Genomic DNA, 53,779 nt, shown 5'->3' with positions numbered 1-53,779 from the left:
CCCCACCCGCATCGCCATCTCCGATGCGATGCGACCTCCCCCGCAAGCGGGAGAGGTGCAGCGTGCGCGCCGCTCGACCGACCAAATGGAAGTCAGTGTCCCCTACCCTTTCGCACCCGGCACACCGCCGAACAATTTCGCCTGCTCGGCGCGGCCGGCGTCGACGATGCGGGTGGTGGCGGTTTCGATCTGGTCGCGCAGGCGGGTCATGAACTCGTCGCGCGGCAGGCCGGGCGGCAGCGGATCGAGGAATTCGACCACCAGCGTGCCGGGATAGCGCATGAAGGTGCGGCGCGGCCAGAACAGCCCGGAATTGAGCGCGATCGGTAGGCACGGCACGCCGCTCTCGGCATAGATCTGCGCGACGCCAGCCTTGTAGTTCGGCGCGGCGCCGGGCGCGGTGCGGGTGCCCTCGGGGAAGATCACGAGCTGCCGCCCGAGCTTCACCTCGGCCGCGGCGCGCTTCAGCGTCTTGATCAGCGAGCGCGGGCCGCCGCCGCGCTCGACCGAGATCATGCCGACCTTCTTCAGGTACCAGCCGAACACCGGGATCATCATCAGCTCGCGCTTGAGAATGAACAGCGGGTGATCGAAGAAGCGCACCAGCGCAAACGTCTCCCAGAACGACTGGTGCTTGGAGGCGACGACCAGCGGTCCCGGCGGGATCTTCTCGACGCCGCGGAACTCGATCCGGATGTTGCAGATCACGCGCATCAGGAACAGGCTGGTGTTGGCCCACAAGGCTTCGATCGTCATCAGCGCGCTGCGCGGCAGCAGCAGCGCCGGCAGCGCGACGATGCACAGCAGCACCAGCACCAGATAGAACAGCACGTTGAAGATCAGCGAGCGCAGGAAGATCATTTCAGTCCTTGTTAGACGCCTGCGCCGTCGCCGGGCGGCGTGGCGTGGCCGCCGGCTGCTCGGCGAGATCGGAGGTCAAGTCGAGGCCGATATCGGCCAGCCGCACCCGGACCTCCGCGGCGACATATTTGGCGTATTCCGATAGCAAGAGACGGAACGTTCCGCCACTCGTCCACCACGGCTCGTCGCGCCATTTGTCGCCGACCACCGCGAACGGGATCAGCGTGACATCGGGCATCGCATGCGACAGTTCCACGATGGCGCGCGGCATGTGGTAGTTCGAGGTCACCACGATCAGCGACTTGAAGCCGCGTTCGCGCGCCCAGCGCCGCGTCTCCGCCGCATTGCTGCGGGTGTTGACCGCCGAACGGTCGAGATCGACGCAGCAGCGCATCAGCCCCTGGCTGTCCGGCACCGAACGCGAAATGTCGCTGGCGTCGTTAGTCGGATGCACGCCCGAGATCAGCAGGCGCTTGCCGTAGCCCGCCGCCAACAGCTCCATCGCATCCGACACCCGCGACGAGCCGCCGGTCAGCACCACGATGCCGTCGGCATTGTGCGGCGGGTCGGTCTCGACGCCGCGCAATTGCGCCAGGAAGCCGATGAAACCGACCGCGGCCGCCACGAAGGCCAGCGCCAGCGGCGCGACGATGGCGGCGCGCAGCCAGCCACGCGGGCGCGCGGCATGGCCATTCGGCGACGTATCGTCGGACTGCAAACTCATGTGATGCGGCTACCCTTCCCCCCGGTGATTTTAGAGCATGATCCGGAAAAGTGGAAACCGGTTTTGCCGCGGCCAGGCCCGCGCGTATGCCCGCCAAATCACACTCGCCCCGCGAACCGCGATCACGAAATCGGCGCCATCGTTGCGATGCCGCCGGCCGTCAATCGATGTCGTCGAGCGTGGCGAACAGGGTGCGCCGCGACGCCCAAGCGGTGATCGCCGCGATCAGCACCGCCTGCAACGCCAGCACCAGATAGCCCGACGGACGCAACGAGAAGGTGCCGAGCAGGGCCGCGAACTGGTCGCCCACCGGCGTGCCGGAGAACCAGTTGGCAATCGACTCGGAGAAGCCGAACGCCAGCATCGCCGCGCCGCCGCCGATCAGCCCGCCTTCGAGGCCGAGGCGGAGGAAATGCCGCAGGAAGCGGTTGGCGATGAAGCTGTCGCCGGCGCCGACGAAGTGCAGCACCTCGACGATCGGACGGTTGGCGGCCATCGCGCCACGCGTGGCGAACGACACTGAAATGATCGTGGCGATGATCACGAGGATCAGGATGCCGACACCGGCAAACACGGTGGCGCCGGTCATCGAGCGCATGCGCTCGATCCAGGCGCGGTGGTCGTCGACGCTTGCGGTCGGCGCCACCTGCGTCACCCGCGCGCGCAGCGTAGCGAGATCGAGCGTGGTGCCGGGCTGCACCCGCGCCACGATGACGCGCGGCACCGGCAGTTCGTCGATCGAGAGCCCGCTGCCGAGCCACGGCTCCAGCAGCTTGGCGGATTCCTCCTTGCTGAACGGACGGACCTCGAGAATGCCGGACTGCGCCCGCATCGCATCCGCGGCCGCCTGCGCGTCGCGATCGAGGTCGCGGCCGGGCGAGGGGCGCACCTGGATGGTGATCTCGCTCGAGACTTCCGACTGCCACTCGGCCGCCGACGCGCTGACCAGCAGCACGGTGCCCGTCGTCAGCGAGGCGAGGAAGGTCATGATCGCGACCACCGCAACCAGCGCGCGGCCCGAGATCGAGGCGCGCGGCACGATCGGCGACATGTTGCGCGCGGTGGCCGGGACCTGCGGGCGCTCGCGCCCGAGATCGACCAACGACACTTTCTCGTCGCCGCCCCTATTCATAGATGTGCAGCCGTCCCTGATGCAGCACCAGCCGCCGCGCCTCGTATTGATCCATCAGCGTGATGTCGTGGGTCGCGATGATCACCGCGGTGCCGGATTTGTTGAGCTCGATGAACAGCCGCAGCAGGCGGCGCCCGAGCGTCGGATCGACGCTGCCGGTCGGCTCGTCGGCCAGCAGCAATTGCGGCCGCGAGATCACCGCGCGCGCGATCGCCGCGCGCTGCTTCTCGCCGCCCGACAGGATCGGTGGCAGCGCATCCATCCGCTCGCCGAGCCCGACCCATTTCAACAGGTCGATCACCTCGCGGCGATAAGTCGATTCCTCGCGGCCCATCACGCGGAACGGCAGCGCGACGTTCTCATAGGTCGTCATGTGGTCGAGCAGGCGGAAGTCCTGCAGCACGATGCCGATCCGCTTGCGCAGGTCGGCGACCTGGTCCTTGCTCAGCAGGGAGACATCCTTGCCGAACAGATTGACCAGCCCGCGGGTCGGCCGCAACGACAGGAACAACAGCCGCAGCAGCGAGGTCTTGCCCGCGCCTGACGGCCCGGTGAGGAACTGGAACGAGTGCGCCGGGATCATGAAGGAGAGGTCGCGCAAAATCTCCGGGCCGAGCCCGTAGCGCAGACCGACATTTTCGAACCGAACCAATGCGCTAGCTCCGTTCGAGAGGGCCTGTGGCCCAATACCCAACTACCCAACTCCAGAGCCCTTTCCGTTCCGATGAAATCGGAACGGCTCTGGATTCTTGCTTGGACGCGTTTTCTTCACGCGAACCGGTACCCACTTCGCTCGAAAACGCTTTGGCGGCCCGAACACCCCGCCGAGCGGCCGCGAACCGCACAGAAAGCTTGTGCGTCGGTTATGGTTTCCGATTCGTTAACGGTCGCTCAGTAGCATCCGGGCATACCACACGGTGGAGATTCGGCTCCATGCATATCGTTTGTCCGCATTGTACAACATCCTATGCCATCAATCCGGCCACCCTCGGGGAGGCCGGACGCACCGTCCGCTGTTCCCGCTGCCGCGAGGTCTGGCTGGCCCGGCCGGAGGACGCGATCGGCGCGGCGGCGCCCACTCTGGCCTACGAGGCCGCCGGGTCCAACCTTGCCGCCGAATGGGAGGCGATGGGCCGCGAGGAGGCTGACGAGACCCCAGTGGTCGACAGCCCGTCGATTTCGGCCGATTTGCCCGAGGGGGGCGACGCCGCCGCGTGGCCGGCGGTGGCCGAGGCGGATGCCGCGGCCCATGCCGACGGCCAGGAGGCAACTGGAAAGCGCCGCTTCCGCCTGCCGCGGTTTCCCCGCCTGTTCCGCCTGCCCTCCCTGCCCCGGATTCCCTTCATGCCGGTGATCGGCGCCCTGCCGACCACCTGCGCCGCAATGGCCGCGCTGATCATCGCGCTGTTCGTCTGGCGCAACGACGTGGTGCGGCTGCTGCCGCAGACGGCGCTGTTCTACAAGATGGTCGGGCTCGACGTGAATCTGCGCGGGCTTGCCTTCAAGGACGTCAAGATCACCAACGAGACCGTGGACGGCAAGCCGGTGCTTGTCATCGAGGGCATGATCGTCGGCCAGACCAGGAAGCCGCTCGAATTGCCGCGACTGCGCTTCTCGGTCCGCGACGCGCAGGGCGCCGAGATCTATGCCTGGAATGCGGTGCTGGAGCAGCCGGTGCTCAAGCCCGGCGAACGCGCGTTCTTCAAGTCGCGCCTCGCCTCGCCGCCGGCCGAAGGCCGCAATATCGACGTACGCTTCTTCAACAAGCATGACCTCACCGGCGGCCGCGCCTGAGCTGCGCGCCAACACTTGCGGGAACCGACCATCACCATGACGCGTGTTCTGATCGCCGACGACGAAGATTCGATGCGCTCGCTGGTGGCGCGCGCCATCGCCATGGACGGCCACGAGACCGTGACCGCGCAGGACGGCGCCGAGGCGCTGGAGGTCTTGACGCGCGACGAAGGCGCGTTCGACCTGCTGCTCACCGACATCCAGATGCCTGTGATGGACGGCATCGCACTGGCGCTGACCGCGGCACGCGACTTTCCGGAGTTGAAGATCCTGCTGATGACCGGCTTCGCCCATCAGCGCGAGCGCGCCTCCGGCCTCGAGGCGATCGTGCATGACGTGGTGACCAAGCCGTTCTCGGTCGCCGATATCCGCACCGCGGTGGCGGATGCGCTGGCGGCGAGGAAGGCGAGCTAGGCCGTCTTCGCAGGCGAAACCCACACGTACCTCGTCATGCCCCGCGAAGGCGTGGCATCCAGTACGCCGAGGCCTCTCGATTCAAGCACTGACGTCTCTGGAATACTGGATCGCCCGGTTGAACCGGGCGATGACAGTGGAACGTGTGGTGACTTCAATAATCCTTCAGCAGCCGCTCGATGTAGTCGAGCTCGATCTGCGGGCGTGACGGATCGGCGAGGCGGCGGCGCAGCTCTTCGAGGATGCGGCGGACGCGCTGGACGTCGATCTCGCCGGGGATCTTCACCGTGTAGTCGTCGCCGAATTCGCGGCCATGCAGCGGGCGGCCGAGCGGATCGGTCTGGTTGCCGCCGCTCTGCTGGCGGCCGGCGCGGTTGCCTGGCTGTCGCCGGGCTGGTCGCCGTCGCCCTGCTGCATCGCATCCGCAAGGCTCTGCGCGCCCTTGCGCAGCGCATCCAGCGCGCGGCCCTGCGAATCCACCGCGCCGTCGGCATTGCCCTCGCCGAGCCGCCCGGAGGCATCGCCCATCGCGGAATCGGCCTGGTCGAGCCCGTCGCCGTCGTCGCCCTGATCACCCTGATCGCCGCCTTGCTCGCCCTGCTGGGCCTGATCGCCTTTCTGACCTTTCTGGCCCTTCTGGCCGCGCTGATCCGGACCCATGCCGCGCTTGGCGAGCTCTTCCTGCAGCTTCTTGAGGCGGTCGCGCAGCGCCTGCTGATCCTGCTGCAGGTCGCCCATCGACTGATCGCCCTGCTTGCCGCGCATGCGGTCGCGGCGGGAATCCTGGCCCTGCTTGAAGGTCTTGTCGCGCAATTGCTGCTGCTTGCGGATCATGTCGCCGAGCTCGTTGAGCGACTGCTGCATGTCGTCGTCGCCCTGATTGGGCTGCGCCATCTGCAGGTTTTCCAGCATCTGCTGCATCTGCTCGAGCAACTGCCGGGCCGCATCCTTGTCGCCGGAGCGCGACAGCCGCTCCATGCGATCGAGCATGTTCTTGAGATCCTGCTGGCTCAGCACCTTGGCGTTGGGATCGAGCGGCCGCGCGAGCCGCTGCGGATTGTTGCGGAACTGCTCGACCATCTGGCGCAGGAAATTGTCCAGCGCCGCGCGCAGATTGTCGGTGAGCTTCTTGATCTCCTCGTCGCTCGCGCCGCGCTCGAGCGCCTGCTTGAGCGCGTCCTGCGCCGCGCGCAGCGCCTTGTCGACGTCGCTGATGTTGCCGTCCTCGATGGTGACGGCGAGCGCCCACAGGCTGGCGACGACCTCGCGCAGCTGATCGTCGGTGCGCGCCGCCTCGAGCTGGCGGGCCACGGTGTGGAGGCCGAGATAATAGCCGGTCTCCGGCATGAACATCTCGGGCGCGATCATCAGCGCATCGAGCGCGGCGTAGACCTGGCCGTTCTGGTTGGCATCGAGCGCCAGGATGCGGCGCTGCTCGATCAGCGCGCGCGCTAAGGGCTTGGTGAACAGCCGCTCCGGCAGCCGCATGTTGAACGGTTCGCTCTTGCCCTCATTGCCGGCCTCGTCCTTGGCGGAGAGCGTCAGCGTCACGTCGGCGCCGGCATACGGGTCTTCGCTGAGGTCCTTGACGGTCTGGCCGACGCCGTTGCGGGTGCGCGCATTCGGCAGCACCAGCGGGAATTGCGGCGGCTCGAACAGCGGCCGCGGCTGTGCGGCCTTGCCGTCGGCATCCTTGCTCGCTTCCTTGGTCGCGTCCTTCGCCGCATCACCGGGCCGCGGCGCGAACTGTGCGCGGGCTTCGGTAACGCCGTAATCGTCCTCGAGCTTGTAGGACAGCTGCAAGGCGCCGCGCGCCTGCCGCTCCGGGTCCTTGGCGAGCGCAATCGACGGCGGACGGTCCGGGGTCGCGGTGAATTTCCACTGCGGCTGGCCGGCCGGCGCGCGGACATGCGCGGTGCCGTCGCCGGTGATCTTGAAATGCCGCTCATTGGTGCCCTTCGGCGCCTGCCCCTCCGGTGCCACCTCGGTGACGCCGCCACCGACCACGACGTCGATGGTGCCGCCGCTGGAGCGCACCAAGAGCGTGCTGCCCGAGGGAACCGCGAGCGGGGTGGTGTCGGCCGCGTTGGCGTCCTTGTTGGCGTTCGACAGGATGATCGGCGGCTTGCCGGTGTAGTTCGGCGGCGTCACCCAGGCGTCGACCCGGACATTGGCCGGCGCCATGATGCCGTTCCAGTCGAACGCGGAGGCGATCCGTAGCCCGCGCTCGTCGCCGGCCGCGACATAGGACGCGACCAGCATCACGATGACCAGCGCGCGCAGCGCCCAGGGGTCGTGCAGCGAAACGCGCGGCCGCGGCAGACCGGCGCGGATGCGCTTGATCGAGGCCAGCGTGCGCTCGCGCTGTGCCTGCCACAGCGCCAGCGCGACCGGGTCCTTGTTGGTGAGCGTGTCGGAGAGCGTGGTCGCCGGGCGATGGCGGATGCCGGCGCCGCGGTCGAGCCGGCTCAGGCCCTCCTCGCGGCTCGGCCAGCGGAAGCGCACCAGCGGCAGCAGCGCCGCGAGCGCGGCAAGGCCGAACAGGGCGGCGCCGGCGAGCCGTGCGGCAAACGGCAGCACCAGCCACAGCCCGGCCCAAGACGCCACCAGGAACAGCCCTGCAACCGTCAGGAACCGCGCCAGATGCGGCCAGGCCCGTTCCCACGCAATCGCGAATTTTGCCCGCTGGAGAGCCTCGGTGAGCTTCAGACGCGCGATCGCATCGCTGTCGGGGACGGCGCGTGAGGCGTTGTCAGACGGGTCGATGTTGGCTCCGCTCAATAAAATCTCCGGGGTAGCCGGCAGGTCAGCCTAGCACGGCGGCGGCTTTGAGGCACCCGTTCCGGGGCGTAACCCACACCGGGAAATACGCATAACACGAAGGCGTGACTGCGGCAGTTCGACCCCGTAACGTCCGGGCGAACCATCGTCCTAACGCATGAGGAAAAAATATGGACCAGAAGACGCACGACAAGGGGCTCGAGATCCGCAAGGCGGTGCTCGGCGAGACCTATGTCAACAATGCGCTGAAGAACTCGGACAGCTTCAACAAGCCGTTCCAGGAACTGGTCACGGAATATTGCTGGGGCGCGGTCTGGGGCCGCGAGGAGCTGCCGCACAAGACCCGCAGCATGCTCAATCTCGCGATGATCTCGATCCTGAACCGGCCACACGAATTGAAGGCGCACATCAAGGGCGCGCTGACCAACGGCGTGTCGCGCGACGAGATCCGCGAGATCTTCATGCAGGTCTCGATCTATGCCGGCATCCCCGCCGGCGTCGACAGCTTCCGCATCGCGCGCGAGGTGTTCGCCGAGCTCGACAACAAGGCGTGAGGCCCGGCTGCCTCACCGCCGTCGTCCTGGCGAAAGCCAGGACCCATAACCACCGAATGTCATCGCTACGAAAGCTGTGGCCCTAGATCGGTAAAGCAACAAGGTCCTGGGGTAATGGGTCCTGGCCTTCGCCAGGACGACACTGAATGTGGGGCGCGGGGCTCCGCGCATAACGAAGAAAAGGAAACGACCCATGGAAATCGGATTCATCGGCCTCGGGAAGATGGGCTTCCCGATTGCGCGCCGGCTGATCGAGGCCGGCCACAAGCTCACCGTGTTCGACACCAGCAAGGACGCGCTCGGCAGGCTGGTTGCGCTCGGCGCTGCGGCAGCATCGTCGCCGAAGGACATCGCCGATCGCGTCGAGACCGTGATGGCGAGCCTGCCCTCGCTGCAGGCTTCGCTCGAGGTCGCGACCGGCGCAGGCGGCGTGATCGAAGGCACGCGCGTCAAGCGCTTCATCGATCTCTCCACCGTCGGCTCGCGGATGGCCGTCAAGATCCACGATCTGCTGGCCAAGAAGAACATCGTGCAGATCGACAGCCCGGTCTCCGGCGGCGTCTCCGGCGCCGAGAAGGGCACGCTGGCGGTGATGGTGTCGGGCCCGCGCGCCGATTTCGAGCTGGTCAAGGGCGCGCTCGACGTGATCGGCAAGGTGTTCTTCATCGGCACCAAGCCGGGCTCCGGCCAGACCATGAAGCTCGCCAACAACTTCCTCTCCGCAACCGCGATGGTCGCAACGTCCGAGGCTGTCGTGATGGGCGTGAAGTCCGGGCTCGATCCGGCGGTGATGATCGACGTCATCAATGCCGGCTCGGGGCTGAACACCGCGAGCCGCGACAAGTTTCCGCGCGCGGTCTTGCCGCGCAGCTTCGACTTCGGCTTCGCCACCGGATTGATGGTCAAGGACGTGCGCCTTGCCGTCGAGGAAATGCGCGCGCTCGGGCTCTCGATGGAAGTCGCCGAAGCGGTCGGCCGGCTCTGGGAAGTCATCATCCGCGACGAGGGCCCGGATTCGGATTTCACCGCCGCGATCAAGCCGATCGAGAAGGCCGCGGGCGTGATCGTCGGCGGGGCCAAGGGCGGTAGTCACGCCGCGAAGTAAGATGCGTAGGATGGGTGGAGCGAAGCGATACCCATCATTCGGTATGCGCGGTGAGATGATGGGTATCGCTGCGCTCCACCCATCCTACAAGAGCGACCAACACGCTGTCGTCCCGGGCAAGCGACTTGTCCGCCGTAGCTCAACGAGCGAAGGCGGAAGCGCGACCCGGGACCCATAACCACAGGATTACGTGGCTTAGCTGAGCTGGAGCGCCAGCTCAGCATCGCAATCGAGAGCGGTGGTTATGGGTCCTGGCTTTCGCCAGGACGACACCGAGGATGCGGCACGCTCAGCAGCTCACAACCACGGTGCCGGCTTATCCATCGCGATCAGCGCGTCGACGTCGATACGCGGGCGGACCACGGCGTACTGGTCGTCCTTGACCAGCACCTCCGGCACCAGCGGCCGCGTGTTGTAGGTGCCGGACTGCACTGCGCCATAGGCGCCGGCGGTCATGATCGCCAGGAGATCGCCGGCCTTCGGCTGCGGCAGCGCGCGGTCGAGCGCGAGATAGTCGCCGGTCTCGCAGACCGGGCCGACCACGTCGGCAACCATGGTCGGCGTGCCCGCGGCCGGCTCGCGCACCGGCAGGATGTCGTGATGCGCTTCATACAGCGTCGGCCGGATCAAATCGTTCATCGCAGCGTCGATGATGACGAAGTTCTTGCTTCGCCAGGCTTCACATGGATCACGCGGCTGACCAGGATGCCGGCATTGCCGACGATCAGACGGCCCGGCTCGAACATCAGCGTGCAGCCGAGATTATGCGTGACGCGCTTGACCATCGCCGCATAGGCATCGGGTGCCGGCGGCGCGGCGCGGTCCATGTAATAGGGAATGCCGAGGCCGCCGCCGAAATCGATGTGCGAGATGTCGTGGCCGTCGGCGCGCAGCGTCTGCACGAATTCAGCGAGCAGCCGGAAGGCGACTTCCAGCGGGCCGAGATCGGTGATCTGGCTGCCGATATGCACGTCGGTGCCGGTGACCTTGATGCCCGGCAGCTTCGCCGCACGGGCATAGACCTCGCGGGCGCGCGCGATCGGGATGCCGAACTTGTTCTCGGACTTGCCGGTCGAGATCTTGGCATGGGTGCCGGCATCGACGTCGGGATTGACCCGCACCGAGATCCGCGCGGTCGTCTTCATCTCGACCGCAAGGCGCGACAGCATTTCGAGCTCCGGCTCGGACTCGATGTTGATGCAGAGGATGTCGGTAGCGAGCGCGGCACGCAGCTCGCTTTCGGTCTTGCCGACGCCGGAGAATACGATCTTCGACGGCGGAATACCGGCCGCCAGCGCCCGCTTCAACTCGCCGCCGGACACCACGTCGGCGCCGGCGCCGAGCTTGGCCAGCGTGCGCAGCACCGACTGGTTGGAGTTCGCCTTCATCGCGTAGCAGACCAGCGCCTTCTCGCCGGTAAAGGCCTCGGTGAAGACGCGGTAGTGCCGCTCCAGCGTCGCCGTCGAATAGCAATAGAACGGCGTGCCGACGGCTTCCGCCAGCTCAATGAGATTGACCGCCTCGGCATGCAGCACGCCGTTGCGATAGTCGAAATGGTTCATGACGGACTTTATCTTTTTGAGCATGATTTTTTCGGAAAACCGCTTCGCACTTTTCCGGATCATGCTCGAGATATTAGTTGCCGAGCAACGGATCGAGGACGAAGGGCCGTTTATTGCCACGCGTCGCGGCCGGCGCGGCCTCCGAGCCATAGGTCGGATTGAACACGCTGGGCTGTGCCGCCCGCTCGCTCTCGGTGTCGCTCGGTGCTGCGCCCGGCGCGGCGTTCGCGGTCGGCGGCAGGTCGAGCGGTCCCTTGCGGCCGCAGCCGCCGAGCGCAAGCGCTGACACGCTCAGCACAATGATGGCCCATCCCGAGGGGGTCAGGCGGTTCTTGCTAATCACGACGAATTCCCCAATTCGGGCGGCACCATACAAACATTGGCGTGCTCTGGCGAGAGGCGGAGCGCTCAGAAATCACGGCCAAATTTTCTCGTTCAGCCCAATTTTCGCTCTTTTTCCAGCCGCTTGGCCCAGGCTTTGGCCTGCGCCATCACATTCTTCGGCGCCGTGCCGCCAAACGAGGTCCGGCTCTTCACCGAGGATTCGACGCTGAGCACCTTCAGGGCGTCCGCCGTGATCTTCGGCTCGACCTCCTGCATGGCCGCAAGCGGCAGCTCGTGCAGCGCGACGCCCTGCTTGGAGGCCAGGCCGACGATCCGCCCGGTAACATGATGGGCATCGCGGAACGGCATTTTCAGGGTGCGCACCAGCCAGTCGGCAAGGTCGGTCGCGGTGGCGTAGCCCTCGCCGGCCGCGGCCCTCATCTTCGCCTCGTCCGGAACGAGATCCTCGACCATGCCGGTCATGGCGCGGATCGCAAGCGACAGCGCCTCGAACGCCTCCATCGCGCCCTGCTTGTCCTCCTGCATGTCCTTTTGATAGGCGAGCGGCAGGCCCTTCATCACGATCAGCAGCGCCGTGAGCGCGCCGATCACGCGGCCGGTCTTGGCGCGCACCAGCTCGGCGGCGTCCGGGTTGCGTTTCTGCGGCATGATCGACGAGCCGGTGGTGAACTTGTCGCTGAGCTTGACGAGACCGACCAGCGGCGACGTCCAGATCACGATCTCCTCGGCGAAGCGCGACATGTGCACCGCGCAGATCGCGGTCGCCGACAAGGTCTCCAGCACGAAATCGCGGTCGGATACCGCGTCCAGCGAATTGGCCATCGGCCGGTCGAAGCCGAGCGCTTGGCGGTCGCAGCCCGATCGATCGGGAACGAGGTGCCGGCGAGCGCGGCGGCGCCGAGCGGCGATTCGTTCAGCCGCTTGCGCGCGTCGGTAAAGCGGCCGCGGTCGCGGCCGGCCATCTCGACAAAGGCGAGGAGATGATGACCGAAGGCACCGGCTGCGCGGTCTGCAGATGGGTGAAGCCCGGCATCACGGTTCCGGCATGCTCCAGCGCACGGGTGACCAGCGCCTGCTGGAACGCGGCCAGCGCCGCATCGGTCTCGTCGATGGTGTCGCGGACATAGAGCCGGAAATCGGTCGCGACCTGGTCGTTGCGCGACCGCGCGGTATGCAGCCGGCCCGCCGCAGGCCCGATCAGCTCGGACAGCCGCGACTCGACATTCATATGGATGTCCTCGAGCGCGCGCTTGAAGTCGAAACCGCCCTTGCCGATCTCTGACAAAATCGTGTCTAGACCTTTACCGATATTTTTCGCATCAGCTGACGTGATGATGCCTTGCGCGGCGAGCATCGCGGCGTGGGCCTTGGACGCGGCAATGTCCTGGGCATAAAGGTGCCGGTCGACGTCGATGGAGACGTTGATTTCCTCCATGATCGCGTCGGGACGCTCCGAGAACCGGCCGCCCCACATCTTGTTGCTCATGACATCTCGCTCACGAATTTGTATTGCAGGCCCTGCTGTTTCATTGGCCGTAGCGGCGAAACAGCATGGCGGTTCCGGACGTATTAGCTCGTTGTATGAGCATGATCTTTTCGGAAAACCGCTTCGCACTTTTCCGGATCATGCTCCAGCACTGCATAGCCACAACTGACCCAGGATGACAAACGATATGCCCGAGACGACCCCATCTGAATCGACTGCCAAGCCGACGGCCAAGCGGCGTATCCCGCTGGTGATCGGCGCCGTGCTGGTCGGGGCCGTGCTCGGCTATATCGGGGTCTCCAGCCTCAGGCATCCCGCCGGCGGCGACATCGCGTGCAACAGCGCGGTGGATCTGGCCAAGAAAATCGCCCCGCTCGCCCATGGCGAGGTCGCGGCGCTGACCATGGCAACCACCCCCTTGCGGCTGCCCGATCTGGCCTTCGAGGACGCCAACGGCCAGCCGAAGAAGCTGTCGGATTGGCGCGGCAAGACCGTGCTGGTCAATCTGTGGGCGACCTGGTGCGTGCCCTGCCGCAAGGAAATGCCGGCGCTCGACAGCCTGCAGACCAAGCTCGGCGGCAAGGATTTCGAGGTGGTCGCAATCAACATCGACACCCGCGACCCGGACAAGCCAAAGAACTTCCTGAAAGAGGCCAATCTGACCAGGCTGGATTATTTCAGCGACCAGAAAGCCAAGGTGTTTCAGGACCTTAAGAACATAGGCAAGGCGCTGGGCATGCCGACCTCGGTGCTGGTCGACGGCAAGGGCTGCGAAATCGCCAATATCGCCGGTCCCGCCGAATGGGCGAGCGACGATGCGATCAAGCTGGTCAAGGCGGCGCTACAGCCGGCCGCGGCGGGGTTCTAGTCGTTTTGGCGCCCGGGGTTGACCTGATCGTATGGGATGCTGCCGCCACCCCGGCGTCATTGCGAGCGCAAGCGAAGCAATCCATCCCTCCGCGCAAGCCGAAGCATGGATTGCTTCGTCGCTTCAGCGCAAAATTGCTTTGCAATTTTGTCGCGAGCTCCTCGCAATGACGGATTGGATGGAATTTGGGCCCCTTTCAGGAAAGGGGCCGCGCCTGGGCCTGTGAACTCAGGCGACGGCGTTGAGGTTGCCGCCGACGCCGGGACCGAGATTGGCGGTCGACGGCGTACCGAGCAGGGTTTGAACCGCGAACTTTTCCGCGTCGAGGTTCTGCTTGGTCACGCGGGTTGCGATCTCACCCTGCAGATTGCCCTGCTGCATCGAGAGGATGCTGGTGACCATGCTCATCGTGTCCATACGCGGTACTCCCAAGTTCGACCTTAGGTAGCGCGCGAAAGTTAATACTTGGGTAATGGATCGCCGCGTCAGGCTGACGCATCGTCTTCGAAGCGCAAGAGATCGCCAGGCTGGCACTTCAGATAGGTGCAGATCCGTTCCAGCGTCTCGAACCGGACGCCCTTCACCTTGCCCTGCTTGAGCAGGGACAAATTGGCCTCGGTGATCCCGACATATTCGGCAAGCTCCTTCGACTTCACATTGCGCTCGGCGAGCATCACGTTGAGCCGGACCCGGATCGGCATCGCAAATGCCTCAGACGAATTGCGCGTGCTCGTCGGCGATCGCATTGGCTTCGGCCATCACCCAGGCCGTGACCGCGACCAGACCCGCGAACAAGAGCGCCAGCAACGTGTCAGAGCCGAGCGCGATGACGATCGACTTGCCCTGCGCGTAGGTCTGCCAGCTCAGCAGGATCGAGAGCAGCGCGCCGATCAGCGGCTTCAGCAAGGTCGAGACCAGCATCGCAATTGCGAGGTCGCGCAGCCCCGCCACGTTGTCGGCCGTGAAGAAGCGCCCTTGCGCGAACGATTTGAAGCAGCGGCGCACGCGCGACAATCCCCAGATCAGACAGGCGAGCGGCAGCGCCGAGACGACGAGCGCCATCAGGCGGACCAGCCAGCCGATGGGATGGAACGCGATGCCGGTCAGCCCCGCATCGCGCAGGATCGCCTCATCGGGGCTCGCCAGCCAATAGGCCAGCAATCCCACGGCGAGCACGAGCGAGATGCCGGTGCACGCGTAGGCAAGCACGCGGCTGATCGCACTGATGCGCTCGAGGCGGGCCGGCCGCACGGATTGGGAAAGCTCTGACGAGAGGGACGCGGGCATGTTCGACCTCGGGATTGCTGATCTGATATTATTGTTCTACGATAATTATTATCTGCAGGTCAACATCACTGGAAACCTGACCAATGCCCGTCCGCTTCATACGCACTGCCTGCGCCGCCCTCGCCGGACTCTTCGTCACCGTCGCACCGGTTTGCGCGCAAGCTTCGACTTCGCGCGGCCAGATATCAGTCGCACAGGTGAAGGCGATGCTGGATCAAGCCGCGACAAATCCAACCGCAAGACAGACGCTGACGGCCTATCTGGCCGGCGCCGGCGAGACGGCGGGATGGCTGCTCGACGCGGGACGCGATCACGGTGCGCCACCTTGTGCACGCCGGCTGACGCTCGACGCACAGCAGGCGCGTGATGCGATCGCAAGTGCCGGGAACGGCGCCACCGAGACACCTGCAACGCCGCTGATCATCCGCGACATGCTGAAGCGCGCGGGATGCCGCCTGAGCGAATAAGTGGAGGAACGACGGCCCTTAACGCGTCGGGACCGGCTTGTCGCCGCGATAGTCGTAGAAGCCGCGCTGGGACTTGCGTCCGAGCCAGCCGGCCTCGACGTACTTCACCAGCAGCGGGCACGGCCGGTACTTGGAGTCGGCCAGCCCCTCGTGCAGCACCTGCATGATCGACAGGCAGGTGTCGAGGCCGATGAAATCGGCGAGCTCGAGCGGGCCCATCGGATGGTGCGCGCCGAGCTTCATCGCGGCGTCGATCGCCTCGACGTTGCCGACGCCTTCATACAGCGTGTAGATCGCCTCGTTGATCATCGGCAGCAGGATGCGGTTGACGATGAAGGCGGGAAAATCTTCCGAGACCGCAACCTGCTTGCCGAGCCTGGCGACGAACGCCTTGGCGGTGTCGAAGGTCGTGTCGTCGGTGGCGATGCCGCGGATCAGCTCGACCAGCTCCATCGCCGGCACCGGATTCATGAAGTGAATGCCGATGAATTTCTCCGGGCGGTCGGTCGAGGCGGCGAGCCGCGTGATCGAGATCGACGACGAGTTGGTCGCGACGATCGCGTCCGGCTTCAGCACCGCGCAGACCTCATGGAAGATCTTGCGCTTGGTCTCTTCCTTCTCGATCGCGGTCTCGATCACGAGATCGCAATCGGCGAGCGCATCGAGCGTCTCGGCGGAGGTGATGCGGTCGAGCGCCTGCTTGCGCTCGGTCTCGCTGATCCCCTTCTTGGCGACCTGGCGGGTCAGATTGCCGTTGATGGTCGCCAGCGCCGACTTCAGCCGGTCGCCGGACACGTCGTTGAGCACCACGTCGAAGCCGGCCAGCGCCGCCACATGGGCAATGCCATTGCCCATCTGGCCCGAACCGATCACGCCGACCTTTTTGATTGCCACCGTCATCTTGTCATCCACCGGAACGGCGCGCACGTCGCGCCTGCCCAATCCCAACGATACCCGAAGCGAAGCCTTCCGGGTTGCCCAACCCGCCGGAAAACGTTTCCCGGGACCATGATGTGATGACAGGTCATCACATCCCAATCCCATTTCCCCCTGTCGGGCACGATCCTTCCGGAAAAACGTTTCCGGATCATTGCCTCGAAAATTATAACACCGGCCGGAGCTTAGCCATCCGGCCGGCGTCTTGTCGCTTACTTTCCGAGCTTGCCGAGCGCTTCGGTGAGCTCCGGAACCGCCTGGTAGAGGTCGGCGACCAGGCCGTAATCGGCGACCTGGAAGATCGGCGCGTCCTCATCCTTGTTGATGGCGACGATCACCTTGCTGTCCTTCATGCCGGCCAGATGCTGGATCGCACCGGAGATGCCGACCGCGACATAAAGTTCCGGGGCCACCACCTTGCCGGTCTGGCCGACCTGCCAGTCGTTCGGCGCATAACCGGCATCGACCGCGGCGCGCGAGGCGCCGACGCCGGCACCGAGCTTGTCGGCGAGCGGCTCGATGTACTTGGCGAAGTTCTCGCGGCTCTGCATCGCGCGGCCACCCGAGACGATGATCTTGGCCGAGGTCAGTTCCGGACGGTCGCTCTTGGCGACTTCCTCACCGACGAACGTCGACAGGCCCGGATCGGCAGCCGAAGCGGCGTTCTCGATCGCGGCGCTGCCGCCTTCACCGGCGGCGGCGAAGGTCGAGGTGCGGACCGTGATCACCTTCTTGGCGTCCTTCGACTTCACGGTCTGGATCGCGTTGCCGGCATAGATCGGCCGCTCATAGGTGTCGGGCGCGACGACCTTGATGATCTCGGAGACCTGCATGACGTCGAGCAGCGCTGCGACGCGCGGCATCACATTCTTGAAGCGCGAGGTCGCGGGCGCGACGAAGGCGTCGTAGCCGGGCGCCAGCGCGACGATCAGCGCAGCCAGCGGCTCGGCAAGGTCGTGCTCATAGGCGGGGCCTTCGGCCACCAGCACCTTACTGACGCCGGCAAGCTTGGCAGCTGCTTCCGCCGCCGCCTTGGTGCCCTGGCCGCCACCGGCAACCAGCACATGGACGTCGCCGCCGAGCTGGCTCGCCGCGGTCAGCGCCTTGTTGGTCGAGTCCTTCAGGGTCTCGTGGTCGTGTTCAGCAATCAACAGCGTCGTCATCAGAGAACCCCGGCTTCGGTCTTGAGCTTGTTCACGAGTTCGGCGACGTCCTTGACCTTGACGCCCGCCTTGCGGCCTGCCGGTTCCGCGGTCTTCAGCACTTCCAGACGCGGCGTCACATCGACGCCATAGTCAGCGACGCTCTTGTCGTCGATCGGCTTCTTCTTCGCCTTCATGATGTTGGGCAGCGACGCGTAGCGCGGCTCGTTGAGGCGGAGGTCAGTGGTGACGATCGCCGGGCCCTTGAGCTTGATGGTCTGCAGGCCGCCGTCGACTTCGCGCGTGACCTTGAAGTCCGATCCTTCGACTTCGAGCTTGGAAGCGAAGGTCGCCTGCGACCAGCCGAGCAGCGCGGCCAGCATCTGGCCGGTCTGGTTCGAGTCGTCGTCGATCGCCTGCTTGCCGAGAATGACGAGGCCGGGCTGCTCCGCCTCGACCACCGCCTTCAGGATCTTGGCGACCGCGAGCGGTTCGACATTGCCTTCGGCCTTGACGAGGATGCCGCGGTCGGCGCCCATCGCAAGCCCGGTGCGAATGGTCTCGGAGGCCTGCGCGGGTCCGATCGACACCACCACCACTTCGGTCGCCTTGCCGGCTTCCTTCAGCCGCAGCGCTTCCTCGACGGCAATCTCGTCGAACGGGTTCATCGACATCTTGACGTTGGCGAGCTCTACGCCCGTCCCGTCACTCTTGACGCGGACCTTGACGTTGTAGTCGACGACCCGCTTTACCGGCACAAGAACCTTCATCGATCCTCTTTCGCTTTGATTTTATGGGTTTCGGTTGGCTGGCGCGGAACCTAAAGGTCCAGTTTCCCCCGGTCAACGCGCCAAAGCCAAAAAACCGTCACCCGGTTTTGAGCCAGTCTAGAGCACTTCCGGTTCTGATTGCATCAGAACCGGCGCTCCAGATTCATGTTTTGGCGCGTTTTCTTGACGCGAACCGGCGTCCACTTCGCTCGAAAACGCTTCAGCGGTTCTGGCCCGGCACCCACAACACGTCTCCCGCCCCCTTATTGTTCTGGAAGCGGCTGGCAACGAACAGGAAATCCGACAGCCGGTTCATATACTGAATGCCAGCCGCGTTGACCGGCTCGTCGGGCCGGGCGGCGAGTTCCACCATCATCCGTTCCGCGCGGCGACATATCGTCCGGGCGAGATGCAGATATGCGGCAGCAGGCGTGCCGCCGGGCAGCACGAACGAGGTCAGCGGCGCGAGCTGATCGTTCAGGCGGTCGATGTCGCGCTCGAGCCGCTCGACCTGGCTTGCCAGCACGCGCAGGCGTTCGGCCTTGCCTCGCGCTCGGGCACCGCAAGGTCGGCGCCGAGATCGAACAGATCGTTCTGAATCCGGCCGAGCATCGCATCGACCTCGGGACTATCGGCCAGATGCAGCCGCACCACGCCGATCGCGGCGTTGGTCTCGTCGACGGTGCCGTAGGCGGCAACGCGCAGATCGTATTTCGGCCGCCGCTCGCCGGAGCCGAGCGCGGTGGTGCCATCATCGCCGGTGCGCGTGTAGATCCGATTGAGAACGACCATGGCCGTGATCTCCTAAGGTTTGCGCATCGCTGTTATCGCCCCATCGCCCAGACCGCGAGCATCGCGATGACGATAGCGACGAACTGCAGCAGCACGCGCAGCCGCATCAGCTTCTGCGATGTGTTCGGCGAGCCGCCCTTCATCATGTTGACGAGGCCGAGCAGGAGCACCAGCGCGACGGCGCCGACGGCGATGGGAAGAATGATCGTGCTGAGAAGAGATGTCATCTGCGGTACATAACACCGCATGACGCGGACTTCCACACAGGCGGCCGATGCAACCAACTGGCTTTTCAGTGCGTAATATCAGATGCTGGGTCCGTTCTCGGGCCGAGCCGTTTTCGACAATGCCGGGTGGAATGTGAAGCAGCTTCGTTACGTCACCCACGTCGTGATGGATGCCTTTTACACGTTCCTCGCCGATGACGGCTGGGCGATCGCGAGCCACATCGCGCTGTCGACCCTGATGGCGCTGTTTCCGTTCCTGATCGTGCTGACGTCGGTGGCCGGCTTCTTCGGCTCCAAGCAGCTCGCCGACCAGGCCGTCGGACTGTTGCTGCAGGTCTGGCCGGATCAGGTCGCCGAGGCGCTGTCCGGCCAGATCCACGACGTGCTGACCAACACCCGCGGCGACATCCTGACCATCGGCGCGGTGCTCGCGGTCTACTTCGCCTCCAACGGCGTCGAGGCGCTGCGGGTGGCGCTGAACCGCGCCTATGCCGTGATCGAGCCGCGGCGCTGGTACTGGCTGCGGCTGGAATCGATCGGCTACACGCTGGTCGCGGCGTTCACCTCGCTGGCGATGGCCTTCCTGATCGTGCTCGGGCCGCTGATGATCGAGGCGGCGCGGCGCTATATCCCGTTCTTCGTCGAATCCAACGAGAGCCTGCTCAACATCGCCCGCTACGGCATCACGATACTGGCGCTGGTCGTCGCGCTGTTCATCCTGCATGCCTGGCTGCCGGCAGGCCGCCGCGGCTTCACCCAGATCCTGCCCGGCATCATCTTCACCGTGGCGGCCTCGCTGATCTCGGGCATCGGCTTCGGCATGTACCTGGCGCGCTTCGCCAACAATTACGTCACGATGTATGCGGGGCTGGCCTCGGTAATCATCGCACTGGTGTTCCTGTATTTCATCGCCGCGATCTTCGTGTTCGGCGGCGAGTTGAACGCGGCGATCATCAAGTCGCGGCTGCCGCGCGGCGTGTCGCTTCAAGCAGCGCAGTCGCTAGCGCCCGCGGAGAGACAGGTTTGACCAGGAAGGCGTCGGCGCCGGCGGCGCGCGCCGCGGCTTCGTCCTCGGCGCGGCCGGAGATCCCGACGATCACGATGCGGCCGTGCGGCGACGGCAGCGCGCGGATGCGCTTGATGGCTTCGACACCGCTGATGCCGGGCAGCACCATGTCCATCAGCACCGCGTCGAAGGCGCCCTGTCCGAGCCTGTCGGCCGCGCCCTCGCCCTGACCGATGAATTCGGCGTGGTGACCGAGTTCGGTCAGGATGGTGTTGAGCACGACGCGGCCGAACGGATTGTCCTCGACGCTGAGCAGCCGCAGCCCCTGCGACGACGGCGCCGCCGTGCCTTCGCTCGCGGGCGCGCCGGCCGGCCCTTCGGCTGCGACCAGCACCACGTTAAGGGTGAAGGTGGTGCCGCCGCCTGAGCGCTGGGCCGCGACGACGTCGCCGCCCATGGCGCGTGCAAGCTGCTTGACCGAGGACAGTCCGAGCCCGGAGCCGCCGAAGCGCGCGGCGATCGAGACATTGGCCTGCGAGAACGGCCGGAACAGGCGCTTGACCTCCGCTAGCGTCAGGCCGATGCCGCTGTCGGAGATCGCAAAGGCAACGCCGATCCTGCCGTCCGCCCGTCGCTTCGCCGCAGGCACCGGCGCGACGCGCAGCTCGATGCTGCCCTGCTCGGTGAACTTGACGGCGTTGTCGATCAAATTCTCCAGCGCGGCGCGCAGGCGGACCGGATCGCCGACCGCGAAGGCGGGGAGCTTGCCGGAGATCTCGACCGAGGCCCGCAGTCCCTTGGCTGCGGCCCGGCCGGCCAGCGAATCGCCGGCATGGCGCGCCAACGTGCGCAGGTCGAAGAAGTCCTGCCGGATCTCGAGCCCCGGCCCCTCGCTGCGGGCGGCATCGACGAACAGGGTCGCAAGGCTCGCCAGATGTTCGGCGCCGGCCCTGATGGTATCGACCCAGCGCCGCTCGCGCTCGCCGAGCTCCGATGTCGCGAGCAGGTTGCTGATCGCAAGGATACCGGTCAGCGGCGTCCGCACCTCATGGGCAAAGGCGGCGAGCGCGGTCTCGACCATGCCGGGTCCAGACCTGGCTCCGGACTTGGCTGATGTCTTTGGCGCGGCCCGCGTGTGGCGCGGCTTGGCCGCCGTCCTGGCCTTGCCGGTCTTGGCCTTGCCGGTCTTGGAGTCGCGGGTCTTGGCGGCGCGGGTCTTCGGCGGCGCGCCCTTGGCTCGCCGCTTGCTGCGCCGTCCGCGCGATGATGTCGCCATGATCTCCGTGACCCCGCCCCGCAGCCAACATGGCATGCCAGGAGTGGCGGAGTCACGGCGCTGTTTGGGAGGAGCCAAGGCAAATCAGGATGATGGTAAGCGCTCCATCCGCTTGCTGCGTCCTCCCCGCAAGAGCAGGGCATCGCAGGGGCGCCTCCAGCCAAAATGTCGAAAACAACCCCATGCAAAGGAGCCGGTGGCCGCCAGGGCCTGACGCCGCAACTTGACATGTCGGGCAAATCGGCGGTATTTTTCTATTATTCAGAAATCACGCAAGACCCATCGCCTCCGCAAGAGGACGTGGAGCGCCGCACCTCGGTGGCGGACTACACCAAACCGACCAGGCGGCGGATATCGGCCGGGCTGGCGCCCTCCGCCCGCAGCTCGCGCAACCCGGTCGCCTGGGTCGATTTCGACAGCTTTTGGCCGGCCGCGTCGCGGATCAGCGCATGGTGCCGGTAGACCGGCACGGGCAGGCCAAGCAGCTCCTGCAACAGCCGATGCACGCTGGTCGACCAGAACAGGTCAACGCCCCTGACCACGTCGGTGACGCCTTGCAGGGCGTCGTCGATCACGACCGAGAGGTGGTAGCTGGTTGGGGTCTCCTTGCGGGCCAGTATCACGTCGCCCCAGGCCTCGGGCCGGGCCGCGACGTCTCCGCGCTCGCCGGCCGGGCCTTCGCCCGCTTCCTGCCAGGATAGGCCGCCGGCGCGCGCGACGGCTGCGGCCATGTCGAGCCGCAGCGCGAACGGCGCGCCCTGACCGATCAGCCGGTCGCGCTCCCCCGCCGGCAGCGATTTCGCCGCCCCCGGATAAAGCGGCGCACCGTCCGGATCACGCGGCCAGGCGCCGCCTGCTTCTCTCTCCGCGACCAGCCGCGCGATCTCGGCGCGGCTCTCGAAGCTCGGATAGACCAGCCCCTGTGCCGACAGGCGGTCGATCGCCGCACGATAGGCGGCAAAATGCTCCGACTGCCGGCGCACCGGAGTCTCCCAGGCGATGCCGAGCCAGGCGAGATCCTCGTAGATCGCCGCCTCGAACTCCGGCCGGCAGCGCGTCGAATCGATGTCCTCGATCCGCAGCAGCAAGCGTCCGCCCGACTGCCGCGCGAGATCGTGGTTGAGCAACGCCGAATAAGCGTGGCCGAGATGCAAATAGCCGTTCGGACTCGGTGCAAAACGGAAAACGGGTGGCATGGCGTGTGATCGCGCGTCATTGCCGGGCATAGCCGTCTGAACGACGGCGTCGCTTCCGCTCGCCTATGCCCGGCGATCCATCTGGACAAGACTCTGTTACGATAGGAGATGGACATGCGGGTCCCGGCTACGCCAAGGCCCGCGCATCCAGGCCCGCCGGAGCTTTAGCAGAGGCGGCAAGCCCGCGCATGACGAGTCGAAACGATCCCGCAATGCTGATTCATCTCGAAACCCAGGCCGATCTCGACGACGCCATCCACAAACTGGTCGACCAGGATCGACGCCTGCGCCCGATCCTCGAATTGACCGGCATGCCGGCGATCCGGCAGCGTGAGCCGGGGTTTGCGGGACTTGCCGCGATCATCTGCGGCCAGCAGCTGTCGACCGCGAGTGCTGCCGCGATCTGGGGGCGCGTCAGCCAGGCATTCGACCCGTTCCATCATGATGTGATCCGCAAGGCGCGCGCCGACCGTCTCGGCCGGCTCGGATTGTCCGCCGCGAAGATCAAGACGCTCAAACACATCGCCCGCGAGCTCGCCGAGGAGCGGCTGAACCTCGACGTGCTTGCCAACGAGGAGGCCGATGCCGCGCACAACACGCTGACCGCGCTGCCCGGGATCGGCCCCTGGACCGCCGACGTCTATCTCTTGTTCTGCCTCGGCCATGGCGATGCCTGGCCGGCCGGCGACCTCGCCGTGCAGGAAGCGGTCAAGGTCGGGCTCGGGCTGAAGGAGCGGCCGACGCCGAAGCAGATGGCGCCGCTCGCCGAGCCGTGGCGTCCGCTGCGCGGCGCCGCCGCGCACCTGTGGTGGGCCTACTATCGCGTGATGAAGAATCGCGAAGGCGTGATCGCCGGTGCGAAATAGAGCGTCGACGAGAAAAACCAACAAGCAGGTCAATCGCGTGCTATATCGTCAGCGGACGAATATTTTATCGATTTGCCGACTTCGCACCTCTAGCACGTCCAGCACTTCTTTCCCGTAAGGAGGACGGACCTGGTATCGCTCCGTACCCCGCTGTCGCTCCTCCTGATATCCCTGGGCGCGATCGCCGCGACGTGGTGGTGGCTGGGCATCCCGGTCAACCTGCCGCGCGCGCCGATCGATCCGAACGACAAGGTTCAGTGCATCTCGTACGCACCGTTCCGAAACAATCAGACATCACTATCGCCGGCGACGCAGGTCTCGCCGGAACAGATCGCGGAAGACCTCGCGCAACTTGCCAAGATATCCCACTGCATCCGCACCTATGCGACCGATCTCGGCCTCGACCAGATTCCCGGACTTGCGGCGAAGGCAGGGCTGAAAGTCATCCAGGGCATTTTCCTCGATCGGGACCGCAAGAAGAATGCGACGCAGGTCGAAACGGCGATCCGTCTCGCCAGGGAATATCCGGACACGATCATTGCGCTGGTCGTCGGCAACGAGGTCCTGCTGCGCAAGGAAATGGCGGCGTCCGACCTCGCCGCCCTGATCCGCTCGATCAAGGCGCAGGTCAGCGTCCCCGTCACCTATGCCGAGGTCTGGGAGTTCTGGCTGAGCAATCGCGAACTTTCCGACGCCGTCGACTTCGTCACGATTCACATCCTGCCCTATTGGGAGAATATTCCGATCCGGGCGGATCTGGCGGCCGCGCACGCAGACGAGATTCGCAAGCAGGTCGCGGCGGCGTTCCCGGGCAAGGAAATCTTCATCGGAGAAGTCGGCTGGCCGAGCGAGGGGCGAATGCGCGAGTCCGCGCTGCCATCGCGCACCAATCAGGCGCGCGTGGTCGCGGAGGTGCTCGACCTGGCGCGGCGCGAGCATTTCCGCGTCAACCTGTTCGAGGCCTATGACGAAGGATGGAAGCGCGAGATCGAGGGCACGGTCGGCGGCTCCTGGGGCCTGTTCGATTCCGAACAGCGAACGCTGAAATATCCGGCCGGCGTGCCGATCAGCAATTTCCCGTACTGGAAACTGCAGATGGGCAGCGGAATGGCGCTGGCGATCCTGGTGTTCGGCGTCGCATGGCTGACCTTGCGCCGCAAGCCGAGGGAGTCAATGGAATCGACGCTCGTGCCATGGCTGGCGGTCGGCCTCTCGGCGACCACAGGTGGAATCCTGTTCGGGGTCGCTGCGCAACGACTGGTCTATGAAAGCTACGGAACCGGAGGCTGGCTGGTGTGGGGCTCGCTTCTCGTGGCGGCAACGGCCTCGCCGGTGTTCGGTGCCAATGCCCTGGTGTCGGGTCGCGCACCGCCGAGCTTTGCGGAACTGCTGGGTCCGAAGGGCTACCACACAGAATCGATGCTGGTGACGATGCACGGATTGGCCTTGATGGTCACCGCGGTGATCGCCACGGCGACCGCGCTCGGCCTCATCTTCGACCCGCGCTTCATCGATTTTCCGTTCGCGCCTCTCACGATGGCGGCGGTGCCCTTTGCAGCCATGACGCTGCTCAATCCCCCCGCGAAGGGAAGCCGCCCTCTGGCGGAACCGATGTTTGCCGGCATTTACCTTGCGGCGGCAATCTATACGGTGCTCAACGAGGGACTGGAGAACTGGCAGGCGCTGTGGACGTGCGCCGTCTTCGTCCTGCTCGCGGCGACGCTGTGGCGGGCGCGGGCCTGAGCATGCGTTCTCGCTTTGGGGCGCGTACTCCTAAAACCAGTTCAGGCGTGCGGAAATGGCGGGGTCCGGATTGCGCTAACAAGCAGACATCAACGATGGCAGATTGAATGTCTCCTTATGGCCCCACAAGGCGACATCGGCTTAGGGCGACGGCGCGCTATTTGGTGTACACAACCAATTCTTAGCGTTCTGCGTGTACGTTCACGTCCATCATGTTTGGCAAAAGAACCGTTGGGCTCTTATTGTGCGCGATTTCTCTGGCGTCATGCGAGCAGCCAGAAGAGAAAATCCTTCCCGTGCCGCCTGATCAAGAAATCTTCCAAAAGGCTTGGAATCTACCCGGCGGAGCGCCGATTCCGCACGACATAAGTCATTGGACCGGAAGGGTGATGACCAAGAATGCGGTGTATTCAGCAGAGACTGGTTGGCATGTTGAAGTGTTCGTGGTCCAGATCGCAAAAAACCTTGCGTTCGTCGCCTATGGCGAAGATCCCAAACTGGCAGCTGATCCCAAAACGCGATTGCGAACGGACGTCGCTCACGCGGGATATTACGTCGAATTCGATGGCGTGCGAGTTGATCAGCCTAAATTCATGCAATCTGACCTTGAGATTCCTGATAACGGGAAACTTCGTCTGATCGAAATCAAGCTAACGCGTTTGCGGGTGCCCCGATACGTTTCTCAAGGCCACGGATTTTGACAAGCAAGATGTCTGCTTCGGGGCCCAAAGGCCAACATGTTGGACGGAAGCTTACCCCCTCATCGTTAAAGTCGATAGCTGATCGGTGTCGTAGCGAGCTCGAAGATCCGCAAGCGCCTTGGGATCCGGTGCGCCCTGAGCCGCGAGTTTGGCCAGCTCTTCGAAATAGTGCTCATGGCCTGGCGGAGAGACCGTCATCAGCACGCGCGCTGGTTTGTCGCTGACATTCGTGATGTTGTGCGGCACCCCCGGCGGGATGAACAAATAAGTGCCGGGCGTTGCGCGGATCGTCTTGTCCCTTACCTGCCACTCACACTCGCCCTCGAGTACGTAGAAGGTCTCCTCCTGCACACGGTGAACGTGCCGCCCGGTGGCAAATCCCGCTGGGATGGTCCAATCGAACATACTTGTATGCTTGGTATCCTTGCCGGTGACGAGGAAAACCATAGGCTTGCCACGCAGCGTGACGCCTTTGTTCTCGTCCGGCATGCGAATGACGGCATCGGCGCTCATTTGATCCTCCATGCAGCAGGTGCTTGTTTCCGTTGGCATTTGTGAACATCGGCCGTCCCGGCCGCGAAGTCGTGAAGGACTTGCCAAAAATTTGCTAAAAGCGGCCCATGACAATGGGCGGCGACCACCATTATCAGTTCGGTCCGTTCCGGCTCGACCCGGCGGCGGGCATTCTCTATCGCGGGGCCGAGCCGACCATGCTTGGACAGCGCGCAATCGCGCTCTTGCGGCTCCTGCTCGACAGGGCGCGCACGCCGGTTTCGAAGGATGCGCTCGTAGAGGCCGGCTGGGGCGGATTGGCGGTTTCCGACAACAATCTGACGGTGCAGATCGCAGCCTTGCGTCGGGTGCTGGCGGGGTCGGATGCTGAGAGCTGGATCGAAACGCTACCGCGGCGCGGCTATCGGTATGTTGGGCCAGCCGTTGTCACCAATGTTCCCGGTGCGTCCCCCACTGCCCGCGCCGCGTCGGCACTGCCATTGCCCGAAAAGCCCTCCGTCGCGGTCCTGCCGTTCTCAAACCTGAGCGGTGATCCGCAGCAGGATTACTTCGCTGACGGTATGGTCGACGACATCATCACCGGTCTGGCACGCATAAACTGGCTCTTCGTGATCGCGCGAAATTCGACCTTCACCTACAAGGGCCGAGCCGTGGATGTGAAGCAGGTCGGCCGCGAGCTTGGGGTGCGGTATGTCCTCGAAGGCAGCGTGCGCAAGTCCGACAGTAATGTGCGCGTAACCGCGCAGTTGATCGACGCCGAGTCCGGAGCGCATGTATGGGCTGAGCGCTATGACCGTACGGCAGAGGACATTTTCGCGCTTCAGGACGAAGTTGCTTTGTCAGCGGTCGGCGCAATTGCGCCGAGCGTGCGGAAAGCAGAAATCGGACGTGTCAAGCGAAAGCGCCCCGACAGCCTCGATGCCTACGATCTCGTGCTGCGGGCTCAGCCTGAGGTCGATTCAGGTATGCCGGAGCAAGTGAGGAGTGCGTTGACGTTCCTCGAGCGGGCAATCGCGCTTGAACCTGCCTATGCGCTGGCGCATGGCAATGCTGCAATGTGTCATCACTGCTTGTTCCTTCGCGCCGGCTTGCAGGAGATCAACCGTGCCGCCTCGATCCGCCATGCTCGCTTAGCCGTTACCCATGGGCAGGATGATGCGCTCGCTCTGACCTGGGCTGGATTTTCCATCGGCATGGATGGGCACGACCGCATCGCCGCGTTCACAGCGTTGGAAGCAGCCCTGGCGATCAGCCCGTCATCGGCACTGACCTACATTCTCGGTTCCGTAATTCTCGGTTGGGGCGGCGAAGCTGAGCGCGCGATGGAATGGAGCGAGCAGGGTATGCGACTCAGTCCGTTCGATTCGTGGGGGTGGGCGGCGTATGACGCGCAGGCGATGAGCCATTTGCTGCGCGGGCGTTACGAAGAAGCTTCTCGTGCGGCCTACAAGTCCGTTCAGGCCAATCCTGCGCACAGCATCACCTACGTGCAATTAGCCGCTGCACTTGCCAAACTTGGGCGGCTCGACGAAGCGCGGGCAGCCGCTGCGCGGGTGCTCGAACTTCATCCAAGCTTTCGCTATAGCCTCCAGTTTGCGGGCGTTAATTGCGCGCCGGCGCTCGCCGAGGCTCTTGGCAGTGCATTGCGGGCGGCAGGGTTGCCAGAGTAGTGCGAGATGAGTTTACGTCCTAACCGGCTGGCGATCTGGAGACGCTTGCGTCTCTTAGCTAGCTAGGGCGCGACGGCCTTCCTCCAATAGGATTGCTTCGGGTCACAACGCGGCATCCCTTTGGTCAGATCGCGTGGCCGCTTTATTCTCCAAAGCAGACATCTCGGATTTATGAGCACGCCCTATCCGCGCAGCCTGACGCGGTCCTCGCGCGCGCAATCGGTGACGAAGCCGATCACCGCCCGCACCGACGGCAGCTCGACCAGATCGGGATGGGCGAGCAGCCAGAGGTCGGAGAGGCTCGAGAGCTTTTGCGGCGCGACCCGTACCAGATCGGGATAGTCGGCGCCGACCAGGCAGGACAGCGCGCAAATCCCGAGCCCGGCGCGCGCCGCCGCCAGCATGTCGCCCTGCGAGGAGCAACGCATCACCAACGTGCCCTGCCGGGTGATGACATCGCTCCAGCGCGCCAGACGCGCATTCGAGGCCTGGTCGGCAAACCCGATCACGCTGTGCCCCCGCCATTCGTCCGGCCGCTCCGGAAGCTTGCGTCCGACCGCGTAGAGCCGCGACGCATAGAAGCCGGCGCCGAGCCGCCCGATCCTGCGCCCGATCAGGTTCTCGTCCCCGGCATCGACCGGGCGCAGCACCACGTCGGCCTCGCGCCGCCGGACGCTTGCCGGAAACGGGTGAGTGATGATCTCGAGCTGGATATTGGCGTGATCGCGCAGGAACGGCCCGAGCCGCGGCATCAGCCAATGCGCCGCCAGCGTCGCGCCGATCGACAGCTTCACGACGCCGCGCGCCTGCTCGCCGGTGGCGGACGCGGCCGCCTCCGCGCGCAGCGCCGCGGCCGCCATCGCTTCGGCATGTTCGCGGAACTTGCGGCCGTGCGAGGTCAGCGACAAGCCGTCATTGGAACGGGCGAACAACCGGGTGCCGAGCTGCTTCTCGAGCGCCGCGACGTTGCGACCGACGGTGGGATGGCTGATGCGCAGCCGCCGCGCCGCGCCGGCGAGGCTGCGCGTTTCCGCCACCGCGACGAATGTCTTGCAAAGCTCCCAGTCCATGCGCCCGCCCGCCTGCGCCTTGTTCATTTCTGGCTGATCAGCCGTTCAATATTGAACGCCATGACGCGGCCGTCCAGCCTTATATTGCGGCGCGCCGGGAGAGCCGCCGCTCCGGCCATCACAACACATCGCGATCCGCTCCGGCTGCCGGCCGGGCGGTCCACCCATGGAGGATCCGAAGAATGCCGTTGCCTGCTTCGCTCGCCAACAAGCTTGAACTGCCGGTCGTCGGCTCCCCGCTGTTCATCGTCTCGGGGCCCGAGCTCGTGATCGCGCAGTGCAAGGCCGGCGTCGTCGGCTCGTTTCCGGCGCTGAACGCCCGCCCGGCCGAGAAGCTCGGCGAATGGCTGACCCAGATCGAGAACGAGCTTGGCGAGTACCAGGCGCTGCATCCGGAGAAGAAGGTCGCGCCCTACGCGGTCAACCAGATCTGCCACGCCTCCAACGACCGCCTGATGCGCGACATGGAAACCTGCGTGAAGCACAAGGTGCCTGTCATCATCACCTCGCTGCGCCCGCCGTCCGAGATCGTCGAGGCCGCGCATTCCTATGGCGGCGTGGTATTCCACGACGTCATCAATGTGAAGCACGCGCGCAAGGCCGCCGAGCAGGGCGTCGACGGATTGATCCTGGTCTGCGCCGGCGCCGGCGGCCATGCCGGCACGCTATCGCCCTTCGCGCTGGTGCGCGAGGTCAAGCAATGGTTCAAGGGCACGATCCTGCTGTCGGGCGCGATCTCGGACGGCTGGAGCATCGCGTCCGCCCTCGCGCTCGGCGCCGATCTCGCCTATATCGGCACCCGCTTCATCGCCACCGAGGAAGCCAACGCCGACATCAGGTACAAGCAGGCGCTGACCGAGTTTGCCGCTCACGATATCGTCTACTCCAACCTGTTCACCGGCGTGCACGGCAATTATCTCGGGCCGTCGATCGCGGCGGCAGGCCTCGATCCCGCCAATCTACCGGTCGCCGACAAGACCAAGATGAATTTCGGCTCCGGCGGCAACACCAAGGCCAAGGCCTGGCGCGATATCTGGGGCTCGGGCCAGGGCATCGGCCAGATCGTCGACGCCCCGCCGGTCGCCGAACTGGTGGCGCGGCTGAAGGCGGAGTTTAATGAGGCGCGCAACGACTTCATGAAGGCCAGCGCCTGACGCTGGACGATCGCCTGGAGAGACCCGGTATGATCATCAGCGGCGACCGACAGATCAGCTATAGCGACATTCACGCCCGCATCGCGCGGGCGGCCACCGGCCTGCGCGCGCTCGGCGTGCAGGGCGGCAAGCCGGTCGGCATGATGCTGCGCAATGACTTCGCGCTGTTCGAGGTGGTCGCGGCCTCCGCCGCGCTCGGCAGCCCGGTGGTGCCGATCAACTGGCATCTGAAGGCCGACGAGGTCGCCTACATCCTCACCGACAGCGGCGCCGACACGCTGGTCTGCCACGCCGATCTGCTGCCGCAAATCCGCGAAGGGTTGCCGCCCGCGATCAAACTGCTGGTCGTACCACGCCACCGGAGATCGCCGCCGCCTATGGCGTGACGCCGGCGCTCACGGCTGTGCCTGACGGTATGACCGACTGGGACACCTGGCGCGACACACATCAGCCGCTGACCGACGCACCGATCGGCGCCGCGCCGATGTTCTACACCTCGGGCACAACGGGACTGCCGAAGGGCGTCAAGCGCAAGCCGATGCGGCCCGAGCAGCAGGCGGCGGCCGCGCGGGTCGGCGCCCTCACCTACGGCGTCAAGCCGAACGAGGGCCAGGTGATCCTGATGAACGGCCCGATGTACCATTCGGCGCCGCACTCCTACGGCATGCTCGCGTTCCGCAGCGGCTGCGCGATCGTGCTCGAGCCGCGGTTCGATCCCGAGGATCTGCTGCAACTGATCGAGCGCCACCGTGTCACCCACATGCACATGGTGCCGACCATGTTCGTGCGGCTGCTGCGCCTGCCCGAGGAGACGCGCCGCCGCTACGATTTGTCGTCGCTGCGCTTCATCGTCCATGGCGCGGCGCCCTGCCCGGTCGACGTCAAGCGCGCGATGATCGAATGGTGGGGGCCCGTCATCAACGAATATCTCGGCTCGACCGAGACCGGCATCCCGGTCTGGCATTCCTCAGCCGAGGCGCTGGCCAAGCCCGGCACCGTCGGCCGCGCCATCGAGGGCGGCATCGTCAAGACGTTCCGGCCCGACGGCACGGAGTGCGACGTCGGCGAGCCCGGCGAGATCTTCATGCGCCAGACCGCGACGTCGGATTTCGATTACCACGCAACGCCAAGGCGCGCGCCGAGGCCGACCGCGACGGCCTGATCAGCGTCGGCGATGTCGGCTATCTCGACGCCGACGGCTACCTGTTCCTGTGCGACCGCAAGCGCGACATGGTGATCTCGGGCGGTGTCAACATCTATCCCGCCGAGATCGAGAATACGCTGATCGGCATGGACGGCGTGCGCGACTGCGCGGTGTTCGGCGTTCCCGACGACGAGTATGGCGAGCGGCTGTTCGCCTGCGTCGAGCCGGAAGCGGGCGGCACGCTGTCGGTTGCGGCGATCCAGGATTTCCTGCGCGACAAGCTCGCCAATTTCAAGGTGCCGCGCGACATCCGCTTCATGGAGGCGCTGCCGCGCGAGGCCACCGGCAAGATCTTCAAGCGCAAGCTGCGCGACCTCTACCGCGAAGGACAGTTGAGCTGAACGATATGACGGTGAAGCGAACGGCGTTTGAAACTTAGTTGCTGTTGCAAATGGCCGGCAATCGACGCAACGATGCGCCCCGCATCTGAAGCTGGGATCATCGCCATGAACTCGACCGACTTCATTGTCATCCGCAACGATCTGCAGCAGTGCAAGGTGATCGAGACGCGATTGCCCGATGCCGCGGCGCTGCCGGCCGACGCGCTGCTGGTGAAGGTGACCCGCTTCGCCTTCACCGCCAACAACATCACCTATGCCGTGATCGGCGAGCAGCTGAAATATTGGCAACTGTTCCCGGCGCCCGAGGGCTACGGCATCATCCCGGTGTGGGGCTTTGGCGAGGTGCTGGCCTCCAAGCATCCCGCTGTCGCCGCCGGCGAAACGCTGTTCGGCTATTTCCCGATGGCGACGCATTTGGTGATCGAGGCGGCCGACGTCAGCAAGCGCGGCTTGCGCGATGGCGCCGCGCACCGGCAGGAGGTCTCGCCGGTCTACAACGCCTATGCCCGCGTCTCCGGCGATCCGACCTATGCCGGCCAGCAGGGCGATTTCCGCGCGTTGCTGCTGCCCCTGTTCATGCTCTCGTTCCTGGTCGACGATTTCCTCGCCGAGAATGCGTTCTACGGCGCGCGCCGCGTCATCCTGTCGTCGGCCTCGAGCAAGACCGCGTTCGGGCTCGCCCATCTCCTGCATAAACGAGGTATCCGGGTGATCGGGCTGACCTCCAAGAGCAATGTCGATTTCGTCACTTCGCTCGGCTGTTATGACGAGGTCGTCACCTATGACCGGGTCGCGGCGATCCCACCGGCCGAGCCTGTCGCCTATGTCGACATGGCCGGCAACAGCGCGCTGCGCGAGGCCCTGCACCGGCACTTCGGCGATCGGATGGTCTATTCAGGCCGGGTCGGGCTGACGCACCGCGCGAGCGAGCCGGACGAGCCGACGCTGCCCGGCGCCAAGCCGGTGTGGTTCTTCGCACCGGACCAGATTCGCAAGCGCGCCAAGGAATGGGGTCCCGGCGGCATCGACCAGCGCTTTGGCGCCGCATGGTCCGAGCTCGTGCCGCATCTGCCCAATTGGCTCGACGTCGTCGAGCGGCGCGGCCCGGCCGCGGTGCGCGAGGCCTATCTCGATACCCTGCAGGGCCGCGTTCCGCCGGACCAGGGCCTGATCCTGTCGCTGGCCGAATAGGCGCTATCCCGTCACGCCCTTTCTGCGGCCTCGCGAATGGGTATAGGCTTTGCGGCAATGGGAACGCCGCCAAAAAACTGACCAAGGGCGGCCGATGACGAGAAACGCCCGATGCTCGACAAGACGGACGATATTTCGGTCGCCGCCGACAACTGGCTCGTGCAGTTCGAGGATGCGCTGGCGAGCCCCGACGATGTGCTGCTGAAGCCGCTGTTCCACCCCGACAGTTACTGGCGCGACGTGCTGGCGCTGAGCTGGAACATCCAGACCGTCAACCGCGCCTTTGCCATCATCGAGGAACTGCCCGCGCATGCGCGCCGCAGCACGCCGCGTGACTTCCGCATCGATGCCGATCGCGCGGCGCCCCGCCGGGTGACGCGCGCCGGCACCAGTTCGATCGAGGCGATCTTCAAGTTCGAGACCGCCACGGGCCGCGGCCACGGCATCGTGCGGCTGATCCCTGATGCCGCCGACGGCGACCGGCTGAAGGCCTGGACCTTGCTGACCGCGCTCGAGGAGCTCAGGGGTTTCGAGGAGCAGCAAGGCCATACGCGGCCGCGCGGACAGGCCTATTCGCGCGACTTCCGCGGCCCGAACTGGCTCGACCTGCGCAAGGCGTCCGCCGAGTATACCGGCCGCGATCCGGATGTGCTGGTGGTGGGCGGCGGACAGGCTGGGCTTGCGATCGCCGCCCGGCTGCAACAGCTCAAGCTCGACGCGCTGATCGTCGACCGCGAGGCCCGCGTCGGCGACAATTGGCGCAAGCGCTACCACGCTCTGACCCTGCACAACCAGGTGCAGGTCAATCATTTGCCCTACATGCCGTTCCCGCCGAACTGGCCGACCTACATCCCGAAGGACAAGCTCGCCAATTGGTTCGAATCCTATGTCGATGCCATGGAGCTGAACTTCTGGACCGGCACGGAATTCGTTGGCGGCAGCTATGACGACGCGCAGGGCCGCTGGAGTGTCGAGCTGCGCCGCACTGACGGCACGACACGGACCATGCAGCCGCGCCATGTCGTGATGGCGACCGGCGTCAGCGGCATCCCCAATCTGCCCGACATCCCCGGTTTGAAGAATTTTTCCGGCAAGGTCATGCATTCCAGCCGCTACGAGGATGGCGAGAGCTGGACCGGCAAGCGCGCGCTGGTGATCGGCACCGGCAACAGCGGCCACGACATCGCGCAGGACCTGCACTCCTCCGGCGCCGAGGTCACGTTGGTGCAGCGCTCCTCGACGCTCATTACCAACATCGAGCCGTCCGCGCAGCTGGCCTATGCCGCCTATAATGAAGGCTCGCTCGAGGACAACGATTTGATCGCGACCTCGATGCCGCTTACGCTCGCCAAGCGCAGCCATGTGCTGATGACCGAGCAGTCGAAGGAGCTCGACAAGAAGCTGCTCGACGGCCTCACCCGCAAGGGCTTCAAGCTCGATTTCGGCGACGGCGGCACCGGCTGGCAGTTCAAATACCTGACCCGCGGCGGCGGCTATTACTTCAACGTCGGCTGCTCCGACCTCGTCGCGAGTGGCGCGGTCGGATTGAAGCAATTCGCCGATATCGAGACCTTCGTCAGCGACGGCGCGCGGCTGAAGAACGGCGAGACGGTGCAAGCCGATCTCATCGTGCTCGCGACCGGCTACCGGCCGCAGGAAGAGCTGGTGAAGAAGCTGTTCGGCCCGGCGATGGCTGCGCGCGTCGGCCCGATCTGGGGCTTCGGCGACGGCCAGGAGCTGCGCAACATGTACACCCGCACGCCGCAGCCCGGCCTGTGGTTCATCGCCGGCAGCCTCGCGCAATGCCGCATCAACTCGCGCTATCTCGCGCTGCAGATCAAGGCGATCGAGGCAGGCCTGCTGCCGCGCGACGTCGGGCCACGCGCCGATCTTTCATAACTCCCCACCGTCATTCCGGGGCGATGCGCAGCATCGAACCACAGATGCGCAATCGCGCATCGGGGAATCTCGAGGTTCCGGGTTCGCTCCACGCCCCGGAACGACATCAGAGAGGAGAGACCTCATGCCAACCATCCTCGGCACCGGCGAGCATCGCTATCGCGTCGTCGAGAACTTCGCAAAGCTGCCGGACGGCTGGAGCCTGACCGATGTCGCCTCCGTCGCGGTCGACAGCAAGGACCGCGTCTACGTCTTCAACCGCGGCGACCACCCGATGGTGGTGCTCGATCGCGAGGGGAACTTCATCCGGAGTTTTGGCGAAGGCGTGTTCTCGCGTGCCCACGGCCTGCACATCGACGCCGACGACAATCTCTATTGCACCGACGACGGCGACCACACCGTGCGCAAGTGCTCCACCGACGGCAAGGTGCTGCTGACGATCGGGATTCCGAACAAGCCGGCGCCGTTCATGAGCGGCGAGCCGTTTCATCGCTGCACCCACACCGCACTGTCGCCGAACGGCGAGATCTACGTCTCCGACGGCTACGGCAATGCCTGCGTCCACAAATACACGCCGGACGGCAGGCTGCTCAAAACCTGGGGTGAGCCCGGCACCGATCCCGGCCAGTTCAACATCGTGCACAACATCGCGACCGACGCCGATGGCTTCGTCTATGTCGCCGACCGCGAGAACCACCGCGTCCAGGTGTTCGACGGCAACGGCAAATACGAGACGCAGTGGAACAATCTGCACCGGCCTTGCGCGCTGTGCTGCTGCTCTGGCGGCAAGCAGCCGAACTTCGTGATCGGCGAGCTCGGCCCCGGCATGGCTGTCAACCGCAAGGTGCCCAATCTCGGCCCGCGGCTGTCGATCGTGGATCGCACCGGCAAGCGCATCGCCCGCCTCGGCGGCGAGCACGGCCCCGGCGTCGAGACCGGCAAATTCCTGGCGCCGCACGGCCTCGCGCTGGATTCGCGCGGCGACATCTATGTCGGCGAAGTCGGCGTCACCGACTGGAAGACCAGCTTTCCGGACACCGAGATGCCGGCAGCGGTGCGCGTGACGCGCTGCTTGCAGAAGCTGGAGAAGGTGACGGCCTGAGCTCGCTTCATCACCGTCACCCTGAGGAGCGCGCATCGCGCGCGTCTCGAAGGGTCGACGGCCCCGCTGGTGGCCGTGCATCCTTCGAGGCTCGCTCCGCTCGCACCTCAGGATGACGGGACTGGCAGCGCGCGGCGGGTAGCGACGGTCACTCTCCCGCCTTCACCGCCGCCATCAAATCTCCCCGATCACCTCGCGGCGGCGCTGCTCCGATTCTTCGGCGTAGCGCCGCATCGCGTGCGCTTCGGTGAGCAGGCCGATCGGCCGCCGGTCGCCGTCGCCCTCGACCACCGCGAGCGATTCCGCTTCGGCGGCGTCGAACACCGCGATCGCCTCCTGCACGTTCATGCCGGGATGCAGCACCACGTCGGCGTAGCGCAGGATGGCGGCAAGGCCCTTGTCCTCCTCGAGGTCCGGCGCGTGCGCTTCCGCGACCAGCGCGAGCCCGGCATAACGTCCCTCGCCGTCGACCGCGACCACCTGGGTTTTCGAGCCCGGCGGGAATTCCTCGCGGAACGCCTCGATCGGCATCGCGGCATTCACCGTCGTCATGTCCTGGCGCATCATCTTGCCGACCGTGAGATCGCGGATCCAGCCGATATCGGCGGCGCTTCGGATGGTCTCGCCGCGCAGATGCAGCCGCCAGGTCGCGAACGAATAGCCGAACAGCTCGCGGGTGATCGTGGTCGAGATGATCACCGCGACCAGCACCGCGGTGGTGAGCCAGAGATTGCCGGTGGATTCCAGCGCGATGAACGACATCGTGAGCGGACCGCCGATCACCGAGGCCGACAGCGCGCTCATCCCGATCACGGCATAGGCGTTGGGATCGAGATCAAGCCCAGGCCACACGATGTCGACGCCGGCCGCGAACAGCCGGCCGCCGAGCGCGCCCATGAACAGCGTGGCGAAGAACAATCCGCCGCGGAAGCCGGAGCCGAGCGACACGATCGAGGCGAGCGCCTTCAGCGCGAACACGCCGGCGATGAAGGCGAGCGGCATCGCCACGATGCCGGCGAAGCGCAGCGCGCCATGGCCCGACGACATCACCTGCGGCGTCAGCAGCGCCATGGCGCCGACCGCAAGCCCGCCGAGCGCCGGCCGCAGCGGTTGCCAGAGCCGGGTCTTGGTGAGCAGCGCCTCGCACAGCGTCACCCCGCGCATGATCGCAATCCCGGTCAAAGCGGCGACCATGCCGAGCAGCGCGGCAATCGCAAGATCCCGCCCGAGCACGTCGCCGACGGTTCCAACACCGACGCCGAGCGGCAGCGGCTCGAAGGCATGGGCGACGAAATAGCCGGTCACGGCCGCCACCCCGACCGGGGTCAGGCTCGCCGGCGTGTAACCGCCGATCACAAGTTCGAAAGCGTAGAACGCGCCCGCAAGCGGCGCGCTGAAGGCCCCGGCGATTGCCGCCGCCGCGCCGCAGCCGACCATGATTCGCTGGTCGTTGCGGCGGAGATGGAAACCGCGGCCGAGCGAGGCGGCAAGGCCGCTGGACAATTGGGTGTAGCCGGCCTCGAGCCCGACCGAGCCGCCGACGCCGCTCGACCAGATCGTCTGCAGCGCCACGATCACGCTGCCGCGGAACGACATCCGCCCCCCATAGAGCGCGTTGGCCTCGATCGGGTCGATCTCGCGGGCCGGCCGGACCCGCAGCAGCAGCAGGAACGCGATCCCCAGCAGCAGGCCGCCAGCCATTGGAACCAGCAGCGCGCGCACCGGATCGATGCTGGGCTGGCTCGACAGCCGTTCGCCCAGCGGCAGATTGAACAGCACCGAATGCAGCACCGTGACAAGGCTGCTCATCACCGCCACCACGAGGCCGCCAATGGCGCCAATCAGCACCGCCAGCACCACGAGGCTGGTCTCGTGCGCACGTACAAATGCGCGCAACCGGCGCGGCGCCTCGAGATAGCTTGTGGTCGTGGTCATCGGCAGGGGTCCGTCACTGGCCGAGGGGCTTGCGGCTCCCTTTACGGGCCTCGCGGGCGGGAGGCAATCGGGGCAGGAACATGGCAGGGGATGGCGGATAAGCTGCTCATTGCTCTTCACAATCCCGTCACGCTGCCTGTAGTATGTGAGTGCATGCTGCTTCGCAGCTGGTGGGAGTCAGGAGCGTTATTTGAACGCACATGTCTCGCAAGGCGGTTGGCCGGTGCTGGTCTTGAATGCGGACTTCCGGCCGCTGAGTTATTACCCGCTGTCGCTCTGGTCCTGGCAGGACGCGATCAAGGCGGTGTTCCTCGATCGTGTCAACATCGTCGAATATTACGACCGGGCGGTACGAAGTCCTTCCTTCGAAATCCAGTTGCCCAGCGTCGTATCCCTGAAATCCTTCGTCAAGCCGACCACCCACCCCGCCTTCACCCGGTTCAACGTCTTCCTGCGCGACCGCTTCTCCTGTCAATATTGCCTGTCGCCAGACGACCTCACCTTCGATCACATTATTCCGCGCAGCAAGGGTGGCCAGACCACCTGGGAGAACGTCGTCGCCGCCTGCTCGCCCTGCAATCTGCGCAAGGGCAATCTGACGCCGCAGCAGGCCAAGATGTTTCCGAAGCAGACGCCCTACGCCCCGACCGTGCATCAGCTCCACCGCAACGGCCGGCTGTTCCCGCCGAACTATCTGCACGAGAGCTGGCTCGACTATCTCTACTGGGATACTGAGCTCGATCCATAAGGCGGCGCGGACGTTCATCGCCGAACTTAGGTGCGACCGAATACAAGCCGCAATTGTCGAGCTATGCCGGCTGCTTCGTGAGGGCCGCCTCACCTTCTTCGCGTCCGGGCACGCTGACATGGACTTCATGTCCCAGCCTGATCGCCAGCGCTGCGGCGGCGGTTGCCGCCTCGAATGCGGCTTCCTTGGTGGCGTATCCGGCATTGAGATTGCCATCGTGCAGGACGCCCCATTCCTCGCCGGCCGCGATCACCGCGTATTGAGCCAAACCCATCATGTCCTCCTTGCGCAAGACGGCGCTGCGTCACCTGCCGTTGCGCCGATATGTCTTGCGGACGACCGGCCAACGGCCGGTTCGGAGCGAGGTTCCTACGCGCAAACGGCCCGGCTCCGGCCCGATTAGGAACGAAGCTGCGTCGGCGGCGTCGGACTTGAGTGGTGATGAACAGGACGCCAATCATGGTCCGCGAAGGCCCGGCCGAACCAGCGCCGGCAAACACAATTGAGACGCCCCAGGAAAGGCAGGCACGTTCCTACGGCATGATGTTCACGTCGGCGATCATCGCGCTCGTGATCATCGTGGTCGCCTACATACTGGTGCGATAGACACGGACCGGCGCGAGCCGGGTGCCAACCACGATCTCCGTTTCGAGAATCGTGCCGACGGTCGCCATGCGTATCGCGGCACTGCCGGTTGCGCAGAAATATCCATCCGCCACCGCTTCGTTCCGCGGTCCCGCGCGTTCATGGAACATGCCCGATCGCAAAGCGAAATCGCCTTCTGCGTCTGCACGCCTGTGGCCGCTGCTGGCCGTGAACTTCTTCATGGCAGACATGCAGTCCGGGATTGGACCGTTCGTCGGGGTCTTCCTCCAGTTGCATGGCTGGACCAGCGGCCTGATCGGGACCGCGCTAACGCTCGGCAATGTCGCAGGCATGCTGATCACGACACCGATCGGCGGCTGCATCGATACGACGAACCACAAGCGGGCATGGGTGATCGTGCCGGGCGTCGCGGTCGTGGTGGCATCAACCGGCAGAATGGCCGCAACCAGGCCTTCAACCACGCCGGCAACATGGTCGGCGCCGCAGCATCCGGCTATCTCGGCTGGCAATACGGCTATGTGGCAGTGTTCGTGCTCGCCGCCCTGTTCGGCGCGGTCACGGCTGCCTGCGTCCTGATGATCCCGCCCGGCAGCATCGATCACCACGCAGCCCGCGGTAAGGAAGAAGACCCGGACAGCCAGCCCAGCGGCTTCTCCATCCTGGTCAAGCACAAGCCGCTGCTGGTGCTCGCCGTCGTACTGGCCGCGTTCCACCTCGGCAACGCGTCGATCGTGCCGCTCTACGGCCTTGCCGCGGTCGCTGGCAGTCATGCCAACGGTCCGAGTTTCGTCGCGACCACGATCGTGGTGGCGCAGGCAGTGATGATCCTCGCGTCGATCGCGGGGATGCGCGCAGCCGAGCGCCGCAACTATTGGTCGGTCCTGCTGCTGTCGTTTCTGGCGTTACCGGTGCGCGGCGTACTCGCCTTCTTCCTCTCCGGCTGGTGGGGCGTCCTGCCGGTACAAATCCTCGACGGCATCGGCGCCGGCCTGCAAAGCGTGGCCGTGCCGGGAATGGTCGCGCGATCACTGAACGGAACCGGCCGCATCAATCTCGGGCAAGGCGCGGTCATCACCGTTCAGGGCATCGGCGCCTCGCTCAGCCCCGCGCTCGGCGGCTGGATCGCACAATGGGTCGGCTACGGTCCGGTCTTCCTGGTGCTCGGCGGATTGGGGCTTGTGTCGGTCGCACTCTGGATCGGCTTCCGGTCGACCGTGCAGGAATTCTGACGTTTTCCGTGGTCGCATTTGCGTGATCGTCCGCGATGTTCGGAGGTATATCATTGTATCCTAATAGTTTGTATCCTATCTAATCCGCATGCCTCCGTCGCAATCCCATATCCACGCCGAGATCGGCCGCCTGATCAACAGGCTCGCCCGCATCTGGCGTCGCGAGTCGGATCAGGCGCTGTCCGATCACGGCCTGTCCTACGCCACGGCGATCCCGCTGCTGGTGCTGTCGCGGCAGGGGGAGAACGTCCGCCAGGGCGTGCTGGCCGACGAATTGGGGATCGAGGGGCCTTCGCTGGTTCGGCTGATCGATCTGCTCGAATCCGAAGGCCTGGTCGAGCGCCGCGAGGACCCAACCGACCGGCGCGCCAAGACGCTGCATCTCACCGTTTCAGGCGAAGCCAAGGTCGAGCAGACCAACCGGGTGCTACGCCGCGTGCGCGCAAGCCTGCTGAAGGATATCGGCAGCGATGAACTTACGGTAACCTTCGAGACGCTCCAGCGCATCGAGCAGCGCGCGAGCCGCCTGCAGGACGCCAAGAGTGTTCAAGGCAAGACTGCTGCAGAAAAGACTGCTGCAGAGGCGAGATAGTCATGCGCGCGGAAGAGCCGTTCCTGGTCCGCCACGCGGACCTCATCTTCGCGTTGAAGACGTTCGCCGCGTCGATGCTGGCGCTCGTCATCGCATTGGCGATCGATCTGCCGCGCCCCTATTGGGCGATGGCGACGGTCTATATCACGTCACAGCCGCTGGCCGGTGCGACCAGCTCGAAGGCGTTCTTCCGCGTGATCGGCACCCTGGTCGGCGCGAGCATGACGGTCGCCCTGGTGCCGAACCTGATCAACGCGCCGGAACTGCTGTGCCTTGCGATCGCGCTCTGGGTCGGCCTCTGCCTTTACCTGGCGCTGCTCGACGGCACGCCGCGCAGCTATATCTTCATGCTGGGGGGATACACCGTCGCGCTGATCGGATTTCCATCGGTGGCCGACCCCGGCAGCATCTTCGATGTCGCGCTGGCGCGGGTCGAGGAGATCTCGCTCGGGATCATCTGTGCCAGCCTGGTGTCGACGGTGGTGTTTCCGCGCAGCGTCGCGCCGGCGGTCGGCGGCCGCGTCAGGAGCTGGCTGGCGGATGCGCGCCGCCTGTCCCGCGACGTGCTGCTTGATCGCGGCACCAGCGAGACGCGCCGGGCCCAACGCCTCCACCTTGCGACCGACATCGTCGAGATCGATACGCTGGCGACCCATCTCGCCTACGACCGGCTGGCCGACGCCGGCACCATACGTGGCCTCGGTGAGGTCCGGCTGCGCATGCTGATGCTGCTGCCGATCGTCACGTCGATCGAAGACCGGCTGGCCGCACTCGGCGAAGCGGCGCTGCAAAGCCAACCGGAGCTGCGGCGCCTGATCGGCGACCTCGCCGCATGGATCGTGGACGAGGATCGCTCGCGGCAATCCGGCGAGCAGATCCGCGCCGCGATCGCCAAACGGCAATCGGCACTCGACGGCCTCGCGCCGCGGGAGCGCATCATCACCATCAGCCTGCTGCTGCGGCTGCGCGAGCTTGTCGACATCTCAGCCGACTGCCGCGCGGTCGGCGATGCGATTGCGGTGGGCCAGGATATCTCTGCCGTCCCGCTGGCATTCCACCCGGAGGCGGGCGCCGCGCCGGTCCGTCATCGCGACCACGGCATGGCGCTGTGGTCGGCTGCCGGGGCGGCGGTAGCGATCCTGATCTGCTGCGGCGTGTGGATTGCGACCGGCTGGCCCGACGGCGCCTCGGCGCCGATGATGGCGGCGGTCGCCTGCTCCTTCTTCGCGGCGCAGGACGAGCCGGCGCGCAGCATCCGGGCCTTCGGCCTGTTTTCGCTCGTCGCAATCGTCGTGGTCGCGATCTATCAGTTCGCGCTGGTGCCCGGCATCTCCCATATCGAGGTCCTGATCGCCGCGCTGGCGCCGACCTTCCTGACATACGGCTTCCTGATCGCGCGGCCCAAGACCGCGCCGATCGGCATGGCGCTCGCCGCCAACACCGCGACGCTGCTCGCGCTGCAATCGACCTACAACGCGGATTTCGCCAGCTTTGCCAACACGGCGGTCGCCTTCTTCCTCGGCGTCGTCATCGCCGAGATCGTGACGCGGGTTGCGCGCGGCGTCGGCGCCGAATGGATCGCCAAGCGCCTGATGATGTCGAGCTGGCAGACGCTCGCAGTCGCCGCCGAGCGGCGCGGCCGCGGCGATCGCGCGCAGTTTGCCGGCCTGATGCTGCATCGGCTTGGACTATTGGTGCAGCGCATCGCCTTCATCTCCGAGAGCGACCGCCGCGATGCCGACAGCCTGGTCCAGCTGCGCATCGGGCTCAACATCATCGACCTCAGGCGGGCCCGCTACGGCCTCGCGGCGTCGACCGTGCGGGCCATCGACGACATGCTGGACGACCTCGCGGCATCGTTTCGCGCTCATGTGGACGCGGCGATGCCGGCCGAACTGCTGTCGCGCATCGATGCGACGGTGACCGCGGTCGTCAAGGACCCCAATGAGCGTGCGCGGGACGATGCATTGCTCGGCCTCGTCGGCATCCGCCGCGGCCTGTTTCCGGATGCGCCTGCGTATCGATCGCAGCCCGAGGAGAGTTTTGCTGCATGAGGTATGAGCTCGACATCTATGGTGTCCTGGTCCCGGCGCTGCTGCTGTGGCTCATCGTTGCCTACGCGCTGAGCGCGGTGGTGAACCGGATCATGCAACGCTTCGGGCTCTACCGGCTGGTCTGGCATCGCGCACTGTTCAATTTCGCCCTGTACGTATGCCTGCTCGGCGTCGTCGTCTATTTTTCGGAGTTTCTGCCATGAAGGGGAATTTCGCCTGGCTCGGCCGGGTCGCGCTGACCGGGATCGCGCTCGTCGCTGCGCTGGCCGTCGGTCGCGCGCTCTGGGTCTACTATATGGAATCGCCATGGACCCGCGACGGCAGGGTCCGCGCCGACGTGGTTCAGGTTGCTCCCGACGTGTCCGGCTTCGTCACCGACGTGCTGGTCAAGGACAATCAGCAAGTGCATCGCGGCGACATCCTGTTCCGGATCGATCGCGCGCGCTTTGCGTTGGCGTTGCAACAGGCCGACGCTGCGGTCGCCGGCCATCGTGCCACGCTGGATCAGGCTGAATCCGATCTCAAACGCTACAGCTCGCTGACCACCGATGCGGTGTCGCAGCAGAAGCAGGAGCAGGTGCTGGCCACGCAGCTGCAGGCCAAGGCCGCCTATGACCAGGCGGTCGCCGATCGCGCCGTCGCTCAGCTCAACCTCGATCGCAGCGAGGTGCATGCCTCGGTCAACGGCACCATCACCAATATGGACCTGCGGCCCGGTGCCTACGTCACCGCGGGCAAGGGCGTGATGGCGCTGGTCGACACCGATACGCTGCATGTCGAGGGCTATTTCGAGGAGACCAAGCTGGCGCGCATTCGCGTCGGCGACAAGGCGCAGGTGCGGCTGATGGGCGAGCCGGTCCGGCTCACCGGACGCGTCGAGAGCATCGCGGCTGGCATCGCGGACCGCGACCGCACCGACGGCGCGAACCTGCTCGCGAACGTCAATCCGACTTTCAGCTGGGTCCGGCTCGCACAGCGCGTCCCGGTGCGCATTGCGCTCGATCATCTGCCCGATCGCATCGCGCTGGTCGCCGGCCGTTCGGCAACGGTCGAGATCATGAACTAGCCGGCCCGACCAGACGCGCCGGCAGCGGCATCAAGCCGGCCGCCCTGGTTGCGGACTCCGCCGGCAAGCGCGTCTATTGCACGCCGTAACGTTTGAAGTCGTCGCCGATGCTGCCTTGAATTGCCTTGGCCGCCGCGATGTCGGCATTGCCGGCGGCCTTGTCGCCCTGCTTCAGCTTCGCCAGCCCGCGTCCATAGAGTGCGCTTGCCAGCTTCGGATCGATGCGAAGCGCGGAGCTATAGTCGTCGATCGCCGCGCCAAGCTCGCCGGTCTTGAGATGGATCAGGCCGCGCGAGTCGTAGGTCGCAGCGTTGGCCGGCCCCGATTGCAGCGCCTTGTTGCAGTCTTCCAGCGCCTCCTGCAGCTTGCCGAGGATGGCCCGGCTCCAGCAGCGTCCGTTCCACACGCCTTCGAGGTTGGGCTCGAGGCGAATGGCCTGATCGTAGTCTTGCACGGCGCGGGCATAGTCATTCTTCTTCAGATAGACACCGGCGCGGTTGGCAAAGGCTTCGCCGTAGTTCGGGTTGAGCTTGATGGCCTGATCGAACGCATCGGTCGCGCGATCGTACTGGTGCTTCCTGAAATAGGCTACGCCGCGGTTGTTGAACGGCTTGGTGTAGGTTGGATTGAGCTCGATGGATCGGTCAAAATCCCGGATCGCGCGGTCATAGTCTCCCTTGCCGGTGTAGGCATTGCCACGGTTGTTGTAGGCGATCGCAAGGCCGGCCGGCGTCATGTCCTGAGCCGCATCGATCAGCGCCGAGCACGCACCGATGCGCGCGTCGGCCGCCGTGTGGTCGACGCCGCTGCACAGCTCGATATTCCGCAGGTAGTTGTTCCTCTGCGTCGGGCTCTGCGCGCCAACCGACGGTGTGAGCAGCAGCAGGATGAAAAGCGCCGCCAGGCCGCCACTCCCACCGGAACCTGCGCGAGGATTCATGTCGGGCTCCGGTTTTGACGACGCAGTCGTCGCCGATATCCGTGAGTAGCCGCTCAAGACTGACGCCCTGCTCGCCTAGCACCCTCGACAAATGTTCGGATTGAACCTGTGGTAGGTGTTCTGCTCGGGTTGCGCCGCCGGGCGTGTCGCAGGCTTCCTGAGCAGCTTGCTCTTGCCCTCTTCCACCAGCGTCGCGAACCTCACCGTGCCGTCATCGGAAATTTCGATGCGCGGCGTGGTGCCTCGAATTCCCATCGTCGCGGCGGGCGTGTCGATCTTCATGTCGCCGGTCTTCGCGATGTTGCCGGCAACGAAGGTGAACGTTCCATTGGCCAGCTTGAACAGGGTCGAATTCGACTTGCCGTTCGGGTCGTACACAAACTCGGTCATCGCCATCTTGGCGTTGCTCGACAGATTGAACGAGGTGCCATCGGTGAAGTTGATCCCGACCCGCCCATCGGCCCCGGTCTGCACCACGTCGCCCAAATAGACGCGGTCGCCAACCTTCGCCTGCAGCGGTTGGTCGGACAGGGCAGCCTGCACGACGACCGCGCTCGGATGCTCGATCGTGACCGAGCCGGTGGCGGTGACCACTGTCCCGATGAAGCTCGCTGAGGAATTTTGAACCGCGGGTTGGGCCCGCTCGGTTTGCGCCAGCATTGGACCAGGCGCCAGAGTCACGAGCGCCAAAACGAAGCTTGCAAGTAATTGAACAATCAAATGGTTACGCACGATCCCCTCCGTTGAGAAGAGCTTGTCGTGTCGCGGCGCGATGGTGATTTGGACCGCCGGGCCGTGACCGCAGGACCTCTACTGCCGACCGAGTTGCTGCAAAACAGGCCTAAGGGCCTGGTGTCGTTCGATTAAAAATTAATAAGTGGACAATTCACTTGGTAAATATACACTAAATTTAGTGGGGGTGCACTTGCGATAATTGGCAGCGGTTCTGCCGTTTCCGCGATGGCTCTCCGCTGTACTGGAAGCCGATTTTCACTACCGAATTTAGTTTCAATCAGGACGTTTCGGCGGGCGAGCCAATGGCTGCGGGTGCGGGGTCTTTTCACCTCGTCGAGCGCGCAAGCCAGACCAAAAAAACGATGGCAGCACCTACCGCCTGAGCCGTTCAGCAGGCGAAAAGCCAATGTTAGTCGCGTCCGGCGTAGCGTTCGGGGGCGCGAGCTCGGCCGTTTTAGGCCGGCTGCCCCGGGTGATTGGCGTTGTTGATACGGTGATCGGTTGCGGCACCATTGTGCGTGCGCGCGACATCGCCCACTTCGTCGTGGCCGGCGATCCGGTTTGCCAGGGTGACGTCATCGAGGTCGCAGCCGGCGGGCGGGTCGAGATCCGCTTGATCGACGGCGCAATGCTTCACCTGCCGGCAGGCACCCGGCTGGCATTGGGCGATCTGGCCCAGGACCCGGTCGGCAGCTTGCGGCCGGGACTGTTCGCGAAAGCCAGAAGCATCTTCCGCCTCATCGGCAGCCGGCTGGCCGGGTCAGACGTCCTGACCGCGGACACGCCGGTTGGCATCGTCAGGGGCAGCGGCCTCAGCCTGCTGTCGTTCGCCGCGCTGACCTTCTCGCTGCTGAAGGATGTCCAGGCCGCGGAGCCCAACGTCACCCTCCTGGACGACGACACCATCACCTACAAGGATATGCACCACGGCGTGTTCGAGCTGGTGACGAAAGAGGCGAACCCCCGGCACATCGTCGTCGACGATCCCGGCGTCACGGTCGTCCTGACCACAAGGGGGTCGTCGGTCAGCGTGAGCCAGGTCTCGAACAGCCCTGCCCACATGGAGGATTTGCGGAACGCGCAACAGGAGACACTTGCCGGTTACGCCAAAGGAGTGTGGTCAAAAGGGTCCGGTGCGCCGGCATACGAAGGCTCGCCGCTGCTGCAGCCAATCAATTTTATCGAACCTGACCCGTCATTCACGCCGAACCAGCTCGGACCGGTACCGATCACCCTTCCCGGGTACGTCATCACGTACACGCCGCCACCGGCGCCGCTCGTGCTGAGCTTCGGAGCGCCGCCGCCGCTGACGTTGAACGAGAGACATCTGACAGCGACGACGCTGGACGACCATATCGCCGGCTCGTCGCCGAACGAGGCCCTGACGACGACGACAGGCGACTTCGCAATAACGTTCGCCAACCCACAGGACGCGGTCGGCGCGACGGTCAACTACGCGCTGGTGATCACCGGCGGTGACGGCGCAGCGTCCGGGGTGATCGACTCGCACACCGGCCTGGCTGACGTGCTGGTTCTGAACGGCAACACCATTGAAGGCCGCGTCGGCAGCACCGGCGGGACGCTGGCGTTCACGATCGCGCTCGATCCAGTCACGGCGCACGTGACATTCACGGAGTACCGGGCGGCGGCCCAGCCGCCTGGCGCCAACACCGGCGACAGCGACGTCATACCGCTGGCGAGCGGGGTCATCATCCTGGTTGCGACGGTGATGAAGGGCGACCAGTTCGGGTATGTGACCCTCGATCTCGGCAGCAGGTTGGTCGTCGTCGAAGACGACCCGAGCATCAGCACAAGCGGAACAGCGCCCGCGCTGACGCTGAGCGAGGCGCATCTGACGGCAACGGTGCTGGACGACAACATCGCCGGTTCCGCGCCGAACGCGGCGCTAACGACGACGTCAGCCGACTTCTCGACGGCATTCAAGCCAGTTCAAGGCGCGGATGGCGCGACGGTCAGCTATGCACTGGCGATCGCCGGCGGCGATGGCACGGCCTCGAGCTTGGTCGACTCGCACACGGGCCTCGCCGACGTGCTGGTCCTGGACGGCAACACGGTCGAAGGCCGTGTCGGCGCGACCGACGGCACCTTGGCATTCACCATCACGGTTGATCCGGCGACCGGGCTTGTCACCTTCACCGAGTATCGGGCGGTGACGCAGTCGTTTGGCAGCAGTCCGGACAGCGGCGAAGCGGTGGCGCTGACCGCCGGAATCGTCGCCTTGATTGCAACCATCACGGACAGGGATGGAGACTCCCGGAGCGCGGCGATCGATCTGGGCAGCAGGCTCAGCATCACCGACGATGGCCCGACGATCAACGCCAACGGCACCGTGCCATCGCTGACGCTGAGCGAGAGCCACCTCACCGCAACGGCGCTCGACGACAACATCGCCGGCTCGGCACCTGACGCGGCGCTGACCACGATAGCAGCCTACTTCTCGACGGCATTCAGCTCGATCCAGGGCGCGGATGGTGCGACGATCAGCTACGGGCTGGCGATCACGGGTGGCAACGGCGCCGCGTCGGGCCTGACCGACGCGCATACCGGCCTTGCCGACGTATTGGTTCAAAACGGCAACACCATCGAAGGGCATATCGGCTCGACCACCGGCACACTGGCCTTCAGCATCGCGATTGATCCGCTCACAGGGTTGGTGACCTTCACCGAGTACCGCGCGGTGAAGCAACTGCCCGGCACAAACCCCGATGAAGGTGTTACGTTGAGTTCCGGAGTTGTCCGCCTGTTTGCTGCGATCACGGACAGGGATGGAGACTATCAGTTCGCCAGCCTCGATCTTGGCAGGCAGCTCACGATCACCGGCGACAGCCCGAGCATCGGCACCAATGGCACCCTCCCCGCGCTTTCTCTGAGCGAGACGCATCTGACGGCCACGGTGTTCGACGACAATGTCGCCGGCTCCGCGCCGAACGCAGCGTTGACGACGACCTCGGCGGACTTCTCGACGGCGTTCAGCTCGGTGCAAGGTGCCAACGGCGCGACCATCGGCTATGCGCTGACGATCGCCGGCGGCAATGGCACGGCTTCGGGCCTGACCGACTCGCACACCGGCCTCGCCGACGTGCTGGTTCTGAACGGCAACGCCGTCGAAGGGCGCGTCGGGGGAATCGGCGGCGCCCTGGCCTTCACGATCACGATCGATCCGGTTACCGGGCGCGTGACGTTCGCAGAAATGCGCGCGGTGACGCAGCCGCTCGCCACCAGCCCCGACAACGGCGAAGGCATCACGTTGAGTCCCGGACTCCTGAGCCTGGTCGCCACCATCACCGACAATGACGGCAACGTCCAGAGTGCGAGCCTGGACCTCGGCAAGCAACTGACCATCACCGACGACGGCCCGAGCATCAAGACAAGCGGCTCCACGCCATCGCTGTCGCTGAGCGAAACGCATCTGACGGCAACAGTGTTCGACGACAATATCGCGGGCTCGCAGCCGAACGCGGCGCTGACGACGACGTCAACCGACTTCTCGACCGCGTTCACCTCGGTTCAAGGTGCGGATGGCGCGACGATCGCCTACAAGCTGACGATCGCCGGCGGCAACGGCACGGCGTCGGGCCTGGTCGATTCGCATACCGGCCTCGCCGACCTGCTGGTTCTGAACGGCAGCACGATCGAGGGCCATGTCGGCACGACCACGGGCACGCTGGCCTTCACCATCACGATCGATCCAGCCACGGGGCTTTTGACCTTCACCGAGTATCGGGCCGTGAAGCAGCCGCTTGGCACCAGCCCGGACAACGGCGAAGGCGTGACGTTTGCAACCGGCATCATCGGCCTGACGGCAACGATCACGGACAAGGACGGCGATTTCCAGAGCGCGAGCCTCGACCTCGGCCGGCAATTGACCATCACGGATGACGGTCCGAGCATCAGGGCAAACGGGACCACGCCGTCGCTGTCGCTGAGCGAGACGCATCTGACGGCAACGGTGTTCGACGACAACATCGCGGGTTCGGCACCCGATGCGTCGCAGACGGTAAAGTCGGCCGATTTCTCGACGGCGTTCACCTCGGTTCAAGGCGCCGATGGTGCGACCATCGCCTACACGCTGACGATCGCCGGCGGCAATGGCACGGCTTCGGGCCTGGTCGATTCGCACACCGGCCTTGCCGACCTGCTGGTTCTGAACGGCAACACGATCGAGGGCCATGTCGGCGCGACCAACGGCACCCTCGCCTTCACCATCACGGTTGATCCGGCCACGGGGTTTATCACCTTCACCGAGTATCGGGCGGTGAAGCAGCCGCTTGGCACCAGCCCGGACAACGGCGAAGGCCTGACGCTCGCCGCCGGACTAATCAGTCTGGTCGCTACGATCACGGACAAGGACGGCGACGTCCAGAGCGCGAGCCTGGATCTCGGCAAGCAGCTCACGATCACCGACGACGGGCCGAGCATCACGGCCAACGGCACGACGCCATCGCTGTCGCTGAGTGAGACGCATCTGACGGCGACGGTGTTCGACGACAACATCGCAGGTTCGGCGCCGGACGCATCGCAGACGACGACATCGACCGACTTCTCGACGGCATTCAGTTCTGTTCAAGGCGCCGATGGCGCGACCATCAGCTACGCGCTGACGATCACCGGCGGCAACAATACCGCGTCGGGCCTGATCGATTCGCATACCGGCCTCGCCGACGTGCTGGTTCTGAACGGCAGCACCATCGAAGGCCATGTCGGCGCAACCAATGGGACGCTGGCATTCACCATCGCCGTCGACCCGGCGACCGGGCTCGTGACCTTCACCGAATATCGCGCGGTGACGCAACCCCTCGGGACCAATCTCGATACCGGCGAAGGCGTTACGCTGGGCGCCGGCATCGTCAACCTGGTGGCAACCATCACCGACAAGGACGGCGACTTCCAGCGCGCGAGCCTTGACCTCGGCAAGCAATTGACGATCACCGATGACGGCCCGACGATTGGCGGGTTCCCGGAGACCTCCATCACCGGTCAGGACAATCAGATCGCGACCGGCGCCTACCACATCAATTTCGGCGCGGATGGCGACGCCGGGATGCAGGTTGCGATCCATGACGGCGCGGTCGGCAGCACGGGATTCGACCTGGCCACGTCCAGCCTCGGCGGCGGCATCACCTCCGTGCATGTCACCGGAAATGGCGACGACTACACCTTCTTCTATTCGACCCACGCCGTGAGCGGCGGCGTCGAAATGGACGCCTATCTTGCGGATTCAGGCGGTACGCTGACTGATCCCTACTTCACGCTGCTGATCAATCCAGGCGGAACCTTTACCTTCGATCTCGAGAGCGTCGACGTGCTGAAGCAGGTCACCGTGACCGGCTCCACTTTCGGCGCCTCGGGCGGCGGCACGCCGTCCCTCACCGCTCCGGATGGAGAGCTCGTCATCACCGGATCCGACAACAGCGGCAATCCGATCGATGTCAAGGCGTCGAACAACGGCATCGCGGTTGGCGATACCGGGCTCAGTATGGATCCCAACGAGCAATTGAACCTTAAGTTCTCCAACGAGCAGCCGCAGATCAGCTTCATGCTGACCCAGTGGCAAGGCAACGGCACGGCAGGCGTGATCTTCAAGGTTCTGGACGGCGGCACCGACGTGCACGACTTCAGCATCGACGTTGCAAAGCCACATAGCGGCAATCCCACGGTGGTCGTGCAGCAAACATCGGATGCGTCGCTGATCAACACGTCCGCTTTCGACAGCACGACGTCGACCTACACGCTCTACGTCGGCAAGGAGTTCAACCAGGTCGGGATCGACTACAACCAAGCGGCCAGCGGCAACGCCACCTTCACGGTCAACAACATCACCTATAACGAGAAGACGACCATCCCGAGCACCGATCTGCTGTTCGACGTGCTTGCCGCCGACAAGGACGGCGATACGGCCACGACCAGCCTTCAGGTCGATATTCAGGGCGTCACGAACGGGGCGCCCGCGCCGATATTCGCGCCCAGTCCGGAAATTGCGGCAATGGCCGGCACCGTCATTTCAGATCAACTCACGCATGTGCAGCATGATCTGATCCTGTAAGGGCCCTGAAGCCTGGTGAAAGTCCTGGCCCGCGTCAGCTATTGGCGCGGGCCAGGATGATCTCTTCCTATCAGTGCCAGCTTTCGCCGGCCTTCAGCGCCGCCGAGAGGCTGCGCACCGGGCGCGTCACCAGCGGATCGAGGTCGAAGCGCTTCTCGAGCATCCTGAGGATCGACGTGGTGTCGAAGTCCTCATGCGCGACGCCCGACTTGTTGAAGCGCTTGGCGATCAGCAGCGCCGGAATGCGGGTGCCCGGGCCCCACTGGTCCGCAGCCTTGGCCTCGGCGCCATGACGGTTGAACGGCGGCGGCGGAACGTGGTCCCACTGTCCGCCGAACTCGTCATAGGTGATGACGATCAGCGTGTCCTTGCCATCAGGCCCTTCGACGATCGCCTTCACGAGATCGACGAGATGCTGGCTGCCTTCGGACTCGCTGGTATAGCCCGGATGCTCGTTCTCCTCGCCGATCGGCTTGATGAAGCTGACCTGCTTCAGCCGGCCGTTCTTGGCCGCCTGGATGAACTCCGCCTCGTCCTTCAGGTGATCCCTGCGGGCCTGCGTTCCCGGCGCGTAATTGGCGAAGTAGTTGAGCGCCTGATGGTGGAACTGGAAGTCCACGTCGGGGCAGTTCGGGAACACTGCATTGGAGTTATGGTTCGGATCGGTGCAGGTCGTGCCGTTGCCGTTGGTCCAGCCGGAAGCGCCGACATCGCCGTTGGCGTTCGACCAGCCGCCCGAATACCAGGCCCAGTCAACATGCTTGGCCGACAGCCGGTCGCCGATGTTCGGCGTGTGCAGCGGCGGCAGGCGCTTGATGTCCGGAGTGCCCGGGGAAAAGGGCTGATAGGTCGGCTGCGTGGTGTTGACCGCGTAATCGCCGCAGGCGAGGCCGGCCGGCAGGCCGGTCTGGTTGCACTTCGCCGTCAGCTGCGCGTCCTTCACCGTCGAGAGCGGCGTGTAGAGCGGCGTGCTGGTCGGCATGCCGTTCGCATCGACGATCGAGTGGAAGTCGTTAGCGCTGCCGTCGTTCAAGGCGCCGACGAACTGCGGCGCCGCGGCCGCGACCAGGAACTGGTGGTTGAGGAACGAACCGCCGAACGCGCCCTGGAAGAAGCTGTCGGCGATGACGTAGTTCGGGGCGCCGTGGCCATGCAGATAGGCGTAGATCGGCAGCTTCTTGGTGTCGTAATAGCCCATCACCAGGCCCGACGCGTCGCTGCCGGTCACGTAGCGGTTCTGCCGGCCGCCGTTGAGCTGATACTGCTCGCTGTAGAAGCGATGCACGATGTCCTCGGTGCAGCCGCCGGGCGCGCCGGTGCCGTTGAGGAAGCCGTGTGGCGCGAAGGCGCCGACCGGCTTCGGACAGGTGGTCGCCGAGGTCGGGATGAAGTCGTTGATCTCGAACGGCTTGTTCTTGAACGCACTCAGGATCGCGACCGAGCCGGTATTGTCGGTGCAGGTGGTCGGCTGCGGCGACGGCGAGGTCAGGTTGACGTCGTTCTGCAGCAGACAGGCATAGACGGTCTGGTTGTCCTGGCGGACCTGCAGCGAATGGGCCTGATCGGCATCCGAGGTGCCGTTGATCCGGTCACGGCCGACATCGCCCCAATGCCCGTAGAGGTTATCGAAG

General features: G+C 65.2%; 45 protein-coding genes and 5 pseudogenes (1 of these 50 running past the window's edge). 24 read left to right on the top strand and 26 right to left on the bottom strand.

The features are described from left to right. Nucleotides 1–102: 102 nt before the first annotated feature. The 4 genes from AKN84_RS22590 to ftsE all read right to left on the bottom strand — a co-directional run bounded on the left by AKN84_RS22590 (nucleotide 103) and on the right by ftsE (nucleotide 3,369). Nucleotides 103–861, bottom strand: a complete 759-nt coding sequence (locus AKN84_RS22590; RefSeq protein ID WP_050422803.1) for a lysophospholipid acyltransferase family protein — start codon at nucleotides 859–861, stop codon at nucleotides 103–105. Nucleotide 862: 1 nt separating this feature from the next. Beyond that, the gene (locus AKN84_RS22585) at nucleotides 863–1,585 is read right to left on the bottom strand and encodes a YdcF family protein (RefSeq protein WP_050422802.1); all 723 of its coding nucleotides are present in this window, start codon (nucleotides 1,583–1,585) and stop codon (nucleotides 863–865) included. A 160-nt stretch (nucleotides 1,586–1,745) separates the two neighbouring features. Continuing rightward, nucleotides 1,746–2,717, bottom strand: a complete 972-nt coding sequence (locus AKN84_RS22580; RefSeq protein WP_050422801.1) for a cell division protein FtsX — start codon at nucleotides 2,715–2,717, stop codon at nucleotides 1,746–1,748. Further along, nucleotides 2,710–3,369, bottom strand: a complete 660-nt coding sequence (gene ftsE / locus AKN84_RS22575; RefSeq protein WP_021079468.1) for a cell division ATP-binding protein FtsE — start codon at nucleotides 3,367–3,369, stop codon at nucleotides 2,710–2,712. The genes AKN84_RS22580 and ftsE overlap by 8 nt, the downstream gene beginning before the upstream one ends. 281 nt (nucleotides 3,370–3,650) lie before the next feature. Here ftsE and AKN84_RS22570 point away from each other — a divergent pair, with 281 nt between their 5' ends. Both AKN84_RS22570 and AKN84_RS22565 read left to right on the top strand, forming a co-directional pair. Next, the gene (locus AKN84_RS22570) at nucleotides 3,651–4,511 is read left to right on the top strand and encodes an MJ0042-type zinc finger domain-containing protein (protein WP_050422800.1); all 861 of its coding nucleotides are present in this window, start codon (nucleotides 3,651–3,653) and stop codon (nucleotides 4,509–4,511) included. Nucleotides 4,512–4,547: 36 nt separating this feature from the next. Next, on the top strand, nucleotides 4,548–4,925 hold the full coding sequence (locus AKN84_RS22565; protein WP_050422799.1) for a response regulator: 378 nt from the start codon (nucleotides 4,548–4,550) through the stop codon (nucleotides 4,923–4,925). A 154-nt stretch (nucleotides 4,926–5,079) separates the two neighbouring features. Here AKN84_RS22565 and AKN84_RS22560 read toward each other — a convergent pair. Then, a pseudogene (locus tag AKN84_RS22560) lies at nucleotides 5,080–7,706 on the bottom strand (TIGR02302 family protein). Between the two features lie 170 nt (nucleotides 7,707–7,876). Between AKN84_RS22560 and AKN84_RS22555 the strand changes: the two are divergent. Both AKN84_RS22555 and AKN84_RS22550 read left to right on the top strand, forming a co-directional pair. After that, on the top strand, nucleotides 7,877–8,260 hold the full coding sequence (locus tag AKN84_RS22555; protein WP_050422798.1) for a carboxymuconolactone decarboxylase family protein: 384 nt from the start codon (nucleotides 7,877–7,879) through the stop codon (nucleotides 8,258–8,260). 193 nt (nucleotides 8,261–8,453) lie between these two features. After that, complete coding sequence (locus AKN84_RS22550) at nucleotides 8,454–9,365, top strand: NAD(P)-dependent oxidoreductase (protein ID WP_050422797.1); 912 nt, start codon at nucleotides 8,454–8,456, stop codon at nucleotides 9,363–9,365. 297 nt (nucleotides 9,366–9,662) lie between these two features. Here the strand turns inward: AKN84_RS22550 and lysA are convergent. The 3 genes and pseudogenes from lysA to argH all read right to left on the bottom strand — a co-directional run bounded on the left by lysA (nucleotide 9,663) and on the right by argH (nucleotide 12,758). Continuing rightward, nucleotides 9,663–10,927 (bottom strand): annotated as a pseudogene (gene lysA, locus AKN84_RS22545) (diaminopimelate decarboxylase). Nucleotides 10,928–11,000: 73 nt separating this feature from the next. Continuing rightward, nucleotides 11,001–11,270, bottom strand: a complete 270-nt coding sequence (gene lptM, locus AKN84_RS22540; RefSeq protein ID WP_050422796.1) for an LPS translocon maturation chaperone LptM — start codon at nucleotides 11,268–11,270, stop codon at nucleotides 11,001–11,003. Between the two features lie 92 nt (nucleotides 11,271–11,362). Then, nucleotides 11,363–12,758, bottom strand: a pseudogene (argH, locus tag AKN84_RS22535) (argininosuccinate lyase). Between the two features lie 187 nt (nucleotides 12,759–12,945). On the opposite strand from argH, the gene tlpA reads away from it, so the two are divergent. After that, nucleotides 12,946–13,626, top strand: coding sequence for a thiol:disulfide interchange protein TlpA (gene tlpA, locus AKN84_RS22530; protein WP_050422815.1), 681 nt, complete (start codon nucleotides 12,946–12,948; stop codon nucleotides 13,624–13,626). A 228-nt stretch (nucleotides 13,627–13,854) separates the two neighbouring features. On the opposite strand, the gene AKN84_RS22525 is transcribed toward tlpA, so the two are convergent. The 3 genes from AKN84_RS22525 to AKN84_RS22515 all read right to left on the bottom strand — a co-directional run bounded on the left by AKN84_RS22525 (nucleotide 13,855) and on the right by AKN84_RS22515 (nucleotide 14,913). Continuing rightward, the gene (locus AKN84_RS22525) at nucleotides 13,855–14,043 is read right to left on the bottom strand and encodes a putative motility protein (protein ID WP_050422795.1); all 189 of its coding nucleotides are present in this window, start codon (nucleotides 14,041–14,043) and stop codon (nucleotides 13,855–13,857) included. A 68-nt stretch (nucleotides 14,044–14,111) separates the two neighbouring features. Further along, nucleotides 14,112–14,327, bottom strand: coding sequence for a helix-turn-helix domain-containing protein (locus tag AKN84_RS22520; protein ID WP_050422794.1), 216 nt, complete (start codon nucleotides 14,325–14,327; stop codon nucleotides 14,112–14,114). A 10-nt stretch (nucleotides 14,328–14,337) separates the two neighbouring features. Continuing rightward, nucleotides 14,338–14,913, bottom strand: a complete 576-nt coding sequence (locus AKN84_RS22515) for a DUF2975 domain-containing protein (protein ID WP_128971071.1) — start codon at nucleotides 14,911–14,913, stop codon at nucleotides 14,338–14,340. 83 nt (nucleotides 14,914–14,996) lie between these two features. Here AKN84_RS22515 and AKN84_RS22510 point away from each other — a divergent pair, with 83 nt between their 5' ends. Continuing rightward, nucleotides 14,997–15,380, top strand: coding sequence for a hypothetical protein (locus AKN84_RS22510; RefSeq protein WP_050422792.1), 384 nt, complete (start codon nucleotides 14,997–14,999; stop codon nucleotides 15,378–15,380). Nucleotides 15,381–15,398: 18 nt separating this feature from the next. Here the strand turns inward: AKN84_RS22510 and AKN84_RS22505 are convergent, their stop codons facing one another. The 5 genes and pseudogenes from AKN84_RS22505 to AKN84_RS22485 all read right to left on the bottom strand — a co-directional run bounded on the left by AKN84_RS22505 (nucleotide 15,399) and on the right by AKN84_RS22485 (nucleotide 19,247). Then, entirely contained in the window at nucleotides 15,399–16,280 is an 882-nt protein-coding gene (locus AKN84_RS22505; RefSeq protein WP_050422814.1) for a 3-hydroxybutyryl-CoA dehydrogenase, read from the bottom strand. Between the two features lie 248 nt (nucleotides 16,281–16,528). Then, a complete protein-coding gene (locus AKN84_RS22500) occupies nucleotides 16,529–17,479 on the bottom strand; it encodes an electron transfer flavoprotein subunit alpha/FixB family protein (protein WP_050422791.1) in 951 nt (316 codons plus the stop codon). Then, entirely contained in the window at nucleotides 17,479–18,228 is a 750-nt protein-coding gene (locus tag AKN84_RS22495; protein ID WP_016845285.1) for an electron transfer flavoprotein subunit beta/FixA family protein, read from the bottom strand. The genes AKN84_RS22500 and AKN84_RS22495 overlap by 1 nt, the downstream gene beginning before the upstream one ends. Before the next feature lie 220 nt (nucleotides 18,229–18,448). Further along, nucleotides 18,449–19,020: pseudogene (locus AKN84_RS22490) on the bottom strand (cob(I)yrinic acid a,c-diamide adenosyltransferase). Nucleotides 19,021–19,052: 32 nt separating this feature from the next. After that, a complete protein-coding gene (locus AKN84_RS22485; RefSeq protein WP_050422790.1) occupies nucleotides 19,053–19,247 on the bottom strand; it encodes a twin transmembrane helix small protein in 195 nt (64 codons plus the stop codon). An 82-nt stretch (nucleotides 19,248–19,329) separates the two neighbouring features. On the opposite strand from AKN84_RS22485, the gene AKN84_RS22480 reads away from it, so the two are divergent. Further along, entirely contained in the window at nucleotides 19,330–20,274 is a 945-nt protein-coding gene (locus AKN84_RS22480; RefSeq protein ID WP_050422789.1) for a YihY/virulence factor BrkB family protein, read from the top strand. On the opposite strand, the gene AKN84_RS22475 is transcribed toward AKN84_RS22480, so the two are convergent. Next, nucleotides 20,201–21,529, bottom strand: coding sequence for an ATP-binding protein (locus tag AKN84_RS22475; protein ID WP_050422788.1), 1,329 nt, complete (start codon nucleotides 21,527–21,529; stop codon nucleotides 20,201–20,203). The two genes, AKN84_RS22480 and AKN84_RS22475, sit on opposite strands and share 74 nt — an antisense overlap. A gap of 326 nt (nucleotides 21,530–21,855) precedes the next feature. Then, nucleotides 21,856–22,725, bottom strand: coding sequence for a tRNA glutamyl-Q(34) synthetase GluQRS (gluQRS, locus tag AKN84_RS22470; protein WP_050422786.1), 870 nt, complete (start codon nucleotides 22,723–22,725; stop codon nucleotides 21,856–21,858). Nucleotides 22,726–22,937: 212 nt separating this feature from the next. Here gluQRS and AKN84_RS22465 point away from each other — a divergent pair, with 212 nt between their 5' ends. The 3 genes from AKN84_RS22465 to AKN84_RS22455 all read left to right on the top strand — a co-directional run bounded on the left by AKN84_RS22465 (nucleotide 22,938) and on the right by AKN84_RS22455 (nucleotide 26,035). Then, complete coding sequence (locus AKN84_RS22465; protein ID WP_050422785.1) at nucleotides 22,938–23,591, top strand: DNA-3-methyladenine glycosylase family protein; 654 nt, start codon at nucleotides 22,938–22,940, stop codon at nucleotides 23,589–23,591. A 171-nt stretch (nucleotides 23,592–23,762) separates the two neighbouring features. After that, nucleotides 23,763–25,334, top strand: coding sequence for a glycoside hydrolase family 17 protein (locus AKN84_RS22460; RefSeq protein WP_050422784.1), 1,572 nt, complete (start codon nucleotides 23,763–23,765; stop codon nucleotides 25,332–25,334). 389 nt (nucleotides 25,335–25,723) lie between these two features. Further along, entirely contained in the window at nucleotides 25,724–26,035 is a 312-nt protein-coding gene (locus AKN84_RS22455) for a hypothetical protein (protein WP_050422783.1), read from the top strand. 51 nt (nucleotides 26,036–26,086) lie between these two features. Here AKN84_RS22455 and AKN84_RS22450 read toward each other — a convergent pair whose 3' ends face one another. Next, complete coding sequence (locus AKN84_RS22450) at nucleotides 26,087–26,548, bottom strand: cupin domain-containing protein (RefSeq protein WP_050422813.1); 462 nt, start codon at nucleotides 26,546–26,548, stop codon at nucleotides 26,087–26,089. A 107-nt stretch (nucleotides 26,549–26,655) separates the two neighbouring features. On the opposite strand from AKN84_RS22450, the gene AKN84_RS22445 reads away from it, so the two are divergent. Continuing rightward, a complete protein-coding gene (locus tag AKN84_RS22445) occupies nucleotides 26,656–28,218 on the top strand; it encodes a winged helix-turn-helix domain-containing protein (RefSeq protein WP_050422782.1) in 1,563 nt (520 codons plus the stop codon). Nucleotides 28,219–28,400: 182 nt separating this feature from the next. Here the strand turns inward: AKN84_RS22445 and AKN84_RS22440 are convergent, their stop codons facing one another. After that, nucleotides 28,401–29,288, bottom strand: a complete 888-nt coding sequence (locus tag AKN84_RS22440) for a LysR family transcriptional regulator (protein ID WP_050422812.1) — start codon at nucleotides 29,286–29,288, stop codon at nucleotides 28,401–28,403. 182 nt (nucleotides 29,289–29,470) lie between these two features. On the opposite strand from AKN84_RS22440, the gene AKN84_RS22435 reads away from it, so the two are divergent. From AKN84_RS22435 to AKN84_RS22415, 5 genes and pseudogenes are all read left to right on the top strand, one after another. Beyond that, on the top strand, nucleotides 29,471–30,442 hold the full coding sequence (locus tag AKN84_RS22435) for an NAD(P)H-dependent flavin oxidoreductase (protein WP_050422781.1): 972 nt from the start codon (nucleotides 29,471–29,473) through the stop codon (nucleotides 30,440–30,442). Between the two features lie 29 nt (nucleotides 30,443–30,471). Further along, a pseudogene (locus AKN84_RS22430) lies at nucleotides 30,472–31,987 on the top strand (acyl-CoA synthetase). A gap of 105 nt (nucleotides 31,988–32,092) precedes the next feature. Further along, a complete protein-coding gene (locus tag AKN84_RS22425) occupies nucleotides 32,093–33,178 on the top strand; it encodes a DUF2855 family protein (RefSeq protein ID WP_050422780.1) in 1,086 nt (361 codons plus the stop codon). A gap of 111 nt (nucleotides 33,179–33,289) precedes the next feature. Further along, nucleotides 33,290–35,077 (top strand): flavin-containing monooxygenase, encoded by a 1,788-nt coding sequence (locus AKN84_RS22420; protein ID WP_050422779.1) that lies wholly within the window; start codon nucleotides 33,290–33,292, stop codon nucleotides 35,075–35,077. Between the two features lie 124 nt (nucleotides 35,078–35,201). After that, on the top strand, nucleotides 35,202–36,179 hold the full coding sequence (locus tag AKN84_RS22415; RefSeq protein WP_050422778.1) for a peptidyl-alpha-hydroxyglycine alpha-amidating lyase family protein: 978 nt from the start codon (nucleotides 35,202–35,204) through the stop codon (nucleotides 36,177–36,179). Nucleotides 36,180–36,353: 174 nt separating this feature from the next. On the opposite strand, the gene AKN84_RS22410 is transcribed toward AKN84_RS22415, so the two are convergent. Then, nucleotides 36,354–38,114 carry a chloride channel protein gene (locus AKN84_RS22410; RefSeq protein ID WP_050422777.1) on the bottom strand — a complete coding sequence of 587 codons (1,761 nt, stop codon included), beginning with the start codon at nucleotides 38,112–38,114 and terminating at the stop codon, nucleotides 36,354–36,356. 190 nt (nucleotides 38,115–38,304) lie between these two features. On the opposite strand from AKN84_RS22410, the gene AKN84_RS22405 reads away from it, so the two are divergent. Continuing rightward, a complete protein-coding gene (locus AKN84_RS22405; protein WP_024584725.1) occupies nucleotides 38,305–38,862 on the top strand; it encodes an HNH endonuclease in 558 nt (185 codons plus the stop codon). Between the two features lie 61 nt (nucleotides 38,863–38,923). Here the strand turns inward: AKN84_RS22405 and AKN84_RS22400 are convergent, their stop codons facing one another. Next, nucleotides 38,924–39,136 (bottom strand): hypothetical protein, encoded by a 213-nt coding sequence (locus tag AKN84_RS22400; RefSeq protein WP_050422811.1) that lies wholly within the window; start codon nucleotides 39,134–39,136, stop codon nucleotides 38,924–38,926. Nucleotides 39,137–39,303: 167 nt separating this feature from the next. Here AKN84_RS22400 and AKN84_RS47440 point away from each other — a divergent pair, with 167 nt between their 5' ends. Further along, complete coding sequence (locus AKN84_RS47440; RefSeq protein WP_157863330.1) at nucleotides 39,304–39,468, top strand: hypothetical protein; 165 nt, start codon at nucleotides 39,304–39,306, stop codon at nucleotides 39,466–39,468. Here the strand turns inward: AKN84_RS47440 and AKN84_RS45850 are convergent. Continuing rightward, on the bottom strand, nucleotides 39,450–39,689 hold the full coding sequence (locus tag AKN84_RS45850; RefSeq protein WP_128971069.1) for a hypothetical protein: 240 nt from the start codon (nucleotides 39,687–39,689) through the stop codon (nucleotides 39,450–39,452). The two genes, AKN84_RS47440 and AKN84_RS45850, sit on opposite strands and share 19 nt — an antisense overlap. Nucleotides 39,690–39,854: 165 nt before the next feature. Between AKN84_RS45850 and AKN84_RS22395 the strand changes: the two genes are divergently transcribed. The 5 genes from AKN84_RS22395 (at nucleotide 39,855) to AKN84_RS22375 (ending at nucleotide 44,409) form a co-directional block, all read left to right on the top strand. Beyond that, entirely contained in the window at nucleotides 39,855–40,697 is an 843-nt protein-coding gene (locus tag AKN84_RS22395; RefSeq protein WP_244485386.1) for an MFS transporter, read from the top strand. 88 nt (nucleotides 40,698–40,785) lie between these two features. Next, the gene (locus AKN84_RS22390; RefSeq protein WP_050422776.1) at nucleotides 40,786–41,289 is read left to right on the top strand and encodes a MarR family winged helix-turn-helix transcriptional regulator; all 504 of its coding nucleotides are present in this window, start codon (nucleotides 40,786–40,788) and stop codon (nucleotides 41,287–41,289) included. Between the two features lie 2 nt (nucleotides 41,290–41,291). Beyond that, on the top strand, nucleotides 41,292–43,343 hold the full coding sequence (locus tag AKN84_RS22385) for an FUSC family protein (RefSeq protein WP_050422775.1): 2,052 nt from the start codon (nucleotides 41,292–41,294) through the stop codon (nucleotides 43,341–43,343). After that, the gene (locus tag AKN84_RS22380) at nucleotides 43,340–43,546 is read left to right on the top strand and encodes a DUF1656 domain-containing protein (protein WP_050422774.1); all 207 of its coding nucleotides are present in this window, start codon (nucleotides 43,340–43,342) and stop codon (nucleotides 43,544–43,546) included. The genes AKN84_RS22385 and AKN84_RS22380 overlap by 4 nt, the downstream gene beginning before the upstream one ends. After that, nucleotides 43,543–44,409 carry an efflux RND transporter periplasmic adaptor subunit gene (locus tag AKN84_RS22375; RefSeq protein WP_050422773.1) on the top strand — a complete coding sequence of 289 codons (867 nt, stop codon included), beginning with the start codon at nucleotides 43,543–43,545 and terminating at the stop codon, nucleotides 44,407–44,409. Before AKN84_RS22380 ends, AKN84_RS22375 begins: the two co-directional genes overlap by 4 nt. 73 nt (nucleotides 44,410–44,482) lie before the next feature. Here the strand turns inward: AKN84_RS22375 and AKN84_RS22370 are convergent, their stop codons facing one another. Both AKN84_RS22370 and AKN84_RS22365 read right to left on the bottom strand, forming a co-directional pair. Continuing rightward, on the bottom strand, nucleotides 44,483–45,349 hold the full coding sequence (locus AKN84_RS22370) for a tetratricopeptide repeat protein (protein WP_050422772.1): 867 nt from the start codon (nucleotides 45,347–45,349) through the stop codon (nucleotides 44,483–44,485). Between the two features lie 75 nt (nucleotides 45,350–45,424). After that, nucleotides 45,425–46,009 (bottom strand): FecR family protein, encoded by a 585-nt coding sequence (locus AKN84_RS22365; protein ID WP_193399674.1) that lies wholly within the window; start codon nucleotides 46,007–46,009, stop codon nucleotides 45,425–45,427. Nucleotides 46,010–46,556: 547 nt separating this feature from the next. Here AKN84_RS22365 and AKN84_RS22360 point away from each other — a divergent pair. Beyond that, nucleotides 46,557–52,148, top strand: coding sequence for a DUF5801 repeats-in-toxin domain-containing protein (locus tag AKN84_RS22360; protein ID WP_128971067.1), 5,592 nt, complete (start codon nucleotides 46,557–46,559; stop codon nucleotides 52,146–52,148). 70 nt (nucleotides 52,149–52,218) lie between these two features. On the opposite strand, the gene AKN84_RS22355 is transcribed toward AKN84_RS22360, so the two are convergent. After that, nucleotides 52,219–53,779, bottom strand: partial view of an alkaline phosphatase family protein gene (locus AKN84_RS22355; RefSeq protein ID WP_050422769.1) — the 3' portion only. The gene runs 209 nt beyond the window's last position; 1,561 of the gene's 1,770 nt are visible here — the last part of the coding sequence; the start codon falls outside the window, past its right edge; the stop codon is at nucleotides 52,219–52,221.

Source organism: Bradyrhizobium tropiciagri, assembly GCF_001189845.1.
Taxonomy (GTDB): Bacteria; Pseudomonadota; Alphaproteobacteria; order Rhizobiales; family Xanthobacteraceae; genus Bradyrhizobium; species Bradyrhizobium tropiciagri.
The sequence above is the reverse complement of the archived record's forward strand: the minus strand, read 5'-3'. Positions and strand labels throughout refer to the sequence as shown.

Bases quoted from the DNA above. Each gene is read 5' to 3' on its own strand.
- AKN84_RS22590 (WP_050422803.1), bottom strand. From the start codon at position 861: ATGATCTTCCTGCGCTCGCTGATCTTCAACGTGCTGTTCTATCTGGTG.
- AKN84_RS22585 (WP_050422802.1), bottom strand. From the start codon at position 1,585: ATGAGTTTGCAGTCCGACGATACGTCGCCGAATGGCCATGCCGCGCGC.
- AKN84_RS22580 (WP_050422801.1), bottom strand. From the start codon at position 2,717: ATGAATAGGGGCGGCGACGAGAAAGTGTCGTTGGTCGATCTCGGGCGC.
- AKN84_RS22570 (WP_050422800.1), top strand. From the start codon at position 3,651: ATGCATATCGTTTGTCCGCATTGTACAACATCCTATGCCATCAATCCG.
- AKN84_RS22565 (WP_050422799.1), top strand. From the start codon at position 4,548: ATGACGCGTGTTCTGATCGCCGACGACGAAGATTCGATGCGCTCGCTG.
- AKN84_RS22555 (WP_050422798.1), top strand. From the start codon at position 7,877: ATGGACCAGAAGACGCACGACAAGGGGCTCGAGATCCGCAAGGCGGTG.
- AKN84_RS22550 (WP_050422797.1), top strand. From the start codon at position 8,454: ATGGAAATCGGATTCATCGGCCTCGGGAAGATGGGCTTCCCGATTGCG.
- tlpA (WP_050422815.1), top strand. From the start codon at position 12,946: ATGCCCGAGACGACCCCATCTGAATCGACTGCCAAGCCGACGGCCAAG.
- AKN84_RS22525 (WP_050422795.1), bottom strand. From the start codon at position 14,043: ATGGACACGATGAGCATGGTCACCAGCATCCTCTCGATGCAGCAGGGC.
- AKN84_RS22520 (WP_050422794.1), bottom strand. From the start codon at position 14,327: ATGCCGATCCGGGTCCGGCTCAACGTGATGCTCGCCGAGCGCAATGTG.
- AKN84_RS22515 (WP_128971071.1), bottom strand. From the start codon at position 14,913: ATGCCCGCGTCCCTCTCGTCAGAGCTTTCCCAATCCGTGCGGCCGGCC.
- AKN84_RS22510 (WP_050422792.1), top strand. From the start codon at position 14,997: ATGCCCGTCCGCTTCATACGCACTGCCTGCGCCGCCCTCGCCGGACTC.
- AKN84_RS22505 (WP_050422814.1), bottom strand. From the start codon at position 16,280: ATGACGGTGGCAATCAAAAAGGTCGGCGTGATCGGTTCGGGCCAGATG.
- AKN84_RS22500 (WP_050422791.1), bottom strand. From the start codon at position 17,479: ATGACGACGCTGTTGATTGCTGAACACGACCACGAGACCCTGAAGGAC.
- AKN84_RS22495 (WP_016845285.1), bottom strand. From the start codon at position 18,228: ATGAAGGTTCTTGTGCCGGTAAAGCGGGTCGTCGACTACAACGTCAAG.
- AKN84_RS22485 (WP_050422790.1), bottom strand. From the start codon at position 19,247: ATGACATCTCTTCTCAGCACGATCATTCTTCCCATCGCCGTCGGCGCC.
- AKN84_RS22480 (WP_050422789.1), top strand. From the start codon at position 19,330: ATGCTGGGTCCGTTCTCGGGCCGAGCCGTTTTCGACAATGCCGGGTGG.
- AKN84_RS22475 (WP_050422788.1), bottom strand. From the start codon at position 21,529: ATGGCGACATCATCGCGCGGACGGCGCAGCAAGCGGCGAGCCAAGGGC.
- gluQRS (WP_050422786.1), bottom strand. From the start codon at position 22,725: ATGCCACCCGTTTTCCGTTTTGCACCGAGTCCGAACGGCTATTTGCAT.
- AKN84_RS22465 (WP_050422785.1), top strand. From the start codon at position 22,938: ATGCTGATTCATCTCGAAACCCAGGCCGATCTCGACGACGCCATCCAC.
- AKN84_RS22455 (WP_050422783.1), top strand. From the start codon at position 25,724: ATGACCAAGAATGCGGTGTATTCAGCAGAGACTGGTTGGCATGTTGAA.
- AKN84_RS22450 (WP_050422813.1), bottom strand. From the start codon at position 26,548: ATGAGCGCCGATGCCGTCATTCGCATGCCGGACGAGAACAAAGGCGTC.
- AKN84_RS22445 (WP_050422782.1), top strand. From the start codon at position 26,656: ATGACAATGGGCGGCGACCACCATTATCAGTTCGGTCCGTTCCGGCTC.
- AKN84_RS22440 (WP_050422812.1), bottom strand. From the start codon at position 29,288: ATGGACTGGGAGCTTTGCAAGACATTCGTCGCGGTGGCGGAAACGCGC.
- AKN84_RS22435 (WP_050422781.1), top strand. From the start codon at position 29,471: ATGCCGTTGCCTGCTTCGCTCGCCAACAAGCTTGAACTGCCGGTCGTC.
- AKN84_RS22425 (WP_050422780.1), top strand. From the start codon at position 32,093: ATGAACTCGACCGACTTCATTGTCATCCGCAACGATCTGCAGCAGTGC.
- AKN84_RS22420 (WP_050422779.1), top strand. From the start codon at position 33,290: ATGCTCGACAAGACGGACGATATTTCGGTCGCCGCCGACAACTGGCTC.
- AKN84_RS22415 (WP_050422778.1), top strand. From the start codon at position 35,202: ATGCCAACCATCCTCGGCACCGGCGAGCATCGCTATCGCGTCGTCGAG.
- AKN84_RS22410 (WP_050422777.1), bottom strand. From the start codon at position 38,114: ATGACCACGACCACAAGCTATCTCGAGGCGCCGCGCCGGTTGCGCGCA.
- AKN84_RS22400 (WP_050422811.1), bottom strand. From the start codon at position 39,136: ATGGGTTTGGCTCAATACGCGGTGATCGCGGCCGGCGAGGAATGGGGC.
- AKN84_RS47440 (WP_157863330.1), top strand. From the start codon at position 39,304: ATGAACAGGACGCCAATCATGGTCCGCGAAGGCCCGGCCGAACCAGCG.
- AKN84_RS45850 (WP_128971069.1), bottom strand. From the start codon at position 39,689: ATGAAGAAGTTCACGGCCAGCAGCGGCCACAGGCGTGCAGACGCAGAA.
- AKN84_RS22395 (WP_244485386.1), top strand. From the start codon at position 39,855: ATGGGTGATCGTGCCGGGCGTCGCGGTCGTGGTGGCATCAACCGGCAG.
- AKN84_RS22390 (WP_050422776.1), top strand. From the start codon at position 40,786: ATGCCTCCGTCGCAATCCCATATCCACGCCGAGATCGGCCGCCTGATC.
- AKN84_RS22385 (WP_050422775.1), top strand. From the start codon at position 41,292: ATGCGCGCGGAAGAGCCGTTCCTGGTCCGCCACGCGGACCTCATCTTC.
- AKN84_RS22380 (WP_050422774.1), top strand. From the start codon at position 43,340: ATGAGGTATGAGCTCGACATCTATGGTGTCCTGGTCCCGGCGCTGCTG.
- AKN84_RS22375 (WP_050422773.1), top strand. From the start codon at position 43,543: ATGAAGGGGAATTTCGCCTGGCTCGGCCGGGTCGCGCTGACCGGGATC.
- AKN84_RS22370 (WP_050422772.1), bottom strand. From the start codon at position 45,349: ATGAATCCTCGCGCAGGTTCCGGTGGGAGTGGCGGCCTGGCGGCGCTT.
- AKN84_RS22365 (WP_193399674.1), bottom strand. From the start codon at position 46,009: ATGCTGGCGCAAACCGAGCGGGCCCAACCCGCGGTTCAAAATTCCTCA.